Here is a 49,784-nt window from a genome sequence, read left to right as displayed (position 1 = left end):
GCCGCGTCGGCGGCCCCGGCTCCGCGCGCCGCGGCGCCGCCGGCCCAGGCCGCGCGTCCCGCGGCGCCTGCCGCCGGAGGGCGGGCGATGATCCAGCTCGCCGCCGCCGGCACCGAGGAGGGCGCCCGCGCCGATTGGGCCAGGCTGCAGCGCCGCGCGCCGGAGCTGGCCGGGCGTTCGCCGGTCATCACCAAGCTGGAGCGCGAGGGGCAGCCCACGCTGTGGCGGCTGCGCACGGGCGGCTTCGCCGACCAGGCCGCCGCCCGCGCCTTCTGCGCCCAGCTGCGCGAGAAGAGCGTGAACTGCATTCCGGTGGCCGGCTAGCGAGCCCATGCGCGCCGCCATCATTGGCATCTCGGGACTTCGGCTGACGCTCGAGGAGGCGGCGCTGCTGCGCCGCCACCGGCCGATGGGGGCGATCCTCTTCGCGCGCAACGTGGCGGATCCGGACCAGCTCCGGGCCCTGACCGCCGAGCTGCGCGAGGTGCTGGGCGCGGCGGCGCCGATCCTGGTGGACCAGGAGGGCGGCCGCGTCGCCCGGCTCAAGCCGCCGCACTGGCCGAAGCACCCGCCCGCCGCCACCTTCGAGAACGGCCCCGCCGGGGCCGCGCGGGCCGAGGCGGCGGCGATCGGCGCCGAATGCGCGGCGGTCGGGCTGGACGTTGTCTGCGCGCCCTTGCTCGACCTGCGGCTGCCGGGCATGCACCAGGTGATCGGCGACCGCGCCTTCTCGGCCGATCCGGCGGAGGTCGCGCGGCTCGGCGCCGCCTGGATCGCGGGGCTGCGCGACGGCGGGGCGCTGCCGGTCATCAAGCATATCCCCGGCCATGGCCGCGCCATGATGGACAGCCACGAGGCGCTGCCCGTGGTGGAGGCCTCGCGCGAGGAGCTGGCGCTCGATTTCGCGCCCTTCCGCGCCCTGGCCGCGGACGATCTCTGGGCGATGACGGCCCATATCCTCTACCCGGCGCTGGACCCGGAGCGCTGCGCCACGCTCTCGCCCACCGTCATCGACGGCGTGATTCGCGGCGAGATCGGCTTCGGCGGCTTCCTCGTCTCCGACGACCTGGGCATGAAGGCGCTGAAGGGGGATTTCGGCCAGCTGACCCAGGCCGTCATGGCCGCCGGCTGCGACGCGGCCCTGCATTGCTCGGGCGTGCTCGCCGAGACCGCCGCCGTGCTGGAGGCCTGCCCGCCGCTTACCGATGCGGCCCGCGATCGCCTTGCGCTCTCCCGCGCCGGCGTGCCGGCCTGACGCCATGATGGACATGCTGCCGGAGCTCCTGGCCGCGGTGCTGGCCAGCGTCATCGCCATCACCCTGCACGAGGCGGCGCATGGCTATGCCGCCCTCTGGCTCGGCGATCCGACGGCCAAGCTGATGGGCCGGCTCTCGCTCAACCCGATCCGGCACGTGGACCCGATCGGGACGCTGCTGATCCCCGGCGTCCTGCTCGTCTCGCAGCTCCTGACCATCGGCCGCGTCGACATGATGTTCGGCTGGGCCAAGCCCGTGCCGGTGGATGTCCGCAACCTGCGCAACCCGCGCAGCGGCATGATGTGGGTCGCGGCCGCCGGGCCGGTCATGAACTTCTGCCTGGCCTTCGTCGCTGCCCTGCTGGTGCATCCGGCGGGGCTGATGGCCGGCTTTCTCTCGGCCGACTCGATGGCCGTGGTCTACCGCTTCCTGGGTCTGTCGATCCTCGTGAACCTGGTGCTCGGCCTGTTCAACCTTCTTCCCATTCCGCCCCTGGATGGGGGCCGCATCGTCGTGGGCCTGCTGCCCTACCGGGCGGCCATGGCCTATGCGCAGCTCGAGCGCTACGGGCTGATGCTGGTGATCGGCCTTCTCTTCCTGCTGCCCATGGCGGTGCCGGCCTTCCAGCCCATGGACGCCTTCCTCGACTGGATCGTGCGCCCGGCCTTCGGCTTCGTGCTGCGCGCGGCGGGGCACGGCGCCGTATGAGCGCGGCCGTGGTCAGCGGGCAGGCCGAGAGCCTCGTCCTGGACCTCGAGGGCTTCCAGGGGCCGCTGGACGTGCTGCTGGAGCTCGCCCGGGCCCAGAAGGTGGACATCCGCCAGATCTCGGTCCTGGCCCTGGCCGACCAGTTCCTCGCCATCGTCGAGGGCGCGCGGCGGGTCCGGCTCGAGCTGGCGGCGGAATGGCTGGTCATGGCCGCCTGGCTCGCCTGGCTGAAGTCGCGCCTGCTGCTGCCGGAGGAGGAGCGCGGGCCGGAGGAGGAGGATCCCATCCTGGCCGCCAACCGCCTCACCGAGCGGCTGGCCGAGCTGGACCGGATGCGCGCCGCCGCCGCCTGGCTGGGCGGCCGGGCCCAGCTGGGGCGCGAGACCTTCGCCCGGGGCGCGCCGGAATCGCTGCGCGTCGAGGACCGGACGGGGCTGGTGGCGGATCTCACGAGCCTGCTGCGCGCCTATGCCACGGCCCGCCGGCGCGGCGCGGCCGACCGGCCCTTCACGCCCAGGCCGCGCAAGCTCTGGTCGGTGGCGGAAGCCCTGACCCGGCTCCAGGCGTTGATCGGCAGCGCCCCTGGCTGGAGCACGCTCGCCACCTTCCTGCCGGAGGGGATGCTGTCGCCGCTCGACCGGCGCGCCGCGCTGGCGAGCACCCTGATCGCGGCGCTCGAGGCCGCCCGGCATGGCGGGATCGAGCTGCGGCAGGAGGCGGTCTTCGCGCCCATCCTGCTGCGGAAAACCGAGGGAGACCTTCGACATGTCGCCTGAAGACACCCCTGAAGACATCAATGCCGCGCCGGAGCCCGCGACCCCGGAGCCCATGCGCCCCGAACAGGCCGACTTCGACCGCGGCCTGCGCATCGCCGAGGCCCTGATCTTCGCCTCCGACCGGCCGGTCCCGGCCCTGCGAGTGCAGATGGCGCTGCCGGAGGGGGTGGAGGCCGGGGCCGTGCTGACGGCGCTGGCCGCGCAGACGGCCGGCCGCGCGGTGGAGCTGGTCGAGGTCGGCGGCGGCTGGGCCTTCCGGACGGCGCTGGACCTGGCGCCGGCCATCACCCGCGTGGTCGAGGTGCCGCGGCGCCTGCCGCGCGCGGCCATGGAGGCGCTGTCGATCGTGGCCTATCACCAGCCGGTGACGCGGGCGGAGATCGAGGAGATCCGCGGCGCGGCGCTGGCGCAGACCACGCTGGACGCGCTGCTCGACGCGGGCCTCGTGACCTCGCGCGGGCGGAAGGAGACGCCGGGGCGGCCGACCCTCTGGGGGACGACGCCGAAGTTCCTGGACCAGTTCGGGCTGAAGTCGCTGGGGGAACTGCCGCGGAAGGAGGAGCTGGTCTCCAACGACCTCGCGGTGGTGGAGCTGCAGGGCGAGCCGACCGGGGCGCCGCCGCTGATCGAGGATCACGCGGCGTGATCCTCAGTCGAGGCGTATGCGCCTGAAGCTGTTTGTGAAGGCCCGCCCTCTCGTGTTGGTGCCGGCTGTCAGGCTCCAGCCGGAGGCCAGGTCGAATTCCGAGACGTTGAAGGCACTGGAAAGATCGACCTTCGACCCGTTCAGTGTCGCGGAGCGCCGCCACCATCCCGGCATATGGTCGTAGGGGGTGCTCGTATGGGCCGCCAGGATGACGACCCTGGTCAGCTGCTCGTTCACGCTGACGACCACGACCACCTGCTGCCCGCCCCCGCTGTGCCAGCTTCCCACCAGCGCGGCGCGCGGGTCGCCCTCCGGGTACTGCCGTACCGCGATGCCGCTCGGCAGCGGAATGCGGGCGGCTCGCGCATAGGCGTAGGCGTTCGGAATCTCGCGGAACCGGCCGGCCGGGGCGAGCGCGCTTGGGGCGGGGGCGGCCTGAACCGCCGGCCTGGGCGGCGCTGACTGGGGCCGCGGCGAGGGGACGGCGGCCGGGACCGGGGCTGGCGCCGGCTCCAGCTCCGTGCGGTTCGGCCGCGGGACGGGCGCGTGCCCGGGCGTCCGCAGGATGACGTCCCGCGTCAGCGACGAGGTATCCCAGGGAATCTGCTGACCGTCAGTCGCCTCCAGCACCATGCGCCGGACCCGGGTGAGGACCTGCCGGATCTCGAGGCCGGGCGTGCCGATATGCTCCAGCATCGCGTCGGTGAAGGGGCTCGTGAGCCCGCGCCCGTCCAGCGCGACGCTTCCCGGAGCCGTGGCGAAGCCGATCAGGACACCGTGGTCCGCGTCGTTCACGCGGGCGAGGCCGGCGGGCCTCCGGTCCCGACCTTGCTCGAAGGGATCGTTCCGGCAGGCATCCAGCAGCAGGATGCGCGACGTGGCCCGGCCCATGGCGGAGACGCACTCGGCCAACCCCACCAGCGGTGCCGTCGGCGCTGCGGGATGGAGCACCGCATCCACGGGCACCAGCCAGTTCACCCCGTCGAGCTGAAGGGCATGGCCCGAATAATGCAGGAGGGCGGCTTCGGCGCTGGCCGCCTGCCGGAAGCGCGCGAGGGCTGCGAGAAGGTCGTTCCTGGTGGCGTCCAGGAGCAGCTCCACGCGGAAATCGAGCCGGGACAGCAGGGCGGCCATTCCCCGCGCGTCGCGGCGCGGATTGTTGAGCGGCTGGATGGAGCGGTAGCCGGCATTGCCGACGACCAGCGCGATGCGTCCGCTTGCCTGAGCCCATGACGGGCGCAGCGGCGCGAGGCCCGAGCCTGCGAGGAGCGTTCGGCGGGAAACGGCCGGCATTCCGCAAGCTTCGGGCGCGTCCCGCGATGTGTCCAGAAATATAACCAAAGCGACAGGTTGACTTGACAGCCCGGCCGAGCGTGATGCCGCCATGAGCCTGCGCCTCACCGACATCCGCCACGCCTTCGGCCCGCGCGAGATCCTGCGCGGCGTCAGCCTGGAGGTCGCGCGCGGCGAGATCCTCTGCCTCCTCGGCCCCTCGGGCGACGGCAAGACCACGCTGCTGCGCCTCGTCGCCGGGCTGGAACCGCTGCAGCACGGCCGCATCGAGCTGGACGGCGCCCCCCTGGCGGTGCCGGGCCGCGAGGTGCCGCCCGAGGACCGGCATGTCGGCTTCGTCTTCCAGGACTACGCGCTGTTTCCCCATCTGACGGTGGGCGGCAACGTCGCCTTCGGCCTGCGCCGCGTCCCGCGCGCGGAGCGCGGCACCCGCGTCGCCGAGGCGCTGGAGCGGGTCGGCCTCGCCGGCCATGTGGAGTCCTGGCCGCACCAGCTCTCCGGCGGGCAGCAGCAGCGCGTGGCCCTGGCCCGCGCCCTGGCGCCCCGGCCCCGGGTCCTGCTGCTCGACGAGGCCTTCGCCAGCCTCGACACCCGCCTGCGCGAGCAGGTGCGCGACGACACCCTCCGCGTCCTCCAGCAGGCGGACATCCCGGCCCTCATCGTCACCCATGACGCCGAGGAGGCCATGTTCATGGCCGACCGGATCGCCCTGATCCGCGAGGGCAGGGTGGCCCAGCTCGGCACGCCGGAGGAGCTCTACCTCCGGCCGGCCGATCCCTTCGTCGCCGGCTTCCTGGGCGAGGTGAACCGGCTGCCGGCCCACGTCGGGAACGGCGCCGCCGTCAGCGCCCTGGGCGCCGTCCCCGCCCGCGGCCTGCCCGACGGCCCGGCCGAGCTGCTGCTGCGCCCGGAGGGCATCCGCATCCTTCCGGCCGGCGAGGGCACGCCCGCCGAGGTGCAGTCCTGCCGGCTGCTGGGCGCCCACCACCGGGCCTGGCTCACGGTGGACGGCGCGCTCCAGCTCCATGCGCGCCTGCCGCCCGGCCTCCGGCTGATCCGCGGCCAGCGCGTCGGCCTGGCGCTGGACCCCGAGCGCGCCTTCGCCTTTCCGGCGGGCTGAGCTCCCCGCCCGCGATTTGGGCGCGTGAGGGTGCAACGGGCGCCCCAAGCGCCTAAGTAGAACTGGCGCACATTGGCGGCGCGTTCCGGCCCTGGTATCCAGGGCGGATCACGTCTGTATCCGCATTGGGGATGGAATGCTCGACCTCGCCTGGTCCGAGATCATGTTGGTCGCCGTCGTGGCGCTGGTGGTGATCGGTCCGAAGGACCTGCCCAGCGCGATCCGCGGCATTGCGGACCTCGTGAAGAAGGGGAAGAAGCAGCTTGCCCAGTTCCAGCAGCAGGCGGACGAGCTGGTGCGCGAGGCCAAGCTGGAGGACGTGCGGAACCAGATCGCCGACGTGAAGGGCGCGATCAACGAGATCCGCAGCTTCGACCTGAAGGGCCATATCGAGAAGACCGTCGATTCCGATGGCACGCTGGCCAAGACCTTCAACGACAGCCCCGTCAGCGCGACGCCGGCCTGGACGCCGCCGCCGACCGCCGCCGACACGCCGGACGCGCCGGCGATGATCCCGCCGCAGACCATGGCTCCCTACAAGCCGCCCGAGCCCGAGCCGCAGCCCGAGGCGCCCTCCTTCCTGCCGCCCTCGACCCCGGCGCCGCCCAACCCGATCAGGCCCGAGCCGGCCGTCTCCGCCGTGCCGGCGCCGGCGCCCGCCGAGCAGCTGACGGCGGCGCCGATCGAGCACGCGCCCGCCAGCCCAACTCCCGCCGCGGCGCCCGCTTCCGCCGACGCGGCCAAGATCGTCTGAGGCCCCCCGTGTCCACCACCGCCGAAGACGACGATCCCATCAACGACAAGCCCATGCCGTTGATCGACCATCTGATGGAGCTGCGCCGGCGGCTTCTCTGGTCGGTCCTCGCCTTCGGCCTCGCCTTCGCGGTCTGCTACTACTTCTCGGCGCAGATCTACGGCTTCCTGGCGCAGCCGCTCGCCCGCATCCTGCAGGAGCAGGGCGGCGGCGACCGGCGGATGATCTTCACCGCGCTCTACGAGGCCTTCTTCACCTATCTGAAGGTGGCCTTCTTCGGCGCCGTGTTCTTCTCCTTCCCGATCTGGGCGACGCAGCTCTGGCTCTTCATCGCGCCCGGCCTCTACCGCTCCGAGAAGCGGGCGGTGACGCCCTTCCTGGTCGCCTCGCCGATCCTGTTCCTGCTGGGCGCGGCGCTGGCCTACTACTTCATCTTCCCGCTGGCCTGGCACTTCTTCATCAGCTTCGAGACGCCGCCCGGGCAGGGGGGCGTGCCGATCCAGCTGGAGGCCAAGGTCAGCGAGTACCTCTCGCTGGTCATGCACATGATCCTGGCCTTCGGCATCGCCTTCCAGATGCCGGTGGCGCTGGTGCTGCTGTGCCGCGTGGGCATCCTGAGCGTGGCGGGCCTGCGCAAGGGCCGTCGCTACGCGATCGTGGGCATGTTCGTGCTGGCCGCGATCATCACGCCCCCGGACGTGATCAGCCAGATCGGCCTGGCCGTGCCGCTGATCCTGCTCTACGAGATTTCGATCCTCTTCGCGCTCTGGGTGGTGCCGAAGCCGCTGGAGGACACCAAGTGAGCCCCGTCGCCCCGGGCCTTCACGGCCGATCGTGACCCTCCCCGTCATGATCTGAGGCGGCCGGCCGGACAGGGCTGGCCAGGGTCTTACATTGACGGGCTGCCGAAGCTGCCATAACGGCGCAGCCCTCTGGATCGGTGACCGAACATGCATGACATCCGAGTGGTCCGCGCCGATGCGGCCGGTTTCGACGCGGCCATGGCGCGACGCGGGGTGGAGCCCCAGGCGGCCGGAATCCTGGCGCTGGACGAGGCACGGCGCGCCGCCATCGCCCTGACCGAGGGCGCCCAGGCCCGGCGCAATGCCCTTTCCCGCGAGATCGGCGCCGCCATGAAGCGCGGCGACAGGGACGAGGCGGAGCGCCTCAAGGCGGAGGTGGCCGCGGCGGTGGCCGCCGCCGAGGGGGCCGAGGTCGAGGCCAAGGAGGCCGCGGTCGCCGAGGCGCTCTCCGTCCTGCCCAACCTCCTCGACCCCGAGGTGCCGGAGGGCCGCGACGAGAACGACAACGTGGTCGTCCGCCAGCATGGCGAGCCCGCCCGCCCGAACTTCGAGGCCAAGCAGCATTTCGAGCTGGGCGAGGCGCTCGGCCTCATGGACTTCGCCGCCGCGACCAAGATTTCCGGCAGCCGCTTCGTGGTGCTGAAGGGCGCACTGGCGCGGCTGGAGCGGGCGCTCGGACAATGGATGCTGACGCTGCACACGGATCAGCACGGCTACAGCGAGACCTCGGTCCCCAACCTTGTGAACGCGGCCACCATGTTCGGCACCGGCCAGCTCCCGAAGTTCGAGGAGGACCTCTTCAAGACGACGGACGGCCGCTACCTGATCCCGACCGCCGAGGTGCCGCTGACCAACCTCGCCCGCGACGAGATTCTGGCCGAGGCGGTCCTGCCGCTGCGCTTCACCGCGCTCTCGCCGAGCTTCCGCAGCGAGGCCGGCAGCGCGGGCCGCGACACGCGCGGCATGCTGCGGCAGCACCAGTTCAGCAAGGTGGAGCTGGTCTCGATCACGAGGCCCGAGGAGAGCGACGCCGAGCACGAGCGCATGACGGAATGCGCCGAGGCCGTGCTGACCGCGCTCGGCCTGACCTGGCGCCGCGTCTTCCTCTGCGCGGGGGATACGGGCTTCTCGGCCGCGCGCACCTACGACCTGGAGGTCTGGCTGCCCGGCCAGCAGGCCTGGCGCGAGATTTCCTCCTGCTCCAACTGCCGCGAATTCCAGGCGCGGCGGATGAAGGCGCGCTATCGCCGCGGCAAGGACAATGTGCTGGTCCACACGCTGAACGGCTCGGGCGTGGCCGTGGGCCGCGCGCTCATCGCGGTCATGGAGACGCATCAGCAGGAGGATGGCGGCATCCTCGTGCCCGAGGTGCTGCGGCCCTGGATGGGGATGGAGCGGATTCCCGCCCGGATGTAGCGGCGCCTCGCCTGCCGGGGCGGGCTGACTTCCTTCCCCGGCGTGCCTAGGATGGATCGTAAATCAAGCGGAACGTCCCGTGAGCACCCATCAGCCCGCCCTCCAGGCCCCGGCCTCCCCCTTGGCCCAGCCCAGCGGCACCACCTTCGCGGTCATCCTCTCGCTCAGCTTCTGCCACCTGCTGAACGACATGATGCAGTCGCTGGTGCCGGCCCTCTACCCGATCCTGAAGGAGTCCTACGCGCTGGACTTCGCCCAGATCGGGCTGATCACGCTCGCCTTCCAGGTCACCGCTTCGCTGCTCCAGCCGCTGGTCGGCATCTACACCGACAAGCGGCCCATGCCCTATTCGCTGCCGATCGGCATGAGCTCGACCCTGGTCGGCCTGCTGCTGATGGCGCATGCGAATTCCTACACGGTGATCCTGCTGGCGGCGGCGCTGATCGGCGTGGGCTCCTCGGTCTTTCATCCGGAGGCGTCGCGCGTCGCGCGGCTGGCCTCGGGCGGCCGCTACGGGCTGGCGCAGTCGCTGTTCCAGGTGGGCGGCAACACCGGCTCGGCGATCGGGCCGCTGCTGGCCGCCTTCGTGGTGGTGCCGCATGGACAGGCGAGCCTCGTCTGGTTCTCGGCCGCGGCCCTCCTCGGCATGCTGATCCTGCTGCAGGTGGGGCACTGGTACGCCCGCAACCGGGTGGCGCGCGCCCCGGCGCGCAAGGCGGGCGCGGCCGCGGGGCACGGGCTCTCGCGCGGGCAGGTGGCGCTGGCGGTCCTGGTGCTGATCGCGCTGCTCTTCTCGAAGAACGTCTATACGGCCAGCCTCAGCTCCTATTTCACCTTCTACCTGATCGAGCGCTTCGAGGTCTCCGTGCAGGCCGCGCAGGTCATCCTCTTCGTCTTCCTCGGCTCGCTGGCCGTGGGCCTCATGATTGGCGGCATCCTGGGCGACCGGGTGGGCCGGCTGCCCATCATCTGGTTCTCCATCCTGGGCGCGCTGCCCTTCACCCTGGCGCTGCCCTTCGCGAACCTGTTCTGGACGGTGGTCCTGGCGGTGACGATCGGGCTCGTCATGTCCTCGGCCTTCGCGGCGATCCTGGTCTATGCGCAGGAGCTGCTGCCGGGGCGGGTGGGCCTCGTGGCCGGCATGTTCTTCGGCCTCTCCTTCGGCCTGGGCGGCCTCGGCGCGGCGGCGCTGGGCGAGCTGGCGGACCGGACCAGCATCTCCACCGTCTACATGGTCTGTGCCTTCCTCCCCTTGCTCGGGCTGCTGACGGTGTTCCTGCCGAAGCTGTCCGAGCGGTAGGGGGACATCCGGGCCAGGCCCGCGCCCTCGTGATTTGATTGTTCCGCCGCCTCCTCGCCTGATAGGCTCGGGAACAAGCCTCGGCATCGGATCCGGGCAGCCGCGCCGCGAGGGCGCGCGCAGGGAACAGGAGGGACGGATGGCGAAGCTCAACGTCAATGGACAGGTCGTCGAGGTCCAGGCCGAGGACGACACGCCGCTGCTCTGGGCGCTGCGCGAGCAGCTCGGCCTGACCGGGACCAAATACGGCTGCGGCATCGCGCAATGCGGCGCCTGCACCGTGCATGTGGACGGCGTCGCCGCGCGCGCCTGCGCCATGCCAGTCTCGGCCTTCGACGAGACCCAGAGGATCGTCACCATCGAGGGGCTCTCGCCGGACGCCAGCCATCCGATCCAGCAGGCCTGGCTCGCGCTCGACGTGCCGCAATGCGGCTTCTGCCAGCCGGGGATGATCATGGCCGCCGCCGCGCTGCTCGCCGCGACGCCGCGCCCGACCGAGGCGCAGATCCGCGAGGAGGTCACGAACATCTGCCGCTGCGGCACCTTCAACCGGGTCATCGCGGGCATCCAGCGCGCGGCCGGCCCGGCCACGGCCGGTTGAGGGAGGAAGCCATGAACGCCATCAGCCGGCCCGGGAACCCCAGCCGCCGCCACCTCCTCGCCAGCGCCTCCGCGGCGCTCGGCGCCTTCACCCTCGGCTTCCGCATCCCGCTGCCGGGCGAGGCCGCGGCCCAGACGGGCGCCCCGGCTTCCGCTCCGGCCGCCGCGCCGACCTCGGCCGAAGTGAATGCCTGGGTCGTGGTGAAGCCCGACGACACGATCGTGATCCGCATCGCCCGCTCCGAGATGGGGCAGGGGACGCTCACCGGCCTCGCCCAGCTCGTGGCCGAGGAGCTGGAATGCGACTGGGCCAAGGTCACCACCGAATACCCGACGCCGGGCCAGAACCTCGCGCGCGGCCGGGTCTGGGGCAACATGTCCACCGGCGGCAGCCGCGGCATCCGCGAGAGCCAGGACTATGTCCGCAAGGGCGGCGCGGCCGCGCGCATGATGCTCGTGCAGGCGGCGGCGAACGCGTGGTCCGTGCCGGCCGGAGAGTGCCGGGCGGCGGCCAGCATCGTCACCCACATGCCCAGCGGCCGGACCACCACCTTCGGCCGCGTGGCCGAGGCGGCCGGACGGCTGCCGGTGCCCACCGACGTCCCGCTGAAGAACCCGGCGGACTGGAAAGTCGCCGGCCAGCCGGTCCTGCGGCTCGACACCGCGGCCAAGCTCAACGGCAGCCAGGTCTACGGAATGGACCTGCAATTGCCGGGCATGCTGAACGCCGCGATCCATGCCTGCCCGGTCTTCGGCGGCAAGGTGCGCAGCGTGGATTCCGCCGCCGCCGAGGCCATGCCCGGCGTGAAGCGCGTGCTGCGCGTGGGGGACAATGCCGTCGCCGTCGTGGCCGACACCTGGTGGCGGGCCAAGACGGCGCTCGACGCGGTCAACATCACCTGGGACGAGGGCGAGCACGCCGCCGCCTCCTCCGCCGGCTTCGCGGAGGTGCTGAGATCGGCGCTGGATGCGCCCCAGGCGGCCGTGGGCAACCGGGCGGGGGATGCGGCAGCCGCCATCGCCGCGGCCCCCCGCAAGGTCGAGGCCGTCTATTCCTACCCGCACCAGAACCACGCCTGCATGGAGGTGATGAACGCCACCGCCGTCTGGACGCCCGAGCGCTGCGAGGTCTGGACGCCCACCCAGAACGGCGAGGCGGCGCATGCCGTCGCCGCCGAGGCCTCCGGCCTGCCGCCCGCGCGCTGCGAGGTCCACAAGTTCCACCTTGGCGGCGGCTTCGGCCGGCGCGCCGCCGTGCATGACTGGGTGCGCCAGGCGGTGGAGATCGCGAAGCAGATGCCCGGCACGCCGGTGAAGCTCGTCTGGACGCGCGAGGAGGACATGCTGCAGGGCCGGTTCCACCCGATCACCATGTGCAGGATGACGGCGGGGCTGGGTGCGCAGGGCAACCTGGCCGGGCTTCACATGCGCCTCGCCGGCCAGTCGATCATCGCCGGCATGTTCCCGCAGAACATCCGCGACGGCCGCGATCCGCTGGTCTTCCAGGGGCTGAACGCCAGCAGCAACGAGGCCGATATCGGCTACACCATCCCGAATCTGCTGATCGACCACGCCATGCGCAACCCGCATGTGCCGCCGGGCTTCTGGCGCGGGGTGAACCTGAACCAGAACACGATCTATCTCGAGTGCTTCCTGGACGAGCTGGCCCATGCCGCGGGGAAGGATCCGCTGGAGTTCCGCCGGGCCCTGATGGCGAACCATCCGAAGCACCTGGCCGTGCTCAATGCCGTCGCCGAGCGCGCGGGCTGGGGCACGCCGGCGGCGCCGGTGGACGGGCAGCCGGTCTTCCGCGGCCTGTCGCAGACCCATGGCTTCGGCAGCTACGTCGCGGCCTGCGCCGAGGTCTCGGTGAGCGAGGCGGGGGTGCTGAAGATCCACCGCATCGTCGCGGCCACCGACCCCGGCCATGCCGTAAACCCGCAGCAGATCGCGGCGCAGGTGGAGGGCTCGTTCGTCTATGGGCTTTCGGCCGCGCTCTACGGCGAGTGCACGGTGAAGGACGGCCGCATCGAGCAGACCAACTTCGACAGCTACCAGGTGCTGCGGATGGACGAGATGCCGAAGGTCGAGACCATCGTCCTGCCGACCGGCGGCTTCTGGGGCGGGGTGGGCGAGCCGACCATCGCGGTGGCCGCGCCGGCCGTGCTCAACGCGATCTTCGCGGCGACCGGCAAGCGCGTGCGCGACCTGCCGCTGAAGAATACGAGCCTGCGCCGGACGTGACGGCGATGGCGCCGCGCCTGGCGCTGTCGCTGCTGCTGCAGGCCATGCCGGCCTTCGCCGGGGAGGCCCCGCCGGGCGCCTCCTCCTGCCTCGGCTGCCATTCGCCGGCCCGGGCCGATGGGGCGATCCCCTCGCTGCGCGGGCGTGATCCGGCGGAGGTCGCGGCGCTGCTGCGCGCCTATCGCGACGGCACGGCGCCCGCGACGGTGATGGACCGCCTCGCGCGGGGCTTCAGCGAGGCCGAGAGCCGCGCCATCGCCGCCTGGGTGGTGCGGTGAGGGTCGCGCGGCGCGCGCTGGCGGGGCTGTTCGCGGCGCCCGCTCTGGCGCAGGCGGCCCCGGTCGTCGTGGTGGTCGGCGGCGGCTTCGGCGGGGCGAGCTGCGCGCGGGCGCTGCGGCGGAACGGCCTCGCGGTCACGCTGGTCGAGCCGCATGCCACCTACACGGCCTGCCCCTTCAGCAACACCGTCATCGCCGGGCTGCGGCCCATGGAGCGCCAGCGCTTCGGCTACGGGGCGCTGCGCGATCAGGGCATCGGCGTCGCGCATCAGGCCGCCACGGGCGTCGACGCCACCGCGCGCCGCGTGACGCTGGCCGATGGAAGCGTGCTGCCCTACGACCGCCTGGTCCTCTCGCCCGGCATCGCGCTGCGCTTCGACGCGCTCGCCGGCTATGACGAGGCCGCGGCCGAGGTGATGCCGCATGCCTGGCACGCTGGCGCCCAGACCGAATTGCTGCGCGCGCGGCTGGAGGCGATGGAGGATGGCGGCACCGTCGTCCTGACCGTGCCCGCGAATCCCTATCGCTGCCCGCCCGGCCCCTATGAGCGCGCCAGCCTGGTCGCGCATTACCTCCGGACGCGGAAGCCGCGCTCCAAGCTGCTGGTGCTCGACGCCAAGGACGCCTTCTCCAAGCAGCGGCTCTTCGAGGCGGCCTGGGCCGCGCTCTACCCCGGGCTGCTGGAATACGTGCCGCTCTCGGGCGGCGGCCGCGTGACGGGCGTGAACCTCGCCGCGCGCGAGGTCGTGACGGAATTCGGCAACCATGCGGGCGACGTGGTGAACGTGATCCCGCCGCAGCGCGCCGGCGACATCGCCCGGATCGCGGGGACGGCCGACCGTTCCGGCTGGTGCCCGGTGGACCCGGCCAGCTTCGAATCCCGGCTGGTGCCGAATGTCCATGTGATCGGCGACGCCTGCATCGCCGGGGCCATGCCGAAATCGGCCTTCGCCGCGAATGCCCAGGCGCGGGTCTGCGCCGATGCCATCACCCGCCTGCTGCGCGGCGCGCCGGTGCCCGAGCCACGCCTGCTCAACACCTGCTACAGCCTCGTCGGCCCCGGCTACGGCATCTCCGTGGCCGGGGTGTACCGGGCGGTCGAGGGCGTGCTGGCCGATAGCCCCGGCGCCGGCGGCATCAGCCCTCTCGACGCGCCGCCCGCCTTCCGCGAGGCCGAGGCTCTCTACGCGGAGGACTGGTTCGCGACGATCACCGCCGATGCCTTCGGCTAGGTCTCTCGCCGTGCTGCTGGCGGCGGCCTTTCCGGCCGTGGCGCAGGAGGCCGCTCCGCTCACGGCACAGCCGGGCGACCCGGCGCGCGGCCGCGCCATCGTCGCCGACCGGCAGCGCGGGTTGTGCCTGCTGTGCCACCCCGCGCCCATGCCGGAGGAGCGGTTCCAGGGGAACCTGGCCCCCGACCTCGCCGGCGCCGGCAGCCGATGGACGGAGGGACAGCTCCGCCTCCGCCTCATGGACAGCCGCCGCTTGAATCCGGACAGCATCATGCCCTCCTACCACCGCAGCGAAGGGCTGCACCGGGTCGCCCCCGCTTTCCAGGGACGCACGGTCCTGGGCGCGCAGGAGATCGAGGACGTGGTGGCCTATCTGACGACCCTGCGCGAGGAGCCGCCGCGATGATCGCGCCCCGCCGCCTGCTGCTCGCCGCCCCCGCGCTGCTGCTCCTGCCGCGCGGCGCCGACGCCTCGGCCGAGGCGATGGCCGAGGCCGTGCGCGGCTTCACGGATGGCGCCGAGGTCCGGCCCGGCCGGGTGGCGATGGACATCTCGCCGCTCGTCGAGAACGGCAACGCCGTGCCGCTCTCGGTCATCGTGGACAGCCCGATGACCGAGGCGGACCATGTCCGCGCCATCGCGGTCTTCAACGAGCGCAACCCGCAGCCGCATGTCATCACGGTGCGCCTCGGCCCTCGCTCCGGCCGCGCGATCCTGGCCACGCATATCCGCCTCGCCACCTCGCAGAACCTGCTGGCCGTGGCGCAGCTCTCGGACGGCAGCTTCTGGTCGGATCGCGCGCAGGTGGTCGTCACCCTCGCGGCCTGCGTGGAGGGCTGAGCCATGGCGCGCGTCCTGCTCAACATCCCCCGCAGCGCCCGGCCCGGCGAGGTCGTCACCATCCGCACGCTCATCCAGCACGGCATGGAGACGGGCTACCGTCCCGGCGCCGACGGCGAGGTGCTGCCGCGCGACATCCTCCGCCGCTTCACCGCCACTTACGACGGCGCCGAGGTCTTCGCCGCCGAGCTCTCGCCCGCCATCGCCGCCAATCCCTTCCTGTCCTTCGCCCTCGTCGCGACGCGCACCGCACCGCTGGTGCTGCGCTGGCAGGGCGACAACGGCTTCGACCAGACCGAGACGCGCGAGATCACGGTGGCGCCGTGAGGCGCGCGCTGGCGCTGCTGGCCGCGCTCGCCTTGCCCGCCGCCGCGCAGGAGCGGCGCTCCGGCTTCGAGGAGATGTCGCGCGAAAGCCAGGCCATGCAGCGGGACGACACCGCCAATCCCGGCATGCTCTGGGTGCTGGAGGGCGAGGCGCTGTGGAACCGGCCGGACGGCGCGTCCGGGCGATCCTGCGCCAGCTGCCACGGGAAGGCCGAGGTCAGCATGCGCGGCGTCGCCGCCCGTTACCCGGCCTGGGACGAGGCCAGCGGCGCGCCGATCGACCTGGCTGGCCGCATCCGGCAGAGCCGCGAGTCCCGCCAGGGCGCCCCGGCCCTGGCGCGCGAGAGCGAGGGCCTGCTGGCGCTCGCGGCCTATGTCGCGCACCAGTCGCGCGGCGAGCCGATCCGCCCGCCGGACGATGCGCGGCTGGACTCGGCCCGCGCGCGGGGGCGGGCGCTCTATGCGGAGCGGCGCGGCCAGCTCGACCTCTCCTGCGCGCAGTGCCACGACGACAACGCCGGCCGCCGGCTGGCCGGCAGCGTGATCCCGCAGGGCCACCCGACCGGATACCCGCTCTACCGGCTCGAATGGCAGTCGCTGGGCTCGCTGCAGCGGCGGCTGCGCGGCTGCATGACGGGCGCGCGCGCCGAGCCCTATGCCTATGGCGCGGCGGAATATGTGGAGATCGAGCTGTATCTGGCGCAGCGGGCCGCGGGCATGGCGGTCGAGACGCCGGCGGTGCGGCCGTGAAGCGGAAGCACCAGGGCCGCCGGGCGCCGTCGTCGTTCTATACCGGAAGCCTGAGCCGCGCCCGCAGACCGCCCATCGGGCTCTGCTCCAGCAGGATGTCGCCGCCATGCGCGCGCACGATGTCGCGCGCGATGGCCAGCCCCAGCCCGGTCCCCGTGGCCGAGCCGCTGCTGAAGGGCCGGAAGGCGTCCGCGCGCTCGCCGGCGGGGATGCCGGGGCCGTCGTCGTCCACGGTCAGCTCCGCCCAGCTCCGGCCGGAATCCTGCAGCGGGGTCACGCCGATGGCGATGCGGCGGGCATGCCGCCGGGCATTGTCCAGCAGGTTGCCCAGCGCGCGCTTCAGCGCATCGGCCCGCAGCGGCAGCACGAGCGTCTCGGGCGCCTCGACCTCCACCGCCGCGCCGCTGCGGCGGGCCTTGGCGGCGATGTCCTCCACGAGGTCCACGAGGTCGGAGGGGCGCGGGGCCTCGGTGCGCTCGCCGCGCGCGAAGGCGAGGTAGCTCTCCACCATCCGCTCCATCTCCTCGAGGTCCTGGTTGAGGGCGGCCACGTCCTCCTCCGTCTCGGGGGTGCGCGGGAACATGGCCAGCGCCAGCCGCATGCGGGTGAGCGGCGTGCGCAGGTCGTGGCTGATGCCGGCCAGCATCTCGGTGCGCTGGTTCACGAAGCGCAGGATGCGCTCCTGCATGGCGTTGAAGGCCAGCGCCGCCTGCCGCACCTCGCGCGCGCCCTCGGGCTTCATGGGCCCGGCCTCGCGGCCGAGGCCGAAGGATTCCGCGGCCTCGCCCAGCCGGCGGATGGCGCGCACCTGGTTCTTCATGAAGAGCACCGCGATGCCGGCCAGCAGCATCGCCGAGCCCACCAGCCAGAGCACGAAGACGTAGAGCGTGGTGCTGAAGAGCCGCTTGCGCGGCGCCTCGACGCTGAGGATTCCGGTGGCGGTCTGCACGCGGATGACGAGGGATTGCGGATCGCTCTGCCAGTCGGCATCGAAAGCGAAGGTCATGCGCTCGCGCAGCGCGCTGTTGAGGTCCTGCTCCAGCGGCAGGAACGGGTTCCAGGCCGGGCGCGTCGGCGGGACGCCGAGCGCGGCCCCCGGCTCGAAGCCGAGCGAGAGGCCGAGGCGCCAGTTGCCCTCGCGCAGCATCTCCGGGCGCATGGCCTCCGGCAGGTTGTCCACGAGGCTCGCGACGAAGGCGACATCGCCGGCCAGGCCCGAGGTGAGGCGGCGCGAGATGACGTCGAGATGCCCGCCGTAGAAGAGCTGCAGCGCCACCCCCTGCACCACCACGAGCGGCAGCAGCATGATCAGCAGCGTCCGCGCCAGCAGCCCGCGCGGCAGCAGCATGCCGAGCTGGCGGGAGATGGACTTGTCGGGGCGCTTCAAGGAGGGGATCTCACGGCGGTTCTTCTTAGGGTCCGGGCCTCAGCACGTAGCCCTTGTGGCGGATGGTGTGCAGGAAGCGCGGCTCGCGCGGGTCGGCCTCGATCTTGCGGCGCAGGCGGGTGACCTGCACGTCCACGCTGCGCTCGCCCGCATCGGGCGTGCCCAGGGCGACGGCGATGTCCTCGCGCGAGAGCACCTCGCCGGCGCGGCGGGCCAGCGCGGTGAGCAGCGCGGCCTCGCCGCCGGTGAGGCGCTGCGTCCCCTCCGGGCTGCGCAGCTCGCAGCGCTCGGCGTCGAACCAGCGGGGGCCGAGCTGGATGGGGCCGGACGGCATGGGGGCGGCCGATGCGGCGGGTGCGGCGCGCCGCAGGATGGTGCGGATGCGCAGCGCCAGCTCGCGCGGGTCGAAGGGCTTGGCGAGGTAGTCGTCCGCGCCGTGCTCGAAGCCGGCCACGCGGTCGTCCGGGTCGCCGCGGGCGGTGAGCATGAGGATGGGCGTGTCGTGCCCGTCCCGGCGCAGGCCCTCGGCGAGCTCCAGGCCGGTCTCGCCGGGCATCATCACGTCGAGCACCAGCAGGTCGAAGGCCATGGCGCCGATGGCCGCCCGTGCCTCGCCCGCATCGCCGGCCACCGCCACGCGGTGCCCCTGCTCGGCCAGGAAGCGCTGGAGCAGGGCGCGCAGGCGCGCGTCGTCGTCGACGACCAGGATATCGGCGGTGGGGTCGGCCATGGGCGGCTCTCCGATCAGGCCCCGCCGGCGCTGGCCGGGCGGTTGGCCGGGTTGGGCGAGAAGGGGGGCGTCGAGCGGCCGGGCGCGGCGGACTTCTCCAGCGCCTCGAACTGGGCGCGGGCCTCGGGGCCCATCAGCCCGCGCATGACCTGCCGGAAGCCCTCCACCGCCTGCGGCCCCGCCTCGCGATAGGCCCGCAGCACCCATTCGCGCTGGGCGGCGAAGAGGCGGCGCTCCAGCGCCTCGCCCTGCTCCGTGAGGGTGAGCAGCCGCTGCCGCTTGTCCTTGAGGCCGGGCGCCTGGCGCACGTAGCCCTCCTCGATGAGCGGCTGCAGCACGCGGCCGAGCGACTGCTTGGTGATGTCCAGGATGGCCAGCAGCTCGCCCACCTTGATGCCGGGCGCGCGGCCGACGAAGTGCAGCACGCGGTGATGCGCGCGGCCCATCTCCATGGTGGCGAGGATCCGGTCGGGGCCGGCGGTGAAGTCCCGATAGCCGAAGTAGAGCAGGTCCTGCGCGAGGCGCAGCTCCTCCTCGCGCAGGAAGAGCAGGTTGCGCGCGGCGCCGGCCCCGCGCGGGGGCTCCCGCTTCAGGAATTCCGGCTTCAGGGGTTCCGGCCGTTCGGCCATGGTGGCGACGCTCCCATTTTCCGTCAGCTTCGTCGGCATCTTCGATCCGGTCGTTCCAAGTCCCTGGGCGATTCGGGCGGCCCGCTCCCTGGCCCATGATTAGCTCCGTCGGCCTCCCAGCGCGAGCGCGGCGGCGAGGCCCGTCGCGAAAGGCTCGCCGCATGACGTGGAGCGCTTGACGCCGGGCGCGTCCGCGGGGGATTCCTGGTTCTCCGCCGGGATCGGGAGCTGGATGCGACTGCTGGGTTTCTTCCGACGCCTCAGGGTCCGCCGGGCGGCGATGACGGCGCTGCATGCCGGCAATGGCGCGCGCGACGCGAGGGACTGGCAGGCCGCCGCGGCCGGCTATCGGCGCTATCTCGGCCTGCGGCCGGGCGATGGCGGCGTCTGGGTCCAGCTGGGCCACGCGCTCAAGGAATCGGGCGACCTGCCGGCGGCGGAGAGCGCCTATCGCCGCGGTGTGGAGCTGGCGCCGGAGAATCACGACGCACACCTCCAGCTCGGCCATGCGCTGAAGATGCAGGGCCGGGTCGCCGAGGCGCGCGCGGCCTATGCGCGCTCGGACGAGCTCGCGCCGATCAACCATGCGGCGGAGGAGCTGGCCGCGCTCGCCGGCGCCCCGATGCCGCCCCGGCGCCCGGCCGGCGCGCCCCGGCCCTTGGGGACGGCCCGCGAGCGCGAGAACGCCGCGCGCGTGGCGGAGGCCCGCATCGACCTCGCCCGGTCGCCGGGGGATCCGGCGCCGCATCGCGCGCTCTCCGCGGCGCTGCTGCGCGCGGGCGACCGCGAGGGGGCGATCGCCGCGGCCCGGGACGCCTTCGCCCTCGCGCCCGACCGCCGCAACTGGCAGGCGGTGCGCCGCGCGGGCGGGCTGCCGGCAGAAGGCGGGGCCGACGGATCGGACGCGCCGCATCTCTACGACATCACCGATCTGCTGAACCTCGTGCGCGACACCGGGCGGGCGACGGGAATCCAGCGCGTCCAGCTGGGCCTGGCGCAGGGCATCCTGCGCGATCCGGAGGCTTCGGCGGCGGCGCGCTTCGTCTTCCTCGCCGAGCGCTTCGGTCCGCTCTGGACCCTGGCCCGCGAGGATCTGGAGGCGATCATCGCCTATTGCCTGGACGAGCCGCATGACCTGGACCGCGCCGCCGCGCTGGCGAACGGCGCGATGGACCGCGCGCGGCCGACGGGCCTGGGCGCCGCGCGTCTCTTCTTCATCATGGGCGCCTTCTGGTTCTGGGCCGGCGCGCCGGCGGCCCTGGCCCGGCTGCGCGCGGCGGGGCTGCGCATCGGCGTGCTGGTCTACGACCTCATCCCGGTCACGCATCCGGAGCATACGAGCGAGGGCACCGTGGCCGGCTTCCGCCAGGGGCTGCGGGAGGGCGCGCAGTTCTGGGACTTCGCGCTCACCATTTCGGAATACACGGCGGGCGAGCTCCGCAAGCGGCTCGCGGCGCTGGAGGCGCCCGCCATCCCGGTGCGGCCCATGCCGCTGGCGCATCGCTTCAACGAAGCCGAGCCGGGCGACGCCTTTCCGGAGGCCGCGGCCGACCTGCGCGGGCAGGACTACATCCTCTGCGTCGGCACCATCGAATCCCGGAAGAACCACGCGGCGCTCTTCCAGGCCTGGCAGCTCCTGATCCGCGAGGGCGTCGAGCCGCCGCCGCTGGTGCTGGTCGGCCGCCCCGGCTGGCGCGTGGCCGACCTGATGGCGCAGCTGGAATCGACGCATTACCTCGATGGCCGCATCCGCCTGCTGCACGGCATCTCGGACCCCGAGCTGGAGGGGCTGTATCGCGGCTGCCTCTTCACCGTCTTCCCCTCCTTCACCGAAGGCTGGGGCCTGCCCGTGGGCGAATCTTTGGCGCTCGGAAAGCTCTGCCTCGCGGCGATGGAGGGTGCCACGCCGGAGGCGGGCGGCGGCTTCGCCGAGCCGATCGACGCCTTCAGCCCGCGCGACATCGCCGCCCGCATCCGCCACTTCCTCGACGACCGTCCGGCGCTCGCCGCCGCCGAGCAACGACTGCGCGACGGGTTCCGCCCGCGCGGCTGGCCGGAGGTGACGCGCCATTTCCTCGCCGAGGTCGCGGAGGGGATGGCCCGGCCCGCGCTGCAACGGCCGGCGCCCATGCCGCCGCGCCTGGTCGCGGGCGAGACCGTCTCCTTCGCCGCCACCAGCGAGGGCTGGCCGGAATCGAGCCTGGCGCTCGGCGCGGGCTTCGAGCCGCCGGAGGAGATCGGCTCCTGGCTCCTCGGCCCCTCCGGCACGGTGCATCTCGATGTCGCTGCCCCCGCCCGGCTCTGGCTGCGGCTCGCCGCGGCGCCCTGGGCCGAGGACAACCGGGCGGGCGTCGCGCTGGGCGACGGGCCGCTCCGCTGGACGAGCCTGGTCCCAGGCGGTGACGCCCTGACCGCGATCGACGTTCCGGCGGGAAGCGTGACCCTCCGCCTCGTGGTGGACGGCCCGCTGGACGCGCCGCCGCAAGGCGAGACGCGCCCCATCCGCGTCGGCCTGCGCGCGATCACCGTGGCCGCGCCCGTCGAGGCGGCGCTGACGCCGGGCCGTCCGGTGGTCTTCGGCCCCGGCGCGCCGGACCTCGCCTGGACCGGCCTGCTCGCCGAGGGCTGGGATCTCGCCGCGAGCCCCGAGGGCGTGGAGGCCCTGTCGCCGCGCGCCGTGATCCGGCTCCGGGTTCCGCCCGAGGAGGGAGAGCTGCGCGTCCTGCTGCATCTCGCGATCCGCCCCGGCTATCACGCCAAGCTGCGCCATACCGGCGGGACGCAGGACCTTCCGGAGGCGGGCGGCCCCCTGCTCCTGCCGCTCTCGCTCGCGGCGGACGCCGAGGGGACGGCCGAGATCGTGCTGGAGATGGAGGACGGCAGCGTCCCGCCGCTGCGCCTCTCCGCCCTGCGCTGGGCCGCCGCCGGCGACACGGCGGGCCGTCTCGCCATGGTCGAGGCGCTGGTCCTGCCCGAGGCCGGGCTTGCGGTGCCGGCCGCCGATCGCCTGCTCGCCATCGAGGCGCGGCTGCGCGCGGACGGCACGGCCTCGGCCGCGCCCGTGCCCGGCGGCGAGGCGGGACGCGCCGCGCTGCGCCTCGCCGCCCGCAGGGGCTAGGGAGTCCCTCGATGCGGCTGCTGCTCGACCTCCAGGGCGTGCAGGGCGCGGCTCGGCATGCCGGGCTCGGCCGCTATTCGCTGGAGCTGGCGCGGGCGCTGATCCGGGGACGGGGCGCGCATGAGGTGCAGGTCCTGGTGAACACGCGCCTCGCCGAGCCGGCGGCAAGGCTGGCCGAGGAGTTCGCGCCGGTCCTGGGCCACCACGCCATCCGCCGCTGGCAGGCGCCCGAGGGTTCCGCGGCCGGCTCGAACCCCCAGGCGCCGCGGCGGCTTCTGGCCGAGCAGATCCGCGCCCAGGCCATCGCCGACGCGGCGCCCGACATCCTGCATCTCGGCAGCGTCTTCGAGGGCTGGCGGCATGACGTCGTCACGACCTGGCCCGCCGGGCTGGAGCGCCCCGCCATCGCCGCCACCGTGCACGACCTGATCCCGCTGACGCTGCGCGAGACCTATCTCGACGGGGCCTGGCGGGAGGCCGGGCTGGCGCCCTGGTACGCGCGCTGCCTGGACGAGGTGGCCGCCTGCGCGCCGCTGCTCGCCAATTCCGAGGCGACGCGCGACGAGCTGCTGCGCCATCTTCGCCTGCCGCCGGAGCGGGTGGTGACGATCGGCGGCGGCGTCTCGCCCGCCTTCGCGCCGCCACGGCTGGAGGCCGGCGCACGGGACGCCCTGCTGGCCCGCTACGGGCTGCGCGAGGGTTTTCTGCTCTATCTCGGTGCGGGCGACCTGCGGAAGAACGAGGGCGTGCTGCTCCAGGCCTTCGCTCGACTGCCGGCGGCGCTGCGCGCGGCGCATCCGCTGGCCATCGGCCATGTGAATCCGCCGCATCTGCGGGCGCAGGCCCGGGCGGCCGGGCTGACGGAGTCCGAGCTGATCGCGCTGCCCTTCGTGGAGGAGGCGGACCTGCCGGGCCTCTACGGGGCGACGGCGCTCTTCGCCATGCCCTCGCTGGCCGAGGGGTTCGGGCTGCCCCTGCTGGAGGCCATGGCCTGCGGCGCGCCCTGCATCGCCAGCGACACCTCCGCCATGCCCGAGGTGCTGGGCCGTGCCGATGCGCTGTTCGATCCGCGCGATCCGGCCGCGCTGGCCGCGCTGCTGGAGCGGCTGCTGGCTGCGCCGGAGCTGCGCGCCGACCTTGCCGCCTATGGTCCCCGCCGCGCGCGGGAATTCAGCTGGGACAAGGTCGCGTCGCGCGCCTGGGCCGCGCTGGAGGGCGCGCGTGCCGTCCGTCGCCCAGGCCGCCCGCCGCGGAGAAGAACGCTCGCGATCGTCGCGCCGCTGCCGCCGGCCGCCAGCGGCATCGCCGACTACACGGCCGAGCTGGCGCCCGCGCTGGCCGCGCATTACGCCGTCACCCTGGTCGGCGCCGCGCCGGCCCAGGGCGCGCTGGCCGGCCGCCTGCCCTGGATGAGCGAGGGCGATTTCGCGCGCGAGGGCGGCCGCTTCGACCGCGTGCTCTACCAGATCGGTAACAACCCGATGCATGCGGCGGCGCTCACGAAGCTGCTGCCGCGCTTCCCCGGCGTCGTGACGCTGCATGATTCCGCCATCACCGACCTCCGCAACTGGATCGACGGCAGCGCCGCAGCGCCGGAGCCGCGCATCCTGCGGCTGGTCCGGGAGGAGGGCTATCCCGCCCTCGTCACCTCGCGCGAACTCGCCGGCAGCGCCGGTCTGCTGGCCGATGCGCTCGGCGTGGTCCTGCATTCGGGCCATGCCCGCTGGCTGCTGGAGGCCGAGTACGGCCGGGCCGCGCTGCGCCACGTCGCCGTGCTGCCGCATCTGCGCCAGCCGCCCGTCCTGCCCGGTCGCGCGGCCGCGCGGGCGGCGCTGGGCCTGCCGGAGGGGGCCTTCGTGCTCGCCTCCTTCGGACTGATGACGCCGAAGAAGCTGCCGGAACGCATCCTCTCCGGCTTCGCCGCGCTGGCCCGGCGCGACGCCGCGGCGCGGCTGGTCTTCGTGGGCGGATCGGAGGAGGGCGCCGGCCCGGCCGTGCTTGAGGAGGCCGGGCGGCTTGGCCTCGCCTCCCGCGTCACGGTCACCGGGCGCGTCGTGGTGGAGGACTACCGGCGCTGGCTCGCCGCCTGCGACATGGCCGTGCAGCTGCGCCGTGGCAGTCGGGGCGAAAGTTCGGGCGCGGTGAAGGACGTGCTGATGGCCGGCCTGCCGCTGGTCGCGAACCGCCACGGCTCGCTGTCGGAGCTGGAGGAATCAGGGGCTCGCCTCATCCCGGAGGAGGCGGAGCTTCCCGACCTTGCGGAGGCGCTCGGCGAGATCCGGGCCGATGCCGCCAAGCGCGAGGCCATGGGCCGCGCCGCCCGCGCCTGGGCCCTGCGCGAGCTGGATCCCGCGTGCATCGCCAGCGCCTATGCCGCCGTAATCGAGCGGGCCCATGAGCAGGGGCCGCAATCGGGGATGGCGGCGGTGCTGGCGGCCAGCGCCGGCCTGCCGCTGACCGAGGCCGATGCCGGCGCGGTCGGCGCCGCGTTGGCCGCGAGCTTCCCGCCGCCGCGCACGCCGCGCCTCTGGCTCGATACGGGCCTGCCCGCCTTCGAGCCCGGGATCGTGGAACTGCTGCGCAAGGGGCTGGACGGCTGGCGGCCGGAGCCCTGCCGGTGGCAGGAGGGCCGACTCGTCTCGGCCCATGGCTGGGCCTGGGCGCGGCTCGGCCTGCCCGGCGCGCCGCCGGAGGAGGGGCCGGCCGCGCCGGCGGCCGGGGATGCCGCGATCACGGCGCCCGAAGCCGCCGATGCGGTCATCGCCGCCGGCGCGCGGCCGATCGGCGGGCTGCAGCAGGGCCTGCTGCGTGGGGATGGGCTGGCGCAACGTGCCCTGGTGGAGCGCCTGCTGCCTGGGTGACGAAAGCGCGGCGCCGCCCCACCGACTTCCGGCCGGTGGCGACAGCGGCGCGGCGAAGCCAAGCGCGCGGAGCGCGCGCCCGGCGTTTGAGGTCACGGCAAAATGCTGATCCGTCCCGAGGCCTGCCGCGCGAAGAAGCTCGGCCGGTACATGTCCGACACCTCCGCACCCGGCAGCTCGAAGCGGCCCACCGTCACCGCCCGCAGCCGCACCGCCATGCGGAACTCCCGCGTCTGGGCGCCGAAGGTGAAGGCGGCGGCGACCCGGTCGTCCAGCGCCGGCGTGGCGTCGGGCTCGGCCAGCTCGCCGAGGCCGGGAAGGCCGGGCACCGCGCCCGGCCCGAGCCGCGCCTGGATCTCCCAGCCCGCCGGCAGGCCCTGGCTGATCATGGCCAGGTGCTCCTGCCCGGACTCCGCCCGCGCCTCGATCACCATCAGGAAGGAGGTGCCGGAGCGCAGCTGGTCGAGGTTCAACGCCATGCCCTGGAGGTCCAGGAAGCGCCGGCGGATGGTCATGGCGTTCCGCCCCGCGGGCAGCGCCTCGGTGGGAGTGCCGGTCACCGTGAGCACCACGGGCAGGGGCGCGTCGCCGAGATTGCGCAGCACACCCCCGGCGGTGGCGTTGAGGACGCGCGTCGCCGGGCTACCCTCGAAGGTGGCGCGCACCGGCCGGCCGTCGCGGCCGAGTGCCGCCGCGGCCATCATCGCCCAGGCCGCCTCCTGCGTGGAGGCCAGGGCCGGCGTCAGCTCCGGCCCGGGGAGGCGCTGCATCGCCTGCTGGAGCATGGGCGCCGGCGCCTGCGCCTCCTTCAGCAGCACGACCAGCGCCATCGCGTCGCGCGCGGCGCTGCCATAGTCGTAGAGCCAGTCGCGCCGCCCCGGCGCCGCGAGCGCGGCGGCGAAGGCGCGGGCGGCGCGCTCGCCGTCGCCGGCCCGGGCGAAGGCCGCGCCGAGCTGCGCGCGCGCGAGCGGCGTCGGCAGGCGGTCCAGGCTCTCCATGAGCCGCCGCGCCGCGCCGAGCCGGTGACGGCCGGCGAGCGACAGCGCGTTCAGCCGCGCGGCCTGGGCCGCGAGCTCGGTCGGCTCGCTGGCGCTCGTGTCCTCCAGCCGCGTGGCGAGGTCGTCCAGCGCGGCCTCCAGGGCGGCATCCGCCACGGCGGCGCCGGCCGCCTTTGCGCGGATCAGCGCCTCGGCGGCATAGGCCGAGGTCCAGAATTCCGGCTCCCCCTGGGCCGACCAGAGGCCGAAGCTGCCGTCGTAGCGCTGGCGCGAGAGGATGCCGTCCACCGCGCGCTGGAGGAGCACGGCCTGCTGCGGCGTGCTGCCCTCGCTGATGGCGGCCCCGATGCCCAGCGCGCGGGAGGAGAGCTGCTCCAGGCAGGTGAAGGGATAGACCTCCAGGCTGCGCAGCATCCCCTCGGCGTCGAAGCGGACGGGGGTGCCGAGCCGGGCCGTGGCGCGCCAGGCGCCGGGGACGAAGCGCGCCGCGTCGGGCGCGAGGCGCATCTCCTGGCCGGGCGCCAGCTCGGTGAGCGTGCTCACCGAGGCGATGGCGCGCGAGGAGCGCACCTCGATCCGCGACTCCCTGGTGGCGGTGAAGCCGTCGGGCCCGGCCACGGCGAGGCGCAGGAGGCCCTCGCCGGCGCCGGGCGCGCGGAGCGTGGTGGTGGGCTGGGCGCGCGCGCCGGTCGCGAGGCGCGCCGCCAGCCGCGCCGGGCCGCCGAGCGCGATGGCGCCTTCGGCGGCCAGGGTCGCGCTCACCTCGCCCTGCGGGAGTTCGAGGTTGTGCAGCAGCACGGGCAGCGTCGCCTCGTCGCCCGGGGCGAGGAAGCGCGGCAGCAGCGCCTCGGCCAGCACGGGGTCGCGCACGGTCATGGCGCGGCTGGCCGCGCCCACGCGCGGGCCCTGCCAGGCGACGGCCATCAGCCGCAATTCGCCCGCGAAGTCGGGGAGGTCGAGCGGGACGATGGCGCGGCCATCGGCGTCGGTCTCGACGATGCCGCTGAACAGCACGACGTTCCGCTGCGGGATGCGCAGCGCGCCGAGGTCGCCCACATCGTCGCCGCCCTGGCGCAGCACGGCCTGGGTGGCGTCGTCGGGGCGGATCAGCCGGCCGTAATCGTCGCGAATATCGGCGCCGAGGGTGCGGCGGCCGGTGTAATGCGCGAGCGGATCGGGCGAGGCGAAGCGGGTGAGGCGCAGGATGCCCTCGTCCACCGCGGCGAGGGTGAGCTTCACCGGTCCCTGGCCGCCCGTGACCGTGACGGGCAGCTCCACGCGGGTATTGGGCCGCGCGCGCTCCGGCCCGCCGATCGCGACGTCGAGGCGGCGCGATGCCGGGTCGATCTGCACCCAGGCGAGGCCGAGGGCGCGGCCCGGCGCGCTGGCCGGCGCGCCGGGCCTGAAGACGGTGACGGCGACATAGGCGCCGGGCCCCCAGCCCGCATCGGCCGTGAGCGGGACCTCGGTGCCGCCCTCGGCCACGTCGATCTCGCGCAGCGTCATCAGCCGGTCGGTCAGCACGGCGAGGCTGGCGCGGCCGGCGAAGGGCGCGGTCACGCGCAGGGTCACGGTGTCGCCCGGCGCATAGGACTGGCGGTCGGCTGCCACGTCCACCTTGTCAGGCACCTCGGCGGATTCGCTCGCGACCCAGCCGGAGCGGAAGCGCACGGAGCCGATGGCCATGCCATTGGCCTCGCGCGCCTCCAGCCGGTAGCGGCCGAAAGGCAGGGAGCGGGCGAAGCGGGCAGGGGCGTCGGCCGTGGCGCGGACCGTGGCCGTGTCCACCGGTTCGTCGGTCCAGACCGTCTCGTAGCGGGTCTGGCCGCCGCGCAGCACGATGCGCCAGTCGGGCCGCTCGCGGACGAGGCGCAGGCTCAGCTCGGCGGCAAGGGTGCGACCCTCCGGGTCGGCGACCACCAACTCGAAGGCGGCCTCGGCATTGGCGTTCACCGCCTGCGGCCCGCGGATGCCGACGAGGCGCGGATTGCCGGCCACGGCCAGCGGCAGGCTGACGCGCGTGGCGCGGCCGCCCGGCTCCTCGACGGAGATGCCGAGCTCGCCGCGCAGCGGGCGCGTGGTGTCCGGCGCGCGGGCCAGGTTCAGCTCCAGCGTGGCGCGGCCCTGGTCGTCCGTCTCGGGCATGTCGGCGGTGATGAGGTCGGGCGCGAAGCTCTCGTCCTCCAGGCCGAAGAGGTAGCCCTGGAGCGAGGGGAAGGGGCTGCGCTCGGTCGTCAGGCGCAGCTCGGCGCTGCCCTCCAGCCCGGAGCCCGGCGCGCCGTAGAGGAAGCGCGCGGTGACGGGGATGGAAAGCGGCCGGCCGGGTACCAGCGGCCCCGGCGCCGGCCCCGCCTCGACGGCGAGGCGCTCGGGCACGAAGGCGTCCACCCGCAGGCTGGCCTCGCCGACGGGCGGCGCGTCGGGATCGGTCAGCGCCTCGACCTTCCAGACGCCGACCGGCGCGGCGGAGGGCAGGGCGACGGGCCAGTGGCCGCCGTCGCGCATCACCGTCTCGGCGGCGACCTGGCCGTTCGGGCGGCGCAGGCGCAGGCGCAGCGGCACGTCCGAGGGGATGCCCGCCACGTTGCGCAGCAGCGCCATGACCTGGACCGTCTCGCCGGGGCGGTAGATGCCGCGGTCGAGCCAGAGGAAGGCGTCGAGGGGGCCGGGATGCTCGCGTCCGGAGACGCCGCGGTCGGAGAGGTCGAAGGAGGCGGCCTCGAGGTCGAGGGAGACGAGGTCGTCGCCGAGGCTGGCATGGAGGGCGACCGGGGCCATCGGGCCCTCGCCGCGCAGCAGGGCCGGGGCGAAGCGCGCGATCCCGTCCGCGCCGGCCTCGACATCGGCCAGGATCTCGTTGTTGCGCGACATCAGCGCGATGCGGGTGCCGCCGGCGGGGCGGGAATCGCCGAGGCGGCGGGCCTGCACGGCCAGCCCGCCCTCGCCGCGCCAGGCGGTCAGGCCGAGATCGGTCAGGATCAGCGGCTGGGCGGCGGCGAGCGCGCCGGCATCGGCCGTGCCGTCATTGGGCTGCACCACCATCATGTAGAGGCCCGGCCCCGCCTCGCGCACGGCGGGCGGGACCGGCACGGTGACGCGCTGAAGCTGGTTCGCCTCGCCGCGCGGCAGATCGAGCGCGCCTTCCCAGACGACGCGGCCCCAGCTCTCGGGCAGGTCCACGGCGGTCCAGGAGGAGATGTTCTCGCCGAGCCGGTTCTCGCGCGTGAAGGGCACGAGGTTTCGCTCGGCCAGCCGCACGACGCGCAGCTTCACGCCGGTGACGTTCATGAGCGCCAGCGGCACCCGCGCCTCCTGGCCGCGGGCGAGCAGAAAGGCGCGGCTGTCGAAGGCCAGCCGCGGCCGGCGGCTCGGCATGGCGATGTTGATCGCCGTATCGCGCATCAGCCGCAGCCCGTCCTCGCCCGGCAGGCCGGCGCGCAGGAGGATGCGGGTGGTGCGGCCATGGGGGAGGCCCACGATGCAGAGCTCGTCGCCGTCGCGCTGGAAGGCGAGGCCGGGAACGGGCGTCTCGGCGCGCATCCAGTCCTGCGGCTGCCAGTCGTTCCGTCGGGCGGGGGGCAGGGTGAAGGCCAGGCAGGCGCGGGCGGGCTCCGCCTCGGCCTCGGTGCCGACCCGGGCGACCAGGAGGCCGGCGGCACGGCGGGCCTCGGTGAGGGCCTGGGCATAGCGGGCCTCGTCGGGGGCGCGCTGCACCACCTGCTCCAGCGCCGCGATCTGCTGCGCCGGGCGATCCATCCTTTGCAGCGCCTCGGCCACGACCAGGAGCGAGGGGATCTCGGGCGGGCCGGCCGGGACCATGAGGAAGTTCTGCCAGGCCGCCGAAAGCGCGCGCGCCGCTTCCGGCGGATTGCGGCGGAGCTGGGCGCGGGCGAGGGACAGCCATTGCGGCGCGGTCATCTCGCCTAGGGCGGCGCGGTCCTCCCAGGCCTGGGCGGCCGCCGCCCAGTTGTTCTGCCGCTCGGCCGTGCCGGCGCGGGTCTCGGCGGCCTGGCGCTGCTGCGCCGAGCCGCCGGCGGGGAAGCGTCGCTCGAGCTCCTCACGATAGCGGCCGGAATCCCGGGACAGGCCCGGCAAGTCGAAGGCCTGGGCCGCAGGGGCCAGGAGCAGCAGAGCCAGGAAGAGCCAGCGAAGCATTCCAATGATGTCCTTCCCGATTTTGCCGCAGGATGCGCGATTTGCGAGCGGCGTTTGAGCGTTATCGTTGCTTTTTCGTCAGTCGGCTTCTACACCCGCAACTGGTGAATGAAGCCGGTCTTGCCCCTCGGTGCGCTGCCCCTAACCTAGCCGATGCCGGACCGGACGGGAGCCTCTGAATTCATGATTCTTCGACTGGCCATCCTCGCCATTCTCGTCGCCTTCCCCGCCGCCGCCCAGCAGGTGGTCGCCGTTACGACCGACCCCGCCGTGGTGGGGCCCGTGCCGATCGAGATCATGGCGAACGGCACGGTGCAGTCCGAAAGCGTCGTCACGATCCGCACCCGCGTGGACGGCCAGATCACCCAGGTCCATGTGGTGGAGGGCCAGGCCGTGCGCCGGGGCCAGCCGCTCTTCACGCTGGACGCCCGGCTGAACCAGGCGCTGCTGGCCCAGCAGGAGGCGCAGCTCCTTAGCGCCCGCGCCGCCGCCACCCGCACCCAGCTCGACGCCGCCCGCTACCAGAGCCTGCGCGGCGAGAGCTACGCCTCCCAGCAGCGCTTCGAGCAGGCGCAGGCCGACGCCGCCGCTGCGGCCGCCAACGTTCAGGCCACGCAGGCCCTCATCGCCCAGACGCGCCTCAGCATCGAATTCGCCAGCATCACCGCCGAGGTTGACGGCGTACTGGGCGCGCTGCCGTTGCGCGTGGGCAACTTTGTCCGGCAGGCAGACAGCAACCCGATGGCGCTGGCCACCATCACGCAGACCAATCCCATCCTGGTGCAGTTCAACGTGCCGGAACGCTGGCTGCCGACCATCCGCCGGGCCACCGCCTCTGGACACCCGGTCCCGGTCCGCGCCCAGGCGGACGGCGACACGGAGACCCCCGTCGAGGGCCAGCTGGTCTTCGTCGACAGCCAAGTCGACGTGAACACTGGCACCATCATGCTGAAGGCCCGCTTCAACAATGACGAGGGCCGCCTCTGGCCCGGCCAGTACGTGCAGGTCACGCTCGCGCCCGCCGTCGAGGAGAATGCGATCCTGATCGCGGCGGCGGCGGTGCAGATGGGCCAGCAGGGCCGCTTCGTCTTCGTGCTGGACGGCGGCGTCGCGCGGCGGCGCGCGGTGCAGGTGTCCCGCATCGTCGGCGACCGCGCCGTGGTGCGCGGGCAGATCGCCCAGGCGGAGAAGATCATCGTCGAGGGCGCCCAGCGCGTGAGCGACGGGACGCGGGTGGAGGAACGCCCGGTGACGGGCCCGGGGAGATCCAGGGTCTCGCTGCTGGAGTCCCGCCAGTGAACATCTCGGAGCTCTGCATCCGGCGGCCGGTCATGACCTGCCTGCTGACGGCCGCGGCCGTCCTGGCGGGCATCGTCGCCTATACGCGCCTGCCGGTGGCGGCGGTTCCGCGCGTCGACTTCCCCGTCATCTCGGTCTTCGCCTCCTTCGCCGGCGCCAGCCCCGAGACCATGGCCACCTCGGTCGCGCTGCCGCTGGAGCGCGAGTTCAGCACCATCGCCGGCCTCGAATCGATGAGCAGCAATTCCGGCCAGGACACGCTGAACATCACCCTGCAGTTCCAGCTCGGCCGCAACATCGACAGCGCCGCGCAGGATGTCCAGGCCGCGATGACGCGTGCGCAGCGCCGCCTGCCCGTCGAGATGACCATCCCGCCGAGCTACCGGAAGGTGAACCCGGCGGACGCGCCCGTGCTGCTGCTGACCCTCTCGGGCGGCGACACGCCGCTCTACCGGCTGAACGACATCGCCAGCACCATCGTCGCCCCGGCGCTCAGCCGCGTGCAGGGCGTGGCGCAGGTGGTGACCTATGGCGAGCAGCTCTACTCCGTGCGCGTCCGGCTCGACCCCGACCGGATCGCGGCGATGGGGCTGGCCTTCGACACGGTCAGCCAATCGATCAGCGCCGCCAATTCCAACACGCCGGTCGGCCTGCTGACCGGCGCGCGGCAGCAGCTCACCCTGCGCGCCAACGACCAGCCGCAGAACGCCGCCGCCTTCGGCGACCTCGTGGTGGCGGGCCGCGCCTCGGCCCCGGTGCGGCTCAGCGAGATCGCCCGCGTCGCCGACGGCGTGCAGAACGAGCGCGTGGCGAGCTGGCGCAACGGCGAGCGTTCCCTGGTGCTGGCCGTGCAGCGGCAGCCCGACGCGAACACCGTCGATGTGGTGGACGGCGTGCGCGCGAGCCTGGACGGGCTGCGGGCCGCCCTGCCGCCGGGCGCCGAGATCGGCGTCTTCCTCGATCGCTCGGTCTCGATCCGCGCCGCCGTGCACGACGTGCAGGAGAGCCTCGTCATCGCAGTCGGGCTGGTGGTGCTGGTCTGCTTCCTCTTCCTGCGCCGGATGACCGCCACGCTGATCCCCTCGATCACGGTGCCGATCAGCCTCTCCATCACCTTCGGGCTGATGTACCTGATGGGCTACGGGATCGACAATGTGACGCTGCTCGGCCTTACCATCGCGGTGGGTCTCGTCGTCGACGACGCGATCGTGGTGCTGGAGGCCATCGTCCGGCACATCGAGGAGGGCATGCACCCGCTGGCGGCGGCCATCCGCGGCTCGAAGGAGGTGGGCTTCACCGTCCTGTCCATCACGCTGTCGCTCATCGCCGTCTTCCTGCCGATCCTTCTGATGGGCGGCGTGGTCGGCCGCGTCTTCAACGCCTTCGCCGCCACCGTCTCGCTGGCGGTGATCGCGTCCTGCGTGGTGGCGCTCACGCTGACGCCGCTGATGGCCAGCCGCATGCCGACCCATGGCAAGCCGGGCTGGCTGGACCGGACGCTGGAGAAGGGCTTCGTCGCCGTCGAGCGCAGCTACGATTGGCTGCTGGGCCATGCGCTCAAGGCCAAGCTCGTCGTGTGGCTGGTCTTCCTGCTGTCCGTGGGGGCCGCGGGCTGGCTGGCGGTCCACATCCCGAAGGGCTTCTTCCCCATCGAGGACACCGGCCTCCTGGTCGTGAACACCGAGGGGCCGCGCGGCACCTCCATCAACGGCATGGCGGAGATGCAGGGGGAGGTGGCGGCCATCTTCGGCCGCTCGCCCTATGTGGACGCCGTGGTGTCCAACCTCGGCGCGGTGGGCGGCTCGGCCTCCATCAACCAGGGGCGGCTCTTCGTGCAGCTGAAGAACCGCAGCGAGCGGCCCGACATCCAGACCGTGATGCAGCAGCTCCGCCGCGATGCCGGCCGGATTCCCGGCATGCGGATCTTCGTGCAGCCGATCCAGAACATCAATTTCGGCGCGCGCCAGTCGCGCACGCTCTACCTCTACACGATGCAGGGGCTCCGCCTCGACGAGCTCTATGACTGGGCGCCGCGGCTGGAACAGGCGCTCTCCCGCGTGCCGCAGCTGCAGGACGTGAACACGGACCTCCAGCTCGACAGCCCGGTGGTCCTGGTGAATGTCGACCGCGACCGCGCGACGGCGCTCGGCGTCACCGTCGACCAGGTGCGCCAGGCGCTCTTCTCCGCCTTCGGGGCGCGGCAGATCTCCACCATCTACGGGCAGGCCAATGCCTATCCGGTGATCGTGGAGGCACTGCCCGAGGACCAGCGGGACGAGACCGGCCTCGCCAAGCTCTATATCCGCTCCAACACGGGGCGGCTGGTGCCGCTCTCGGCCGTGGCCAGCATCGAGCGGCGCTCGGGCCCGCTGACGGTGGCGCATCAGGGCCAGCTCCCGGCCGTGACCATCGGCTTCAACACGCCGCCGGGCGTGGCCCTCGGCGACGCGGTGAACGCCATCAAGGCGGTGGAGCGCGAGATCGGCCTGCCGCCCACCATCGTGACGGGCTTCACCGGCTCGGCCCAGGTCTTCCAGCAGGCGCTGGCCGGCCAGGGCTTCCTGGTGATCGCGGCGGTGCTGATCATGTATGTGGTGCTGGGCGTGCTCTACGAGTCGCTCATCCATCCGCTGACCATCCTCTCCGGCCTGCCCGCGGCGGCGCTCGGCGCCTTCGCGACGCTGTGGCTCTTCGACCTGGACCTCTCGGTCATCGCCGTGATCGGCACGCTGCTGCTGATCGGGCTGGTGAAGAAGAACGCCATCATGATCGTGGACGTGGCCCTGCACCGGCAGCGCAGCGGGGAGACGCCCTACGATGCGGTCCGGCAGGCCTGCGTGCTGCGCTTCCGCCCGATCCTGATGACGACCCTGGCCGCGGCCGCCGGCGCGGTGCCGATCGCGGCCGGCTGGGGCGCGGCGGCCGAGCTGCGTCAGCCGCTGGGCCTTGCGGTCGTCGGCGGCCTTGCGGTCTCGCAGGTGCTGACGCTCTTCGTGACGCCGGTGCTCTATCTTGGCTTCGACGGGATGGCGCGGAAGCTCAGCCGGGGCCGGGGCGCCGTTCCGGCCCACGCGCCGGCGGAGTAGCGCGCCGCTTTCCTGACGAGAGGAGGTGGCGCGCTACGGCCTCTTGGGCGACGCCTCGACGATCTCGGACGCCAGGGCCTCCGGCCGCGCAGCGATATTCGCGGCCTCCGCCGTCGCCGCGGAGCCGGAAGGGGGCGGGCCCGGGGGCAGCTTCCTGCCGCTGACCTCCGAGCCCACATCCCTCGGCAGGCCGAGCGCGAAGGGAATCGAGGCCGCCACCACGAGGGCCGCGACGAGGAAGGCTGCCGTGAAATCGGCCGGGCGCAGCACCGCATCGCCGTTGACGTGGCGCGCCAGCTCCAGCGAGGCCGTCGCCAGCACCACGCCCAGCGCCGGCGCGAGCTGCTGGGCGGTGCCATAGAAGCTCGTGGCCGCGCTGAGCTGGGCGCGCGACGTGTCGGCGAAGGCCAGCGTGTTCAGCGCGGTGAACTGCATCGAGCGGAACAGCCCGCCCAGGGCCAGCACCAGGAACATCGCCGGAATGGGCCAATCGGCCGTGAACATGGCGCCCGAGGCGACGCCCAGCGCGGCCAGCACGCCATTGCCGAGGATCACGGTCCGGAACCCGAAGCGGCGCAGGATCGGCCGGGTCAGCGGCTTCATGAGGAAGGCGCCGATCGCGGTCGCGAAGGCGACGAAGCCGGCCTCGGTGGCGCTCCAGCCGAAGCCCACCTGGAGCAGCATGGGGACGAGGAAGGGAATGCCGCCCGCGCCGCTGCGGAACAAGCTGCCGGCCATGGTGGAGTAGCGGAAGCTCGGGATCTTCAGCAGGCCGAGGTCCAGCGCGGGCTTGGGCGCGGCGCGGCAGTGCCGGACGGCCCAGACGCCGAGCACGGCGCCCAGGGCGATCAGCCCTTCCGGCCAGCCTGTGGGGAAGATGCCGCGCCCGACGGTCTCGATGCCCGCCATGAGCGCGGCCAGGGCCCCGCCGACCAGGGCCAGCCCCTTCACGTCGGGCGGGCCGGGATCGGTGCGGGGCAGGGGCTCGATCTTCCAGGCCACCATGACCAGCCCGATCACCGCGACGGGCAGGTTGATCCAGAAGACGCTGCGCCAGCCGAAGAGGTCGGTCAGGACGCCGCCGAGCGGCGGGCCGCTGATCGGGCCGATCATGGCCGGCATGGTCAGCCAGGTCATGGCCGTCAGCATCTCGTCCTTGCGGATGCCGGACAGCAGCAGGAGGCGGCCGACCGGCACCATCATGGCGCCCGCCATGCCCTGGACGACGCGCGCGATCACCAGCTCGATCAGGCTGTTGGAGAGGCCGCAGGCCATGGAGGCCGCGCCGAAGAGCGCGATGGCGACGAGGAAGACGCGCTTCGCCCCGAAGCGGTCGGCGATATAGCCCGAGACGGGGATGAAGACCGTCAGCGCCACCAGGTAGGAGGTGATGGCGACGCCGAGGCGCGTGGGCTCCTCGCCCATGTCGCGCGCCATGGAGGGAAGGGCGGTGACCACCGCCGCGCTGTCCAGGTTCTGCATGAACAGCGCGGAGGCGACGATCATCGCGGTAACGCGGGCATCGGCCATGTCCGCGAAGCTAGACCAATACGGCGTCGAGTCGAACGGGGGTTCCCCCGGGGGCGGATTCGCGGCATCTGGCGGCTTCGGCAAAGGATTCCCCGGACCATGCTGCTGCTCACCCCCGGCCCCGTGCAGACCCACCCCTCGGTTCGCGCCGCCATGGCCGAGGACGTGGCGCCCTGGGATTCCTCCTTCCGGCCCCTCTACACGCGGCTGCGCGAGCGGATCCGCGTGATCGCCGGCGGCGTCGAGGGCGTGCACGTCACCCTGCCGCTCCAGGTGGCCGGGCATATGATGATGGAAGCGGCGCTGCGCACCTTCGTGCCGGCCGACCGGGCGGTGCTGGTGCCGGTGAACGGGCAATATGCCCGGCGGGCGGTGAAGCTCGGCCGGCTGGCCGGCCGCCGGGTGGTGGAGCTGGCGGTGCCGGACACGCGCGGGGTGACGCCCTCGGAGATCCAGGCCGCGCTGGCGGCCCATCCGGAATGCAGCCACGTGGCGCTCGTCTACAGCGAGACGGGCAGCGGCATCGTAAACGACCCGGCGGCGATCGGCGCCGTGGTGCGCGCGGCGGGCCGGCGGATGATCGTGGATGCCGTCTCGGCCTTCGGCGCGCTGCCGATCGACCTCGCGCAGCAGCCCGAGATCGACACGGTGCTCTTCACCTCGAACAAGTGCCTGGAGGGGCTGCCGGGCTTCGCCTTCGCCGTCTCCCGCATCGACAGCTGCGAGGCGGCGGCGGGCCATGCCGGCTCCTGGAGCCTCGATCTCGCGGATGTCTGGGCGAATACGAGGGCCAGCGGCATGGGGAGCCTGCGCTTCACCGGCCCGGTGCAGAGCCTGCTCGCGCTGGACGTGGCGCTGGACCGCTTCGACGCGGAGGGCGGCCAGCCGGCGCGGCTCGCGCGCTACCGCGCGAATGCGGATGCGCTGTATCGCGGGCTGAAGGGGCTGGGGCTCAAGCCCTATGTCGAGGCGGCCGAGCAGGGCCCGATCGTGGTGACGATCCACCAGCCGGCCGGCTTTGTCCTGGCCGATTTCGTGGAGGCGCTGAAGCGGCAGGGCGTGCTGATCAGCAGCTATTATACGAGCGTGCAGTCCAGCTTCCGGATCGGCACCATCGGCGACGTGCACCTGGCCGACATGGAGAAGGCGGTGGCCGCCGTGAAGGCCGCGCTCGACGAGCTCGGGCTACGGCAGGCGGCCTGAAGCGGCCGCCGCGCCGGCCCTTTCCGGGCCGGCGCGGGAATTGTCCCGACTACTCGGCGACCTCGACCCAGCGCAGATAGGGCCGGTCGGCCTGCCAGCCCTGCGGGAAGCGCTTGGCCGCGTCTTCGTCGGAGAGCGAGGGCACGATGATGGCCTTGTCGCCCTTCTGCCAGTTCACCGGCGTCGCGACCTTGTGCTTGTCGGTGAGCTGGAGGCTGTCGATCACCCGCAGCACCTCGTCGAAGTTGCGGCCCGTGCTGGGCGGATAGGTCAGCGTCAGGCGCACCTTCCGGGCCGGGTCGATCACATAGACCGTCCGGACGGTGATGGAGGGATCGGCCTCCGGATGGATCATCCCGTAGAGCTGCGAGACGTGCTTCGACGGATCGGCGATCATCGGGAAGTTCAGGGCATGGCCCTGCGTCGCCTCGATGTCCTCGGCCCAGGCCCCGTGCCGGTCCAGCGCGTCCACGGAGAGGCCGATCACCTTCACGCCGCGCCTGTCGAATTCCGGCTTGAGTCGGGCGGCCTCGCCCAGCTCCGTCGTGCAGACCGGGGTGAAGTCCTTCGGATGCGAGAAGAAGACCACCCAGGATTCCCTGGCCCAATCGCTGAAGCGGATGGGGCCGGCGGTGGTCTCGGCCTCAAAGTCGGGTGCGGTCTGGCCGAGCGTCAGCGGGATGCCGGTCTGGAGCGTCATGTCTTGATTGTCCTTCAGTGGAACAGTTGCAGCAGGGCGATCAGCGCGAAGGCGGCCAGCGTCATGAGCGAGACGTCGCGCGCGGGCAGCCAGGGCTCTTCGGGAAGCTCGTGGCCAGCGGTCGCGGAGGGCCAGTCCTCGTTCACCCAGTCGACGGCGGGCCGGGCGGGAATCTCAGGCGCAAGCATGCTGGACCGCTCCGATGACAGGTGTGGCTCGATGGGCCAGGACGCCGACGACGTCGCCGATGACGACCAGCGCCGGCGTCGGCAGGGCGGCGCGGCGGGCGTCGAGGGTGCAGGCGCCGAGGGTGGTGCGGAGCTGCGACTCGCCGGGATGGGTGGCCCGGGCGACGACGGCGACTGGGGTGGAGGGCGCAAGGCCGCCCGCGAGGAGGCGCAGCGTCAGCTCGTCCAGGCGGGAGAGGGCCATGAAGGCGGCGATGGTGCCGCCCGTCCGGGCCAGCGCCTCCCAGTCCAGGGCCGGCAGCGCGCCGGTCTCGTCATGGGCGGTGACGAAGGTGACGGCGGAGGCGGTGCCGCGATGGGTGAGCGGGATGCCGGCCGCGGCCGGCGCGGCGAGGCCGGCCGAGACGCCGGGGATCACGCGCCAGCGGATTCCGGCGGCCTCGCAGGCCAGCGCCTCCTCGCCGCCGCGGCCGAAGACGAAGGGATCGCCCCCCTTGAGGCGGAGGACCCGCAGCCCGGCCCGCGCGCCGGCGACCAGCCTCGCATGGATCTTCGCCTGCGGCACGGGCGCGGCACCCTTGCGCTTGCCGACCGCCACGATCTCGGCGCCGTGGCGGACGTGGCGCAGGACGGCCCGGCCGGGCAGGGCGTCGTGCAGGACGAGGTCGGCCTGCTCCAGGGCACGGACGGCCTTGAGGGTCAGCAGGTCAGGGTCGCCGGGGCCGGCGCCGACCAGCCAGACCTCGCCCCGGGGGAAGCTTCGGCCGGCGACGGCGGAGGCGGATTGAACACCCATTGGAAGTTGTTACCCCAAAACGACACTTGAACGGATCGTATAATCGTGATTTCACGATGTCCAGTAGCATTGCGAGGGACGGCGAATGAAGCCCAGTGGCGCCGAGACGATCAAATCCGAGAGCGCCGGCCTGCGCGGGCCGATCGCCCTCGAGATCGCGGCCGAGGCGGCGAAGGGAGGCCTGTCGGAAGCGGCCTATACCCTGCTGAAGTTCCATGGAACCTATGAGCAGTTCGACCGCGATACCGCGACACCGCGCAAGCAGGCCGGTCTGGACAAGGAATGGGCCTTCATGGTCCGCGTCCGCGCCCCGGGCGGCCGGCTGACCGCGGCGCAGTGGCTCGCCCTGGACGATCTCGCCGGGCAATATGCCGATGGCACCCTGCGGCTGACCTCCCGCCAGGGGGTGCAGTTCCACGGTATTCTGCGGGAAAATCTGAAGCGCAGCATCGCCGCCGTGGATAAGGCCCTGCTGACCACCCTGGCCGCCTGCGGCGACGTGGTCCGAAACGTGGTGACCACGCCGGCGCCGCGGCGGGACGCGATCCACGCGCGGCTGGAGGCCGAGGCCCGTCGCCTGTCCTCGGCGCTGCTGCCGAAGAGCCGCGCCCATCACGAGATCTTCCTGGACGAGGAGCCGGTCGGCACGCCCGAGGCGGAACCCCTCTACGGCGCCACATACCTGCCGAGAAAGTTCAAGATCGGACTCGCCCATCCGGCCGACAACACGCCGGACGTGCTGGCCAACGACCTCGGCTTCGTCATGCAGACCGATGCGGCCGGCGAGATCACCGGCTGGATCGTGACGATCGGCGGCGGCATGGGCATGACGCACAACAAGCCCGCCACCTATCCGCGCATCGCCGATGCCGTGGCGCTCATCGGCCCGGACGAGGTGCTGGAGGTGGCCGAGGCCGTCGTCCGCCTCTCGCGCGACCATGGCGACCGATCCGATCGCAAGCACGCCCGCCTGAAATACGTGCTGGCGGAACGGGGCGCGGAATGGGCGCGGGAGCGGCTTTCGGCCGATCTCGGCCGCCCGCTCGCGCCGCCGCCGCCTTTGCCGCGCTTCGAGATCCCCGACCATCTCGGCTGGCACGAGCAGGGGGACGGAAACTGGTGGTTCGGCCTGCACGTACCGGCCGGCCGTGTCGCCGACCGGGGCGGGATCCGCCTGCGCACGGCGCTGCGCGAGGCGGCACTCGCCTTCGGCGCAAACCCGATCGCGACCTCGATCCAGGACGTGCTGCTCGCCGACATCCGGCCGGAGGACCGCGCCGCCCTGGAGGCTTTGCTGCGTTCCCACGACGTGCCCTTGCCGGAGGCCTTCACCCCCGTGGCCCGCAACATGATCGCCTGCGTGGCGCTTCCCACCTGCGGCCAGTCGCTGGCCGAGGGCGAGCGCGTGCGCCAGCCGATCCTAGACCAGGTGGAGCGGGAGCTGGGCCGGCTCGGCCTGCTGGGCGAGCGCGTCAGCCTTCGCCTGACGGGCTGCCCCAATGGATGTGCCCGCCCCTACCAGGGGGACATCGGCGTCGTCGGGAAGTCGCCGGGGATGTACGTGGTCTTCGTCGGCGGCGATTTCGCCGGCACGCGGCTCAACTTCCCGATCGCCGACAAGGTGCCGCTCGACCGGGTCGGCGCCACCCTCGCGCCGCTGCTGGACGTCTGGGCGGCGCGCCGCGATCCGGGTGAGGGCTTCGGGGACTTCTGCTCCAGGCTCGGCGCGGAGGCATGCCGCGCCGAGCTCGTGCCTTCGATCGCCGCCGAGTAGCCGGCGGCCTCAGAAGCGGTAGCGCACCGATGCGCCGACGACGAAGGGGTTGATGTCGGCGCGGGCGCGGATGAGCCCGCTGTTCACGCTGACATCCGGCTGCATCAGGATCCACTTGGCGTCGAGGTTGAGGAGCCAGTTGGGCCTGATCTCGTAATCCACGCCGATATTGGGCGCGACGCCGACCGTGGGATCGATGCGCACGCGGTTCACCGGGGCCGTGAGGCGCCCGCCCTCGCCGTAGAACCAGGTGACGTTCAGGCCGAGGCCGAGATAGGGGCTGATCCGCGCGCGGGGCAGCGGGTGGTATTGCAGGGTGAGGGTGGGCGGCAGCGCCCAGACGTCGCCCAGACGGACATTGCCGAGCGCCGAATTGCGCACGCTGACATCATGCTGCGTGGTGGCCGCGATCAGGTTCTGCGAGAGGTTGGGCGTGAAGAAATAGCTCACGTCCAGCTGCGGACTCGCGCTGTTGCTGGCGGTCGGGGTGCCGCCGATCCGGCCCACATGGCCGCCATTGGTCGGCAGCACGCCGATGGCGCCCAGGCCGACGACGATGTCGCCCGCCTGCTTGCCGCGCACGGCGTCCTGCCCCGAGGCCGCGCCCGCACCCAGTGCCAGCATGGCCGCCGCCGCATATCCCACGATCCGCATCGTTTCCAGAGCCTTCAGATGTCGCAGCACGTCGCTGCGGCATCAGGTCTAGGCTCCGTGGAGAAGGCCTGCCTTGCGTTGGATCAAGCGGCCGGCGTCACTCGGCGCGGATATTGGCGCGGTCCACCACGGTCTTCCAGCGGTCGATCTCCGCCTCCTGGAAGCGGCGGAACTCGGCGGCGGTGCTGGCCACCACGTCGAAGCCCACCTGGTTGAGGCGCTGCACGCTCTCGGGATGGCGCAGCGCCTCGATGCAGCCGGCCTCCAGCCTGGCCAGGATGGGCGCGGGCACGCCGGCCGGCGCCATGGTCGCCTGCCAGGAGGTGACGACGAAGTCCTGGAGGCCCAGCTCGGCGGCCGTCGGCACGTCGGGGATCGTCGGGTTGCGCCGCTCGCTGGTCACCATCACGGCCTTGATGCGGCCGGCCTGGATATGCGGGGCGACGCTGCTCAGGTTCTGGAAGGTGAGCTGGGTGTCGCCGGCGATGAGCGAGGTCGCGGCCGCGGCGCCGCCCTGGTAGGGGATATGCGTGGCTTCCGTGCCGGTCCGCAGTTTGAAGAGTTCCATCGTCATGTGCTCGGAGGAGCCGACGCCCGAGGAGGCGTAGGAGGCGTTGCGGCCATTCGCGCGCAGCCAGGCCAGGGTCTCGGCGTAGTTCGTCGCCGGGACCTTGGCGGGATTCAGGATCAGCACGTTCGGCGTGGTGACGGCCAGCGTCACGGTCGCGAAGTCGCGCAGCGGGTTGTAGGGCAGGTTGGGCCGCAGCGCCGCGTTGATGGCGAAGACGCCGATCGAGCCGGTCATCAGCGTGTAGCCGTCGGGATTGGCGCGGGCGAGCACCTGGCCGGCCACGGCGCCGTTGGCGCCGGGGCGGTTCTCCACCACGACGGACTGGCCCAGGATGCCGCCCAGCCTGGCCGCGATCACCCGGGCCGTGATGTCCGAGGGGCCGCCGGCCACGAAGGGCACCAGCATGGTGATGGGACGCTGGGGCCAGTCGGACTGCGCGCGGGCCGGGGAAGGCCGCCCGAGGGAAAGCAGGGCGGGGGCGGCAAGCAGGGCGCGGCGGTGCATTCTCATGATTTCCTCCTGAACTTGCGTCCACTTTGCCGAAAGGCCCCGACTTGTCCAGGCGCGTGACAGCGGCTCAAATCCCGCGCGAATCGGGAGAGCCACGCGACATGTCCATCGACCTCGAGATCGCCCGCGCGGCCACGCTTCTCCCCATTGCACAGATCGCGGAGAGGGCCGGCATCCCGGCCGAGGCGCTGGAGCCCTACGGCAAGTACAAGGCGAAGATCGGCCTGGATTTCGTGGCGAAGACGCGGCACGACCGGCCGCTCGGCAAGCTGGTGCTGGTCACCGGCATCAACCCCACTGCGGCCGGCGAGGGCAAGACGACCACCACCGTGGGCCTGGGCGACGCGCTGAACCTCATCGGCAAGAAGGCGATGATCTGCCTGCGCGAGCCCTCGCTCGGCCCCTGCTTCGGCGTGAAGGGCGGCGCGGCGGGCGGCGGCCATGCCCAGGTGGTGCCGATGGAGGACATCAACCTCCACTTCACCGGCGATTTCCACGCCATCACCGCGGCCAACAACCTGCTCGCCGCGATGCTCGACAACCACATCTACTGGGGCAATTCGCTCGGCATCGACGCGCGCCGCATCACCTGGCGCCGCGCGCTGGACATGAACGACCGCGCGCTGCGCGGCATCGTGGGCTCGCTGGGCGGCACGGCCAACGGCTTTCCCCGCGAGGACGGCTTCGACATCGTGGTCGCCTCCGAGGTGATGGCCGCCTTTTGCCTCGCCTACGACCTCGCCGACCTGCAGACGCGGCTCGGCCGGATCATCGTGGCCAGCACGCGGGACGGGAAGCCCGTCACGGCGGCCGACCTCAAGGCCGACGGCGCCATGGCGGTGCTGCTGAAGGATGCCTTCGCGCCCAATCTCGTGCAGACCCTGGCCGGCTCGCCCGCGCTGGTGCATGGCGGGCCCTTCGCCAATATCGCCCATGGCTGCAACAGCGTGATGGCCACGACGCTCGGCCTGCACCTCAGCGACGTGGTCGTGACGGAGGCCGGGTTCGGCGCCGATCTGGGGGCCGAAAAGTTCCTCGACATCAAGTGCCGGCTGGCCGGCCTCGCGCCCGATGCCTGCGTGATCGTCGCCACCATCCGCGCCCTGAAGATGCATGGCGGGATCGCCAAGGCCGATCTCGGCCGCGAGGATGTGGGCGCCGTGCGGCGCGGCATCGCGAATCTCGCGCGGCATGTCGAGAACATCCGGAAGTTCGGGCTGCCGCCGATCGTCGCGCTCAACCGCTTCACCGCCGACACCGAGGCCGAGATCGGCGCCGTGCAGCAGGCCATGGCCGCGCTGGGCACCGAGGCCGTCCTCTGCACCCATTGGTCGGACGGCGCCCAGGGCACGGTGGCGCTGGCCCATGCCGTGATGAAGCGGCTCGATGCGGGCGAGGCCGCCTTCAAGCCGCTCTATCCCGACAGCCTGCCGCTTGCCGGCAAGATCCTGGCCATCGCGAAGGGGATCTACCGCGCCGCCGACGTCGCCATCCCGGCCAGCGTCGCGACCAAGCTCGCCCGCTTCGAGACGCAGGGCTTCGGCCATGTGCCGGTCTGCATCGCCAAGACGCAGTACAGCTTCAGCGCCGACCCGACCGCGCTCGGCGCGCCGGAGGGGCATGTCCTGCCCATCCGCGACGTGCGGCTCTCGGCGGGGGCGGGCTTCGTGGTGGCGATCTGCGGCGACGTGATGACCATGCCGGGACTGCCGCGCGTGCCCGCCGCCGAGACGATCCGGCTGGACGGCAAGGGGCGGATTCAGGGGCTGTTCTGAGGCCCCCCTCCCGCGTCCCCGGACCCTCACACCTCCAGGATCCGCTCCACGGCGACCGCGATGGCGAAGAGGCGGGCGTCGGCCATCGCCTCGCCCATCAGCATCAGCCCGGCCGGGGCCTCGCCAGGGAGATGGCAGGGCAGGCTGATGGCGCAGCGGTCGAGGAAGTTCGCGATCGTCGTGTTCCGCAGCAGCAGCAGGTTGATGCGGTTGTACTCGCCCTCCTCGGCCACCGCCGCGATGGGCGGCGGCGCCAGCGGCACCGTCGGGCAGAGCACGGCATCGAAGGGCGCGGTCCGCGCGGCGGCCCCGGCGATGACCTCGGCGCGGCCCTTCACGGCCTCGAGATAGTCCGACGCGGTCATCTTCTCGCCGCGCAGGATGCGCTTCAGGATCAGCGGGTCGTAGCGCGGCCCATCGCTCGCGATCAGCTCGCGGTGCCAGGCATGGGCCTCGGAGGCCGTCAGCCCGCCCTTGGCATTGATCTGCGGCATCCGCTCGAGCTCGGGGATGGCGAGATCGACGAGCTTCGCCCCGGCCTGCTCCAGCAGGGCGAGCGCGCGGGCATAGGGCCGAGCGACCTCGCCCTCCATGCCCTCCTCCACGATATTGTGCAGGATGCCGAAGCGCAGGCCGGCGAGGCTCCCCTCCGGAAGGGCCGGCGCCTCCTCCGCCCCGGCGATGAAGGCGTCCAGCACGTGGCAGCAGGCCACCGATCGTGCCAGCGGGCCCACGGAATCCAGGGAGAAGGAGAGCGGCACCGCGCCGTCGAGGGGCACGCGCCGGGCCGTCGGCTTGAAGCCGACCACGCCGTTCAGCGCCGCGGGAATGCGGCAGGAGCCGCCCGTGTCGGTGCCGAGCCCGCCGAAGCCCATGCCGTCCGCCGCGGCCACGCCCGCGCCGGAGGAGGAGCCGCCGGGCAGCCGTCCCGTCTCGCGGTCCCAGGGCGATCTCGGCGTGCCGAAATGCGGGTTCACGCCGAGGCCGGAAAAGGCGAACTCCGTCATGTTCGTCCGGCCGAGCACCACGAAGCCCTGGCGCTGCAGGCGCGCCACCACGGGCGCCGTCACGGCGGCGGGCGCCGCGCCGTCCCGCGCGACGGAGCCGGCACGGCTGACATGGCCGGCCTCGTCGAAGAGGTCCTTGATGGTGATGGGGATGCCGGCGAAGCGGCTCGGCGCGCGGCCGACCAGCCGGAGCTGGTCCATGGCCAGCGCGGCATCGCGCGCGGATTTGGCATGGACCTCGGTGAAGACGGCCGGGCCCTCACCCTGGCCCATCCGCGCCAGCGCCTCCTCGACCAGCGCGGCGGCGGTGACGCTACCGGTCTCCAGGGCCTGGGCGGCGTCGGCGATGGTGGGGAAGGCGTGGCGGGGCATCGGTCGTCCTGCGGAAGCTTGGCGGGAGGACCGAAGGCGCGAAGTCGCCGAAGGTCCGGATCCCGCGACACATGATCGGAGCGCGACTATGCGGGCTGGAGGCGTGGGGCGGAACCCGCCCCCTGCCGGAGGCTTATCCGCAGGGCGAGGGGATGGGCTGCAGCTCGCCGAGGCGGCCGTCCACGACGAACTCGCCGAAATCCATCTTGAGCTCGTCGGCCACGCCGTTCTCGAAGTAGCGCATGCTGACCTCGTAGTCCGGCGTGCCGGCGCCGCTGTTCTGGCCGCCGGCATTGCGGTCGAAGAAGGCGATGCGCATGCGGGCGCTGCCCAGGGGCGAGAGCAGCGGGAAGTTTGTATTGAGCTGCGGCGCGGTCCACCCGCCGGCGATGACCGTCGTCGTGTCCTGCGCGCCGTCGGCGCTGGTGCCGTCGAACAGCGGCGCCGCGAAGATCCGCTGGCCGGCACGGGCGGCGGCCAGCGCGCGCAAGGTGTGGATCATCGGCAGGATCGTGCCGGCGGGGAGGTCCTCCTGCGTGTTGGCCGGCTCGGAATAGACGGCGCGGCCGCCCTGGGGCGTCAGCGTGGCCTCGCCGGCCACGCGCGAGGTCACCGCACCTTCGGTCATCTGCGTGAGCGAGAAGCGGATCGAGCTGCCGTCCTTGGCCTCCAGCGTCGAATAGTCCGAGCTGGTCTCGATGGTGTTGCCGTCGCGGTCGGAGAGGACAAGGGTGAAGCGCTGGCGCGAGGCCCAGGCATCGCAGGCATCCACCACCTCGAAGAGCATGACGCCCTCGGCGCGGGTCACCGAGGCGTTGTCGCGCACGCTGTCGAGGGCAAGACGATAGGCGGCCCGATGGGCGAGCATGCGCTCGGTCCCGGGCTCGTTTTCCGCGACCGCGGGGGTGAGGAGGGCGGCGGAAAGCAGGGCCGCCAGGGCTGTTCGGAGGATCATATGGCGGAGCATAGACGAGAACCGGGCCCCCTGTAATCGCTCTCGTCGTGACCCGGTGCGGGCGCCTGGTTGTCCGCCTTGTCCGGAATCAGCTCGAGAGCTTCATCAGCCCGTCCACCGCGACGCAGCCGTTCCCGCGGCAGACGAGCGGGTTGATCTCGGCCTCCTCCAGCCGCTCGCCCAGGGCTGCGACAAAGCCCGAGAAGCGCGCGACGGCAGCGGCGACGGCCTCGATGTCCACCTTGGCGCTGCCGCGGAAGCCGTCCAGCAAGGGGAAGGCCTTGAGGGACTTCAGCATCGCCATGGCGCCTTCGGCCGAGACGGGCGCCACATCCAGCGCCACGTCCTTCCACAGCTCCGCCTGCACGCCGCCGAGGCCCACCAGGACCATGGTGCCGAATTGCGGGTCGCGGCTGGCGCCCAGGATGAGCTCGACGCCGCGCGCCTCCATGCGCTGGACGAGCACCCCGTCGATTCGGGCCTTCGGCGCATGCGTCCTGGCGCCCTCCATGATGCGGGCGAAGGCGGCGGTGACGGCGGCGGCATCGGCCAGGTTGAGCTGGACGCCGCCCACCTCGGTCTTGTGGGCGATGTCGGGGCTATCGACCTTCAGCACGACCGGAAACCCGAGGGCGGTGGCGGCGGCCACGGCCTCCCCGGCCGTCGCGGCCCGGCGCTCGTCCACGACGGGGAGGCCGGCCGCGGCGAAGGCGGATTTGGCGGCCGCCTCCATCAGCGTGCTCTCGCCGGCCGGGATCGCCTTTGCGGCGGCGGCGGCGCTGGCCTCGATCGCGCCGGCCGCCGGCTTCGCGCCGTGGTGGTCGAACCATAGGCGGAGCGTGTTCATCATCCGCCGCGTGCTGCGGAAGAGGGAGATGTGGCTGGCCGCGTCGGCCGCCTCCGGCCCCGCGCCCTCCAGGCTCTCCGGAATCCAGCCGATGCAGATGGGCTTGCCGGAATTGGCCGACATGGGGTTCAGCGTCCGCATGCGCTGCGGCGTCGCGGTGGGGGCCGGGTTGTGGTAGACGACGGGGAAGACGATGGCCGCGTATTGCTCGTCGGCGAGCATCGCGTCCATGCACTCCTCGAAGGATTTCGGATTGGTCGCCACCTGCGCCGTGAGGTCGCAGGGGTTCCGCGGGCTGCCGAAATCCGGGATGGCGGCGCGCAGCACCTTCTCGGTCGCGGGGGCGGGCTGCGGCAGCTCCAGCCCGGCGAACTCCGCATGGTCGGCCGACATGATGCCCGCGCCGCCCGAGGGGGTCACGATGCCCACGCCCCGGCCCTTGGTCCGGGGCGGGCCGGACTTGGCGAAGAAGCCTGCCGTCTCGAGCATGGAGTCGAAATCCTCCACCTCCAGCAGGCCGGCGCGCTTGAAGCCGGCGGACCAGGCGGCCGTGCTGCCGGCCAGCGAGCCGGTATGCGACATGGCGGCCTTGGCACCGATCTCGCCGCGCCCGAGCTTGAGCACGACGATGGCCTTGCCCAGGTCGCGCGCCAGGTCGCCCAGGGCGAAGAGGCGGCGCGCGTCGCGCAGCCCCTCCACGACCAGGGCCACGCTGCGGCATTCGGGGATGGTGAGCTGGAAGGCCGCGAGGTCGCAGACGTCGAGATCCGTGGCATTGCCGGCCGTCGTCATATGGCACATGGCGAAGCCGCGCTCGGCCGCCTGCATGAGCGCATAGCCCAGCGCGCCGGACTGGCTGACCACGCCCACGCCCCCGACCGGCGCCGTCATCTTCACGTAGTCCGGCATGAAGGTGGCGCCGATGCGATGGCGATGATCGACGAAGCCCAGGCAGTTCGCACCGAGCAGCGGGAAGCCCAGCGCCCGGGCGCGGTCGCCCAGCGCCTGCTCCTCGACCGCGCGTTCGGGAAGATCCGTCTCGCCGTAGCCGGAGGCATAGATGGCCGCGCCGCCGCCGCCCTTCTGCGCCAGCGCCTCGACCGCGGCCAGGACGCCGGGGCGGGGCAGGGCGATGACGGCCGAATCCGGCGCGCCGGGCAGGTCGGCGACCGAGGCGTAGCAGGGGCGGCCGTGGAGCTCCTGGCCGGCGTATTTCGGGTTCACGCACCAGACCGGGCCGTCGAAGTCCCGCATGTTCTGGACGGTGCGGGCGCCGAAGCCGGTGGCCTCGGCAGAGACGCCCACCACGGCGAAGCTGCGCGGCGCCAGGAGGCGCGTGAGGCTGTTGGGATCGCGCAGTGGTTCCACGGCAGGCATCGAGGCTTCTCTCCCTTGCGGTTGCTTCACGGCATTCCGAAGCAGGCGGAGCGTTTCGGCAAGCCCCCGACCGGACGGTCGATCGGTCGGAACGGCGGCGTCACATCATGCCGGCCGCGGCGGGGAGCCAGAGCGCGATGCCCGGGAACACCACCACCAGCGCCAGCGCCACGAACATGGCCAGGATCATCCAGACCACCCAGGGGATGGTGCTCTCCATGGTCACGCCCGCGATGCGGCAGCTCACCATCAGGTTCACGGCCATGGGCGGGGTGAACTGGCCGATGGCGATCTTCATGGTGAGGATGACGCCGAACCAGGTGAGATCCCAGTGGAAGGCCATGGCGATGGGGATCAGCACCGGCAGCAGGATCAGGAAGGTCGAGACCCCGTCGAGGAACATGCCGATGAAGATGAGCGCGATCATCAGCAGCGCGATGGTGCCGTATTCCCCGAGCCCCAGCCCCACGATCCAGCCGGCGATGGGCTGCACGATGCCCAGCGTCGCCGTGGACCAGGCGAAGACGCTGGCGAGCGCGATGATGATGAGGATGACGGCGGAGATCTCGCCCGCCTCCACCAGCATCTCGTAGAGGTCGCGCAGCGTCATGCTGCGATAGATGACGAAGCCGACGAAGAGGCCGTAGAACACGGCCATCACCGCGGCCTCGGTCGGCGTGAAGGCGCCGATGCGCATGCCGCCGAGGATGACCACGGGCGCCATCAGCCCCCAGATCGCCTCCTTGAAGGCCTGCCAGACCGAGAGACGATCGCGGTCGGGGTTCTTTCCGCCGAAATCCTTGAGCCAGGAGATGATCACGATCGGGACGATGATGGCGAAGCCCGCCAGGATCCCCGGCATCATGCCGGCCATGAAGATCGCGGGCACCGAGACGCCGGGCACCATCACCGCATAGACG

The 49,784-nt window shown here is 72.8% G+C and carries 40 protein-coding genes (1 of these 40 running past the window's edge); 25 read left to right on the top strand and 15 right to left on the bottom strand.

Annotated elements, in window-relative coordinates; all coding sequences use genetic code 11:
• From EJV46_RS16495 to scpB, 5 genes are all read left to right on the top strand, one after another.
• The coding region (locus EJV46_RS16495) for an SPOR domain-containing protein (protein ID WP_240782598.1) at positions 1-324 on the top strand (324 nt) is incomplete at its 5' end.
• Positions 325-331: 7 nt separating this feature from the next.
• On the top strand, positions 332-1,255 hold the full coding sequence (gene nagZ, locus EJV46_RS16490) for a beta-N-acetylhexosaminidase (protein WP_131549769.1): 924 nt from the start codon (positions 332-334) through the stop codon (positions 1,253-1,255).
• Between the two features lie 13 nt (positions 1,256-1,268).
• Entirely contained in the window at positions 1,269-1,964 is a 696-nt protein-coding gene (locus EJV46_RS16485; protein WP_240782597.1) for a site-2 protease family protein, read from the top strand.
• Positions 1,961-2,740, top strand: coding sequence for a ScpA family protein (locus EJV46_RS16480; RefSeq protein WP_131549767.1), 780 nt, complete (start codon positions 1,961-1,963; stop codon positions 2,738-2,740). Before EJV46_RS16485 ends, EJV46_RS16480 begins: the two co-directional genes overlap by 4 nt.
• Positions 2,730-3,386: an SMC-Scp complex subunit ScpB gene (gene scpB / locus EJV46_RS16475; RefSeq protein ID WP_131549766.1), complete on the top strand. Its 657-nt coding sequence runs from the start codon at positions 2,730-2,732 to the stop codon at positions 3,384-3,386. The genes EJV46_RS16480 and scpB overlap by 11 nt, the downstream gene beginning before the upstream one ends.
• Before the next feature lie 3 nt (positions 3,387-3,389).
• Here scpB and EJV46_RS16470 read toward each other — a convergent pair whose 3' ends face one another.
• The gene (locus EJV46_RS16470; RefSeq protein WP_165585585.1) at positions 3,390-4,679 is read right to left on the bottom strand and encodes a caspase family protein; all 1,290 of its coding nucleotides are present in this window, start codon (positions 4,677-4,679) and stop codon (positions 3,390-3,392) included.
• A gap of 91 nt (positions 4,680-4,770) precedes the next feature.
• On the opposite strand from EJV46_RS16470, the gene EJV46_RS16465 reads away from it, so the two are divergent.
• The 13 genes from EJV46_RS16465 to soxA all read left to right on the top strand — a co-directional run bounded on the left by EJV46_RS16465 (position 4,771) and on the right by soxA (position 16,342).
• Positions 4,771-5,799 carry an ABC transporter ATP-binding protein gene (locus EJV46_RS16465; RefSeq protein ID WP_131549764.1) on the top strand — a complete coding sequence of 343 codons (1,029 nt, stop codon included), beginning with the start codon at positions 4,771-4,773 and terminating at the stop codon, positions 5,797-5,799.
• A gap of 136 nt (positions 5,800-5,935) precedes the next feature.
• Entirely contained in the window at positions 5,936-6,553 is a 618-nt protein-coding gene (gene tatB, locus EJV46_RS23480) for a Sec-independent protein translocase protein TatB (protein WP_131549763.1), read from the top strand.
• 53 nt (positions 6,554-6,606) lie between these two features.
• Complete coding sequence (gene tatC, locus EJV46_RS16455) at positions 6,607-7,356, top strand: twin-arginine translocase subunit TatC (RefSeq protein ID WP_131549804.1); 750 nt, start codon at positions 6,607-6,609, stop codon at positions 7,354-7,356.
• Between the two features lie 147 nt (positions 7,357-7,503).
• Positions 7,504-8,772, top strand: a complete 1,269-nt coding sequence (serS, locus tag EJV46_RS16450) for a serine--tRNA ligase (protein ID WP_131549762.1) — start codon at positions 7,504-7,506, stop codon at positions 8,770-8,772.
• 79 nt (positions 8,773-8,851) lie between these two features.
• The gene (locus tag EJV46_RS16445) at positions 8,852-10,072 is read left to right on the top strand and encodes an MFS transporter (RefSeq protein WP_240782596.1); all 1,221 of its coding nucleotides are present in this window, start codon (positions 8,852-8,854) and stop codon (positions 10,070-10,072) included.
• A 139-nt stretch (positions 10,073-10,211) separates the two neighbouring features.
• Positions 10,212-10,673 (top strand): (2Fe-2S)-binding protein, encoded by a 462-nt coding sequence (locus EJV46_RS16440; protein ID WP_131549761.1) that lies wholly within the window; start codon positions 10,212-10,214, stop codon positions 10,671-10,673.
• An 11-nt stretch (positions 10,674-10,684) separates the two neighbouring features.
• Positions 10,685-12,916, top strand: a complete 2,232-nt coding sequence (locus EJV46_RS16435; protein WP_206020843.1) for a xanthine dehydrogenase family protein molybdopterin-binding subunit — start codon at positions 10,685-10,687, stop codon at positions 12,914-12,916.
• 5 nt (positions 12,917-12,921) lie between these two features.
• Entirely contained in the window at positions 12,922-13,194 is a 273-nt protein-coding gene (locus EJV46_RS16430) for a c-type cytochrome (protein ID WP_131549760.1), read from the top strand.
• Entirely contained in the window at positions 13,191-14,426 is a 1,236-nt protein-coding gene (locus EJV46_RS16425) for an NAD(P)/FAD-dependent oxidoreductase (protein WP_240782595.1), read from the top strand. Before EJV46_RS16430 ends, EJV46_RS16425 begins: the two co-directional genes overlap by 4 nt.
• The gene (soxX, locus tag EJV46_RS16420; protein ID WP_131549759.1) at positions 14,413-14,832 is read left to right on the top strand and encodes a sulfur oxidation c-type cytochrome SoxX; all 420 of its coding nucleotides are present in this window, start codon (positions 14,413-14,415) and stop codon (positions 14,830-14,832) included. Before EJV46_RS16425 ends, soxX begins: the two co-directional genes overlap by 14 nt.
• Entirely contained in the window at positions 14,829-15,266 is a 438-nt protein-coding gene (locus EJV46_RS16415; protein WP_131549758.1) for a SoxY-related AACIE arm protein, read from the top strand. The genes soxX and EJV46_RS16415 overlap by 4 nt, the downstream gene beginning before the upstream one ends.
• A 3-nt stretch (positions 15,267-15,269) precedes the next feature.
• The gene (locus EJV46_RS16410) at positions 15,270-15,593 is read left to right on the top strand and encodes a thiosulfate oxidation carrier complex protein SoxZ (protein ID WP_131549757.1); all 324 of its coding nucleotides are present in this window, start codon (positions 15,270-15,272) and stop codon (positions 15,591-15,593) included.
• Positions 15,590-16,342: a sulfur oxidation c-type cytochrome SoxA gene (gene soxA / locus EJV46_RS16405; RefSeq protein WP_240782594.1), complete on the top strand. Its 753-nt coding sequence runs from the start codon at positions 15,590-15,592 to the stop codon at positions 16,340-16,342. Before EJV46_RS16410 ends, soxA begins: the two co-directional genes overlap by 4 nt.
• Before the next feature lie 37 nt (positions 16,343-16,379).
• Here the strand turns inward: soxA and EJV46_RS16400 are convergent, their stop codons facing one another.
• From EJV46_RS16400 to EJV46_RS16390, 3 genes are read right to left on the bottom strand one after another with little or no spacing between them, the layout of a single operon-like run.
• Positions 16,380-17,729 (bottom strand): ATP-binding protein, encoded by a 1,350-nt coding sequence (locus EJV46_RS16400; protein ID WP_370323092.1) that lies wholly within the window; start codon positions 17,727-17,729, stop codon positions 16,380-16,382.
• A 25-nt stretch (positions 17,730-17,754) separates the two neighbouring features.
• The gene (locus EJV46_RS16395; RefSeq protein ID WP_131549756.1) at positions 17,755-18,459 is read right to left on the bottom strand and encodes a response regulator; all 705 of its coding nucleotides are present in this window, start codon (positions 18,457-18,459) and stop codon (positions 17,755-17,757) included.
• A gap of 14 nt (positions 18,460-18,473) precedes the next feature.
• The gene (locus EJV46_RS16390) at positions 18,474-19,127 is read right to left on the bottom strand and encodes a MarR family winged helix-turn-helix transcriptional regulator (RefSeq protein ID WP_240782593.1); all 654 of its coding nucleotides are present in this window, start codon (positions 19,125-19,127) and stop codon (positions 18,474-18,476) included.
• 193 nt (positions 19,128-19,320) lie between these two features.
• Between EJV46_RS16390 and EJV46_RS16385 the strand changes: the two genes are divergently transcribed.
• Together EJV46_RS16385 and EJV46_RS16380 are read left to right on the top strand one after the other, a co-directional pair.
• Positions 19,321-22,206 carry a glycosyltransferase gene (locus EJV46_RS16385; RefSeq protein WP_131549755.1) on the top strand — a complete coding sequence of 962 codons (2,886 nt, stop codon included), beginning with the start codon at positions 19,321-19,323 and terminating at the stop codon, positions 22,204-22,206.
• 11 nt (positions 22,207-22,217) lie between these two features.
• A complete protein-coding gene (locus EJV46_RS16380) occupies positions 22,218-25,067 on the top strand; it encodes a glycosyltransferase (protein ID WP_131549754.1) in 2,850 nt (949 codons plus the stop codon).
• 92 nt (positions 25,068-25,159) lie between these two features.
• Here EJV46_RS16380 and EJV46_RS16375 read toward each other — a convergent pair whose 3' ends face one another.
• Positions 25,160-30,220 carry an alpha-2-macroglobulin gene (locus tag EJV46_RS16375; protein ID WP_131549753.1) on the bottom strand — a complete coding sequence of 1,687 codons (5,061 nt, stop codon included), beginning with the start codon at positions 30,218-30,220 and terminating at the stop codon, positions 25,160-25,162.
• A 183-nt stretch (positions 30,221-30,403) separates the two neighbouring features.
• Here EJV46_RS16375 and EJV46_RS16370 point away from each other — a divergent pair, with 183 nt between their 5' ends.
• A complete protein-coding gene (locus tag EJV46_RS16370) occupies positions 30,404-31,519 on the top strand; it encodes an efflux RND transporter periplasmic adaptor subunit (protein WP_240782592.1) in 1,116 nt (371 codons plus the stop codon).
• The gene (locus EJV46_RS16365) at positions 31,516-34,605 is read left to right on the top strand and encodes an efflux RND transporter permease subunit (protein ID WP_131549751.1); all 3,090 of its coding nucleotides are present in this window, start codon (positions 31,516-31,518) and stop codon (positions 34,603-34,605) included. Before EJV46_RS16370 ends, EJV46_RS16365 begins: the two co-directional genes overlap by 4 nt.
• 33 nt (positions 34,606-34,638) lie before the next feature.
• Here the strand turns inward: EJV46_RS16365 and EJV46_RS16360 are convergent, their stop codons facing one another.
• Entirely contained in the window at positions 34,639-36,135 is a 1,497-nt protein-coding gene (locus EJV46_RS16360) for an MDR family MFS transporter (RefSeq protein WP_131549750.1), read from the bottom strand.
• Positions 36,136-36,234: 99 nt separating this feature from the next.
• Here EJV46_RS16360 and EJV46_RS16355 point away from each other — a divergent pair, with 99 nt between their 5' ends.
• Complete coding sequence (locus EJV46_RS16355) at positions 36,235-37,338, top strand: 2-aminoethylphosphonate--pyruvate transaminase (RefSeq protein WP_131549749.1); 1,104 nt, start codon at positions 36,235-36,237, stop codon at positions 37,336-37,338.
• 49 nt (positions 37,339-37,387) lie between these two features.
• Here the strand turns inward: EJV46_RS16355 and EJV46_RS16350 are convergent, their stop codons facing one another.
• From EJV46_RS16350 to cobA, 3 genes are read right to left on the bottom strand one after another with little or no spacing between them, the layout of a single operon-like run.
• Entirely contained in the window at positions 37,388-38,020 is a 633-nt protein-coding gene (locus EJV46_RS16350; RefSeq protein ID WP_131549797.1) for a peroxiredoxin, read from the bottom strand.
• Positions 38,021-38,052: 32 nt separating this feature from the next.
• A complete protein-coding gene (locus EJV46_RS22905) occupies positions 38,053-38,226 on the bottom strand; it encodes a hypothetical protein (RefSeq protein ID WP_165585584.1) in 174 nt (57 codons plus the stop codon).
• On the bottom strand, positions 38,213-39,022 hold the full coding sequence (gene cobA / locus EJV46_RS16345; RefSeq protein WP_131549748.1) for a uroporphyrinogen-III C-methyltransferase: 810 nt from the start codon (positions 39,020-39,022) through the stop codon (positions 38,213-38,215). The genes EJV46_RS22905 and cobA overlap by 14 nt, the downstream gene beginning before the upstream one ends.
• Positions 39,023-39,107: 85 nt before the next feature.
• Between cobA and EJV46_RS16340 the strand changes: the two genes are divergently transcribed.
• Positions 39,108-40,796 carry an NADPH-dependent assimilatory sulfite reductase hemoprotein subunit gene (locus tag EJV46_RS16340; RefSeq protein WP_131549747.1) on the top strand — a complete coding sequence of 563 codons (1,689 nt, stop codon included), beginning with the start codon at positions 39,108-39,110 and terminating at the stop codon, positions 40,794-40,796.
• A 9-nt stretch (positions 40,797-40,805) separates the two neighbouring features.
• Here EJV46_RS16340 and EJV46_RS16335 read toward each other — a convergent pair whose 3' ends face one another.
• Together EJV46_RS16335 and EJV46_RS16330 are read right to left on the bottom strand one after the other, a co-directional pair.
• Positions 40,806-41,450 carry an OmpW family protein gene (locus EJV46_RS16335; protein ID WP_131549746.1) on the bottom strand — a complete coding sequence of 215 codons (645 nt, stop codon included), beginning with the start codon at positions 41,448-41,450 and terminating at the stop codon, positions 40,806-40,808.
• A 97-nt stretch (positions 41,451-41,547) separates the two neighbouring features.
• Positions 41,548-42,531: a tripartite tricarboxylate transporter substrate binding protein gene (locus EJV46_RS16330; RefSeq protein WP_240782591.1), complete on the bottom strand. Its 984-nt coding sequence runs from the start codon at positions 42,529-42,531 to the stop codon at positions 41,548-41,550.
• 101 nt (positions 42,532-42,632) lie between these two features.
• Here EJV46_RS16330 and EJV46_RS16325 point away from each other — a divergent pair, with 101 nt between their 5' ends.
• Entirely contained in the window at positions 42,633-44,306 is a 1,674-nt protein-coding gene (locus EJV46_RS16325; protein WP_131549745.1) for a formate--tetrahydrofolate ligase, read from the top strand.
• Between the two features lie 26 nt (positions 44,307-44,332).
• On the opposite strand, the gene EJV46_RS16320 is transcribed toward EJV46_RS16325, so the two are convergent.
• The 4 genes from EJV46_RS16320 to EJV46_RS16305 form a co-directional block, all read right to left on the bottom strand.
• Positions 44,333-45,685, bottom strand: coding sequence for an amidase (locus EJV46_RS16320; RefSeq protein ID WP_131549744.1), 1,353 nt, complete (start codon positions 45,683-45,685; stop codon positions 44,333-44,335).
• 133 nt (positions 45,686-45,818) lie between these two features.
• On the bottom strand, positions 45,819-46,640 hold the full coding sequence (locus EJV46_RS16315; protein ID WP_240782590.1) for an EipB family protein: 822 nt from the start codon (positions 46,638-46,640) through the stop codon (positions 45,819-45,821).
• Between the two features lie 88 nt (positions 46,641-46,728).
• On the bottom strand, positions 46,729-48,864 hold the full coding sequence (locus EJV46_RS16310; RefSeq protein WP_131549743.1) for an acetate--CoA ligase family protein: 2,136 nt from the start codon (positions 48,862-48,864) through the stop codon (positions 46,729-46,731).
• A gap of 100 nt (positions 48,865-48,964) precedes the next feature.
• A protein-coding gene (locus EJV46_RS16305) for a TRAP transporter large permease (RefSeq protein ID WP_131549742.1) crosses the window boundary here: on the bottom strand, positions 48,965-49,784 show its 3' portion. The gene runs 467 nt beyond the window's last position; the window shows 820 of its 1,287 coding nt (coding positions 468-1,287); the start codon falls outside the window, past its right edge; the stop codon is at positions 48,965-48,967.

The organism is Roseococcus sp. SYP-B2431 (assembly GCF_004336745.1).
Taxonomy (GTDB): Bacteria; Pseudomonadota; Alphaproteobacteria; order Acetobacterales; family Acetobacteraceae; genus Roseococcus.
Note: the sequence above shows the minus strand (reverse complement) of the source record. Positions and strands in the feature narration are given on the sequence as shown.

Coding starts and splice junctions, on each gene's coding strand:
- EJV46_RS16415 (WP_131549758.1), top strand. CDS start 14,829: ATGATCGCGCCCCGCCGCCTGCTGCTCGCCGCCCCCGCGCTGCTGCTC.
- EJV46_RS16335 (WP_131549746.1), bottom strand. CDS start 41,450: ATGCGGATCGTGGGATATGCGGCGGCGGCCATGCTGGCACTGGGTGCG.
- nagZ (WP_131549769.1), top strand. CDS start 332: ATGCGCGCCGCCATCATTGGCATCTCGGGACTTCGGCTGACGCTCGAG.
- EJV46_RS16320 (WP_131549744.1), bottom strand. CDS start 45,685: ATGCCCCGCCACGCCTTCCCCACCATCGCCGACGCCGCCCAGGCCCTG.
- EJV46_RS16410 (WP_131549757.1), top strand. CDS start 15,270: ATGGCGCGCGTCCTGCTCAACATCCCCCGCAGCGCCCGGCCCGGCGAG.
- EJV46_RS16435 (WP_206020843.1), top strand. CDS start 10,685: ATGAACGCCATCAGCCGGCCCGGGAACCCCAGCCGCCGCCACCTCCTC.
- EJV46_RS16465 (WP_131549764.1), top strand. CDS start 4,771: ATGAGCCTGCGCCTCACCGACATCCGCCACGCCTTCGGCCCGCGCGAG.
- EJV46_RS16480 (WP_131549767.1), top strand. CDS start 1,961: ATGAGCGCGGCCGTGGTCAGCGGGCAGGCCGAGAGCCTCGTCCTGGAC.
- EJV46_RS16370 (WP_240782592.1), top strand. CDS start 30,404: ATGATTCTTCGACTGGCCATCCTCGCCATTCTCGTCGCCTTCCCCGCC.
- EJV46_RS16485 (WP_240782597.1), top strand. CDS start 1,269: ATGCTGCCGGAGCTCCTGGCCGCGGTGCTGGCCAGCGTCATCGCCATC.
- EJV46_RS16315 (WP_240782590.1), bottom strand. CDS start 46,640: ATGATCCTCCGAACAGCCCTGGCGGCCCTGCTTTCCGCCGCCCTCCTC.
- EJV46_RS16380 (WP_131549754.1), top strand. CDS start 22,218: ATGCGGCTGCTGCTCGACCTCCAGGGCGTGCAGGGCGCGGCTCGGCAT.
- EJV46_RS16310 (WP_131549743.1), bottom strand. CDS start 48,864: ATGCCTGCCGTGGAACCACTGCGCGATCCCAACAGCCTCACGCGCCTC.
- EJV46_RS16390 (WP_240782593.1), bottom strand. CDS start 19,127: ATGCCGACGAAGCTGACGGAAAATGGGAGCGTCGCCACCATGGCCGAA.
- tatB (WP_131549763.1), top strand. CDS start 5,936: ATGCTCGACCTCGCCTGGTCCGAGATCATGTTGGTCGCCGTCGTGGCG.
- serS (WP_131549762.1), top strand. CDS start 7,504: ATGCATGACATCCGAGTGGTCCGCGCCGATGCGGCCGGTTTCGACGCG.
- cobA (WP_131549748.1), bottom strand. CDS start 39,022: ATGGGTGTTCAATCCGCCTCCGCCGTCGCCGGCCGAAGCTTCCCCCGG.
- tatC (WP_131549804.1), top strand. CDS start 6,607: ATGCCGTTGATCGACCATCTGATGGAGCTGCGCCGGCGGCTTCTCTGG.
- soxX (WP_131549759.1), top strand. CDS start 14,413: ATGCCTTCGGCTAGGTCTCTCGCCGTGCTGCTGGCGGCGGCCTTTCCG.
- EJV46_RS16440 (WP_131549761.1), top strand. CDS start 10,212: ATGGCGAAGCTCAACGTCAATGGACAGGTCGTCGAGGTCCAGGCCGAG.
- EJV46_RS16395 (WP_131549756.1), bottom strand. CDS start 18,459: ATGGCCGACCCCACCGCCGATATCCTGGTCGTCGACGACGACGCGCGC.
- EJV46_RS16470 (WP_165585585.1), bottom strand. CDS start 4,679: ATGCCGGCCGTTTCCCGCCGAACGCTCCTCGCAGGCTCGGGCCTCGCG.
- scpB (WP_131549766.1), top strand. CDS start 2,730: ATGTCGCCTGAAGACACCCCTGAAGACATCAATGCCGCGCCGGAGCCC.
- EJV46_RS16375 (WP_131549753.1), bottom strand. CDS start 30,220: ATGCTTCGCTGGCTCTTCCTGGCTCTGCTGCTCCTGGCCCCTGCGGCC.
- EJV46_RS16355 (WP_131549749.1), top strand. CDS start 36,235: ATGCTGCTGCTCACCCCCGGCCCCGTGCAGACCCACCCCTCGGTTCGC.
- EJV46_RS16330 (WP_240782591.1), bottom strand. CDS start 42,531: ATGAGAATGCACCGCCGCGCCCTGCTTGCCGCCCCCGCCCTGCTTTCC.
- EJV46_RS16325 (WP_131549745.1), top strand. CDS start 42,633: ATGTCCATCGACCTCGAGATCGCCCGCGCGGCCACGCTTCTCCCCATT.
- EJV46_RS16385 (WP_131549755.1), top strand. CDS start 19,321: ATGCGACTGCTGGGTTTCTTCCGACGCCTCAGGGTCCGCCGGGCGGCG.
- EJV46_RS22905 (WP_165585584.1), bottom strand. CDS start 38,226: ATGCTTGCGCCTGAGATTCCCGCCCGGCCCGCCGTCGACTGGGTGAAC.
- EJV46_RS16340 (WP_131549747.1), top strand. CDS start 39,108: ATGAAGCCCAGTGGCGCCGAGACGATCAAATCCGAGAGCGCCGGCCTG.
- EJV46_RS16360 (WP_131549750.1), bottom strand. CDS start 36,135: ATGGCCGATGCCCGCGTTACCGCGATGATCGTCGCCTCCGCGCTGTTC.
- EJV46_RS16430 (WP_131549760.1), top strand. CDS start 12,922: ATGGCGCCGCGCCTGGCGCTGTCGCTGCTGCTGCAGGCCATGCCGGCC.